The sequence below is a fragment of the Nocardia sp. PLKS1-43 genome (assembly GCF_059510335.1).
In genome coordinates this window covers 173015-230685 of the sequence record NZ_JCAJZQ010000003.1, presented here as the reverse complement: position 1 = coordinate 230685, position 57671 = coordinate 173015, and the positions used below count along the sequence as shown (strand labels likewise).

Annotated in this window: 43 protein-coding genes and 1 pseudogene (2 of these 44 running past the window's edge); 25 read left to right on the top strand and 19 right to left on the bottom strand. The window is 68.5% G+C overall.

Going from position 1 to position 57671, the window contains the following annotated elements; genetic code table 11:
* The 8 genes from AC5WS7_RS12885 to AC5WS7_RS12850 all read left to right on the top strand — a co-directional run.
* On the top strand, window positions 1-295 hold the 3' portion of the coding sequence (locus tag AC5WS7_RS12885) for an amino acid ABC transporter permease (RefSeq protein WP_495954692.1). Its footprint begins 647 nt before the window's first position; only the last 295 of its 942 coding nucleotides appear in the window; the start codon falls outside the window, past its left edge; its stop codon occupies window positions 293-295.
* 71 nt (window positions 296-366) lie between these two features.
* Window positions 367-1110 (top strand): amino acid ABC transporter ATP-binding protein, encoded by a 744-nt coding sequence (locus AC5WS7_RS12880; RefSeq protein ID WP_495955164.1) that lies wholly within the window; start codon window positions 367-369, stop codon window positions 1108-1110.
* 33 nt (window positions 1111-1143) lie between these two features.
* On the top strand, window positions 1144-2217 hold the full coding sequence (locus tag AC5WS7_RS12875) for an LLM class flavin-dependent oxidoreductase (RefSeq protein WP_495954691.1): 1074 nt from the start codon (window positions 1144-1146) through the stop codon (window positions 2215-2217).
* Window positions 2218-2527: 310 nt separating this feature from the next.
* Window positions 2528-3544 carry an ABC transporter permease gene (locus tag AC5WS7_RS12870; RefSeq protein WP_495954690.1) on the top strand — a complete coding sequence of 339 codons (1017 nt, stop codon included), beginning with the start codon at window positions 2528-2530 and terminating at the stop codon, window positions 3542-3544.
* Between the two features lie 39 nt (window positions 3545-3583).
* Window positions 3584-4612, top strand: coding sequence for an ABC transporter permease (locus AC5WS7_RS12865; RefSeq protein WP_495954689.1), 1029 nt, complete (start codon window positions 3584-3586; stop codon window positions 4610-4612).
* Window positions 4613-4616: 4 nt separating this feature from the next.
* Complete coding sequence (locus AC5WS7_RS12860; protein WP_495954688.1) at window positions 4617-6257, top strand: dipeptide ABC transporter ATP-binding protein; 1641 nt, start codon at window positions 4617-4619, stop codon at window positions 6255-6257.
* Window positions 6254-7060 (top strand): DUF1684 domain-containing protein, encoded by an 807-nt coding sequence (locus tag AC5WS7_RS12855; RefSeq protein WP_495954687.1) that lies wholly within the window; start codon window positions 6254-6256, stop codon window positions 7058-7060. The genes AC5WS7_RS12860 and AC5WS7_RS12855 overlap by 4 nt, the downstream gene beginning before the upstream one ends.
* Window positions 7057-8205 carry an LLM class flavin-dependent oxidoreductase gene (locus tag AC5WS7_RS12850; protein ID WP_495954686.1) on the top strand — a complete coding sequence of 383 codons (1149 nt, stop codon included), beginning with the start codon at window positions 7057-7059 and terminating at the stop codon, window positions 8203-8205. Before AC5WS7_RS12855 ends, AC5WS7_RS12850 begins: the two co-directional genes overlap by 4 nt.
* Window positions 8206-8483: 278 nt before the next feature.
* Here the strand turns inward: AC5WS7_RS12850 and AC5WS7_RS12845 are convergent, their stop codons facing one another.
* The 7 genes from AC5WS7_RS12845 to AC5WS7_RS12815 all read right to left on the bottom strand — a co-directional run bounded on the left by AC5WS7_RS12845 (window position 8484) and on the right by AC5WS7_RS12815 (window position 16665).
* Window positions 8484-9707, bottom strand: a complete 1224-nt coding sequence (locus tag AC5WS7_RS12845; RefSeq protein WP_495954685.1) for an arylsulfotransferase family protein — start codon at window positions 9705-9707, stop codon at window positions 8484-8486.
* Between the two features lie 98 nt (window positions 9708-9805).
* Window positions 9806-12502 carry a fumarate reductase/succinate dehydrogenase flavoprotein subunit gene (locus tag AC5WS7_RS12840; protein WP_495954684.1) on the bottom strand — a complete coding sequence of 899 codons (2697 nt, stop codon included), beginning with the start codon at window positions 12500-12502 and terminating at the stop codon, window positions 9806-9808.
* A 24-nt stretch (window positions 12503-12526) separates the two neighbouring features.
* Entirely contained in the window at window positions 12527-13297 is a 771-nt protein-coding gene (locus AC5WS7_RS12835; protein ID WP_495954683.1) for an ABC transporter ATP-binding protein, read from the bottom strand.
* Window positions 13294-14196, bottom strand: coding sequence for an ABC transporter permease (locus AC5WS7_RS12830; protein WP_495954682.1), 903 nt, complete (start codon window positions 14194-14196; stop codon window positions 13294-13296). Before AC5WS7_RS12830 ends, AC5WS7_RS12835 begins: the two co-directional genes overlap by 4 nt.
* The gene (locus AC5WS7_RS12825; RefSeq protein WP_495954681.1) at window positions 14193-15620 is read right to left on the bottom strand and encodes an ABC transporter substrate-binding protein; all 1428 of its coding nucleotides are present in this window, start codon (window positions 15618-15620) and stop codon (window positions 14193-14195) included. The genes AC5WS7_RS12830 and AC5WS7_RS12825 overlap by 4 nt, the downstream gene beginning before the upstream one ends.
* 49 nt (window positions 15621-15669) lie before the next feature.
* Entirely contained in the window at window positions 15670-15897 is a 228-nt protein-coding gene (locus tag AC5WS7_RS12820; protein ID WP_027502301.1) for a 4Fe-4S dicluster domain-containing protein, read from the bottom strand.
* Window positions 15898-16665 carry a GntR family transcriptional regulator gene (locus AC5WS7_RS12815; protein ID WP_495954680.1) on the bottom strand — a complete coding sequence of 256 codons (768 nt, stop codon included), beginning with the start codon at window positions 16663-16665 and terminating at the stop codon, window positions 15898-15900.
* Between the two features lie 483 nt (window positions 16666-17148).
* Between AC5WS7_RS12815 and AC5WS7_RS12810 the strand changes: the two genes are divergently transcribed.
* The gene (locus AC5WS7_RS12810) at window positions 17149-18405 is read left to right on the top strand and encodes an ROK family protein (RefSeq protein WP_495954679.1); all 1257 of its coding nucleotides are present in this window, start codon (window positions 17149-17151) and stop codon (window positions 18403-18405) included.
* Window positions 18406-18594: 189 nt separating this feature from the next.
* Here the strand turns inward: AC5WS7_RS12810 and AC5WS7_RS12805 are convergent, their stop codons facing one another.
* Entirely contained in the window at window positions 18595-19707 is a 1113-nt protein-coding gene (locus AC5WS7_RS12805; protein ID WP_495954678.1) for an FAD-dependent monooxygenase, read from the bottom strand.
* A gap of 98 nt (window positions 19708-19805) precedes the next feature.
* On the opposite strand from AC5WS7_RS12805, the gene AC5WS7_RS12800 reads away from it, so the two are divergent.
* Window positions 19806-20357, top strand: coding sequence for a TetR/AcrR family transcriptional regulator (locus tag AC5WS7_RS12800; protein WP_495954677.1), 552 nt, complete (start codon window positions 19806-19808; stop codon window positions 20355-20357).
* A 6-nt stretch (window positions 20358-20363) separates the two neighbouring features.
* On the opposite strand, the gene AC5WS7_RS12795 is transcribed toward AC5WS7_RS12800, so the two are convergent.
* The gene (locus AC5WS7_RS12795) at window positions 20364-21971 is read right to left on the bottom strand and encodes a DUF2207 family protein (protein ID WP_495954676.1); all 1608 of its coding nucleotides are present in this window, start codon (window positions 21969-21971) and stop codon (window positions 20364-20366) included.
* 75 nt (window positions 21972-22046) lie between these two features.
* Between AC5WS7_RS12795 and AC5WS7_RS12790 the strand changes: the two genes are divergently transcribed.
* The gene (locus tag AC5WS7_RS12790) at window positions 22047-23297 is read left to right on the top strand and encodes a neutral zinc metallopeptidase (protein WP_495954675.1); all 1251 of its coding nucleotides are present in this window, start codon (window positions 22047-22049) and stop codon (window positions 23295-23297) included.
* Here AC5WS7_RS12790 and AC5WS7_RS12785 read toward each other — a convergent pair.
* A complete protein-coding gene (locus AC5WS7_RS12785; protein ID WP_495954674.1) occupies window positions 23285-23461 on the bottom strand; it encodes a hypothetical protein in 177 nt (58 codons plus the stop codon). The genes AC5WS7_RS12790 and AC5WS7_RS12785 overlap by 13 nt on opposite strands.
* A 321-nt stretch (window positions 23462-23782) precedes the next feature.
* Here AC5WS7_RS12785 and AC5WS7_RS12780 point away from each other — a divergent pair, with 321 nt between their 5' ends.
* Window positions 23783-24658 carry a neutral zinc metallopeptidase gene (locus tag AC5WS7_RS12780; RefSeq protein WP_495954673.1) on the top strand — a complete coding sequence of 292 codons (876 nt, stop codon included), beginning with the start codon at window positions 23783-23785 and terminating at the stop codon, window positions 24656-24658.
* Here the strand turns inward: AC5WS7_RS12780 and AC5WS7_RS12775 are convergent, their stop codons facing one another.
* From AC5WS7_RS12775 to AC5WS7_RS12760, 4 genes are all read right to left on the bottom strand, one after another.
* Window positions 24659-25363: a TetR/AcrR family transcriptional regulator gene (locus tag AC5WS7_RS12775; RefSeq protein WP_495954672.1), complete on the bottom strand. Its 705-nt coding sequence runs from the start codon at window positions 25361-25363 to the stop codon at window positions 24659-24661.
* Window positions 25363-27600, bottom strand: a complete 2238-nt coding sequence (locus tag AC5WS7_RS12770; RefSeq protein WP_495954671.1) for an MMPL family transporter — start codon at window positions 27598-27600, stop codon at window positions 25363-25365. The genes AC5WS7_RS12775 and AC5WS7_RS12770 overlap by 1 nt, the downstream gene beginning before the upstream one ends.
* A gap of 69 nt (window positions 27601-27669) precedes the next feature.
* Window positions 27670-29001, bottom strand: a complete 1332-nt coding sequence (locus AC5WS7_RS12765; RefSeq protein ID WP_495954670.1) for an ammonium transporter — start codon at window positions 28999-29001, stop codon at window positions 27670-27672.
* Window positions 29002-29094: 93 nt separating this feature from the next.
* Window positions 29095-29922 (bottom strand): hypothetical protein, encoded by an 828-nt coding sequence (locus AC5WS7_RS12760; protein WP_495954669.1) that lies wholly within the window; start codon window positions 29920-29922, stop codon window positions 29095-29097.
* A 935-nt stretch (window positions 29923-30857) separates the two neighbouring features.
* On the opposite strand from AC5WS7_RS12760, the pseudogene AC5WS7_RS12755 reads away from it, so the two are divergent.
* The 4 genes and pseudogenes from AC5WS7_RS12755 to AC5WS7_RS12740 form a co-directional block, all read left to right on the top strand.
* Window positions 30858-32492: pseudogene (locus AC5WS7_RS12755) on the top strand (DNA polymerase III subunit gamma and tau); the annotation flags it as partial.
* A gap of 1824 nt (window positions 32493-34316) precedes the next feature.
* Window positions 34317-35528, top strand: coding sequence for an acetyl-CoA C-acetyltransferase (locus AC5WS7_RS12750; protein ID WP_495954668.1), 1212 nt, complete (start codon window positions 34317-34319; stop codon window positions 35526-35528).
* Window positions 35529-35638: 110 nt separating this feature from the next.
* Window positions 35639-37783 (top strand): 3-hydroxyacyl-CoA dehydrogenase NAD-binding domain-containing protein, encoded by a 2145-nt coding sequence (locus AC5WS7_RS12745; RefSeq protein WP_495954667.1) that lies wholly within the window; start codon window positions 35639-35641, stop codon window positions 37781-37783.
* Between the two features lie 208 nt (window positions 37784-37991).
* On the top strand, window positions 37992-41609 hold the full coding sequence (locus AC5WS7_RS12740; RefSeq protein ID WP_495954666.1) for a protein kinase domain-containing protein: 3618 nt from the start codon (window positions 37992-37994) through the stop codon (window positions 41607-41609).
* Between the two features lie 16 nt (window positions 41610-41625).
* Here AC5WS7_RS12740 and AC5WS7_RS12735 read toward each other — a convergent pair whose 3' ends face one another.
* Complete coding sequence (locus AC5WS7_RS12735) at window positions 41626-42942, bottom strand: class I SAM-dependent methyltransferase (RefSeq protein WP_495954665.1); 1317 nt, start codon at window positions 42940-42942, stop codon at window positions 41626-41628.
* Complete coding sequence (locus tag AC5WS7_RS12730) at window positions 42939-44369, bottom strand: FAD-binding oxidoreductase (protein WP_495955163.1); 1431 nt, start codon at window positions 44367-44369, stop codon at window positions 42939-42941. Before AC5WS7_RS12730 ends, AC5WS7_RS12735 begins: the two co-directional genes overlap by 4 nt.
* A gap of 584 nt (window positions 44370-44953) precedes the next feature.
* On the opposite strand from AC5WS7_RS12730, the gene AC5WS7_RS12725 reads away from it, so the two are divergent.
* The gene (locus AC5WS7_RS12725) at window positions 44954-45388 is read left to right on the top strand and encodes an SRPBCC family protein (RefSeq protein ID WP_495954664.1); all 435 of its coding nucleotides are present in this window, start codon (window positions 44954-44956) and stop codon (window positions 45386-45388) included.
* Between the two features lie 39 nt (window positions 45389-45427).
* Here the strand turns inward: AC5WS7_RS12725 and AC5WS7_RS12720 are convergent, their stop codons facing one another.
* Entirely contained in the window at window positions 45428-46009 is a 582-nt protein-coding gene (locus tag AC5WS7_RS12720; protein WP_495954663.1) for a hypothetical protein, read from the bottom strand.
* A gap of 129 nt (window positions 46010-46138) precedes the next feature.
* Here AC5WS7_RS12720 and AC5WS7_RS12715 point away from each other — a divergent pair, with 129 nt between their 5' ends.
* Genes AC5WS7_RS12715 through AC5WS7_RS12705 form a run of 3 tightly spaced genes read left to right on the top strand, consistent with a single transcriptional unit; the run spans window position 46139 to window position 47780 of the window.
* Window positions 46139-46474 (top strand): YbaB/EbfC family nucleoid-associated protein, encoded by a 336-nt coding sequence (locus AC5WS7_RS12715; RefSeq protein ID WP_495954662.1) that lies wholly within the window; start codon window positions 46139-46141, stop codon window positions 46472-46474.
* Between the two features lie 15 nt (window positions 46475-46489).
* Window positions 46490-47098 carry a recombination mediator RecR gene (recR, locus tag AC5WS7_RS12710; RefSeq protein ID WP_495954661.1) on the top strand — a complete coding sequence of 203 codons (609 nt, stop codon included), beginning with the start codon at window positions 46490-46492 and terminating at the stop codon, window positions 47096-47098.
* Window positions 47099-47141: 43 nt separating this feature from the next.
* Entirely contained in the window at window positions 47142-47780 is a 639-nt protein-coding gene (locus AC5WS7_RS12705; RefSeq protein WP_495954660.1) for a hypothetical protein, read from the top strand.
* A 43-nt stretch (window positions 47781-47823) separates the two neighbouring features.
* Here AC5WS7_RS12705 and AC5WS7_RS12700 read toward each other — a convergent pair whose 3' ends face one another.
* On the bottom strand, window positions 47824-48957 hold the full coding sequence (locus AC5WS7_RS12700) for a DUF5685 family protein (RefSeq protein ID WP_495954659.1): 1134 nt from the start codon (window positions 48955-48957) through the stop codon (window positions 47824-47826).
* Between the two features lie 250 nt (window positions 48958-49207).
* Here AC5WS7_RS12700 and AC5WS7_RS12695 point away from each other — a divergent pair, with 250 nt between their 5' ends.
* The 3 genes from AC5WS7_RS12695 (at window position 49208) to AC5WS7_RS12685 (ending at window position 54550) form a co-directional block, all read left to right on the top strand.
* Window positions 49208-50320, top strand: a complete 1113-nt coding sequence (locus AC5WS7_RS12695; protein ID WP_495954658.1) for a PLP-dependent cysteine synthase family protein — start codon at window positions 49208-49210, stop codon at window positions 50318-50320.
* Between the two features lie 247 nt (window positions 50321-50567).
* Window positions 50568-52367, top strand: a complete 1800-nt coding sequence (gene leuA, locus AC5WS7_RS12690) for a 2-isopropylmalate synthase (RefSeq protein WP_495954657.1) — start codon at window positions 50568-50570, stop codon at window positions 52365-52367.
* A gap of 584 nt (window positions 52368-52951) precedes the next feature.
* Complete coding sequence (locus AC5WS7_RS12685) at window positions 52952-54550, top strand: MinD/ParA family ATP-binding protein (RefSeq protein ID WP_495955162.1); 1599 nt, start codon at window positions 52952-52954, stop codon at window positions 54548-54550.
* A gap of 584 nt (window positions 54551-55134) precedes the next feature.
* Here the strand turns inward: AC5WS7_RS12685 and AC5WS7_RS12680 are convergent.
* Window positions 55135-56100 (bottom strand): LysR family transcriptional regulator, encoded by a 966-nt coding sequence (locus tag AC5WS7_RS12680; RefSeq protein ID WP_495955161.1) that lies wholly within the window; start codon window positions 56098-56100, stop codon window positions 55135-55137.
* Window positions 56101-56193: 93 nt separating this feature from the next.
* Here AC5WS7_RS12680 and AC5WS7_RS12675 point away from each other — a divergent pair, with 93 nt between their 5' ends.
* A complete protein-coding gene (locus AC5WS7_RS12675) occupies window positions 56194-57210 on the top strand; it encodes an EamA family transporter (RefSeq protein WP_495954656.1) in 1017 nt (338 codons plus the stop codon).
* Window positions 57211-57387: 177 nt separating this feature from the next.
* Window positions 57388-57671 carry the beginning of a hydroxysqualene dehydroxylase gene (locus tag AC5WS7_RS12670; protein WP_495954655.1) on the top strand. It continues 1474 nt past the right edge of the window, so only the first 284 of its 1758 coding nucleotides appear in the window; its start codon is at window positions 57388-57390; the stop codon falls past the right edge of the window.

The following is a 57671-nucleotide window of genomic DNA, read 5'->3' as shown; positions in this document are numbered from 1 at the left end:
TCTGCCCAATGCCGCGAACGAGGTGATCAGCCTGTTCAAAGGCACCTCGATCGTCTCGGTGATGGCCATCGCGGAGCTGTTCTATCAGGTCCAGGTGATCTACGGCCGCAACGGCCGGGTGGTGCCGCTGCTCATGGTGGCCACGGTCTGGTACATCGTGCTCACCAGCGTGCTGAGCGTCGTGCAGTACTACATCGAACGGCATTTCGCGAAGGGCGCTCAGCGGGAACTGCCCCCTACGCCGTGGCAGCGAATTCGCGCGAAGGTCGCCGAGATCACCGAGGAGCGAGTGTGAACGAGACGGTATCCGCGGCGGGCGAAAAGGCGGCTACCGCGTCGGCGTCGCGGAGCGACTATGCGGTCGAACTGCGCGGCGTGCGTAAGCATTTCGGCTCGCACGAGGTGCTGCGCGGCATCGATCTGGCGGTGCGGCCGGGTGAGGTGACGGTGATCCTGGGACCGTCGGGCTCGGGTAAATCGACATTGCTGCGCACCATCAATCATCTAGAGAAGGTGGACGCCGGCTCGGTTCGGGTCAGCGGCGAGCTGGTCGGATACCGCCGCAGCGGCGCGGCCCTGCGTGAGCTGAGCGAACGCGAGATCCTGCGGCAGCGTTCGCGAATCGGCTTCGTCTTCCAGAACTTCAACCTGTTTCCGCACCTCACCGTGCTGGAAAACGTTGCGCTGGCACCGATCTCCGCACAGCGCCGGCCGCGTGCGCAGGCGCGCGCCGAGGCCGCGGAGCTGCTCGACCGGGTCGGGCTCGCGGACAAGGCTCGAGACTATCCGCGCCGGTTGTCCGGCGGACAGCAGCAGCGGGTCGCGATCGCGCGTGCGCTGGCCCTGCGCCCGCGGGTGGTGCTGTTCGACGAGCCCACCTCGGCGCTGGATCCGGAGCTGGTCGGCGAGGTGCTCGACGTCATCCGCGATCTGGCCCGCGACGGTTCCACGCTGGTGATCGTCACGCACGAGATCGGATTCGCCCGCGAGGTGGCCGACACCGTGGTGCTGATGGACGACGGGCGGATCGTCGAGCAGGGCCCGCCCGCGCAGGTACTCGACCAGCCTGCCCACCCGCGCACGAAAGCCTTTCTCGCCCATGTGCTCTGAGCCAACGAGTCGATTCGCGGAGGTTCGCCACGGATGAAGTTCCTGCTGCTGACCCTCATCACCCATCAACCCGATCCGCAGACCGGTGCCACCGAGACCCCGGCGCAGCGCCTGCGCCGAGTGGTCGAGAGTGCCCGACTGGCCGAGGAACTCGGCTACGACGGTTTCGCGGTCGGTGAGCGGCACGAGGATCCGTTCATCTCGGCCGCGCCCCCGGTCGTGCTGAGTCATATCGCCGCGGTGACCTCGCATATCGCGCTGTTCACCGGGGTCACCACATTGAGCCTGCTGGACCCGGTGCGCGCCTTCGAGGACTACTCGACGCTGGACAATCTCTCGGGCGGGCGGCTCGAGCTCATCATCGGCAAGGGCAACGGCGCGGCGCAGGCGAAACTGTTCCACGTCACGTCCCGGGACCAGTGGGAGCGCAACCGCGAGGGTTACGAGCTGTTCCGCAGGTTGTGGGAGAGCGAGAGCGTCACTTGGGCGGGCCGGTTCCGTCCCGCCCTGACCGAGGCCAAGGCGCTGCCCCGGCCGCTGCAGTCGCGGCTGCGGATCTGGCACGGCAGCGCCACCAGTCGAGAATCGGTGGAATTGGCTGCGTTGCACGGTGATCCGCTGTTCTCGGCCAACGTCACCAACCCCATCGAACCGTATGCCGAACTGATCGAGTACTACCGGCAGCGCTGGGCCGCGCACGGTCACGATCCGGCTCGGGCGCTGGTCGGCGCCGGGACGGCCGGGTTCTATGTCGCCCGCGATTCCCAGGCCGCGCTGCGCGCGTACCGGCCGATCTTCGCCGCGCGCCAGGCAGCGGCCCGCGCACACGGACTCCCGACCGTCTTCGAGACCGTCGAGGATTTCATCGACCGCAGCTCCGCCCTGATCGGCAGCCCGCAACAGGTCGTCGACAAGGTGCTGCGCTACCACGAGCGATTCGGCCACGAAGCCATCCACCTCAGCGCCGACAGCGACGGCCTGACCCCCGCGCAGCACCGCGCGAGCCTGGAACTGTTCCAGGCCGAGGTCGCGCCGGTACTCCGCGCGCGGATACCCAGCCGTGCGCTGGGCGCCCAGCGGTATCTCGCCGAGGAGGCCGTTCGATGAACTACGGGAGCCGGGTAGATAGTGGACGCCACTGCGTGCGAACGGATTACGAGTCGCTGTTCGGATGCGCGGAAGTATCGCGCCGCGCGAGCCGTTCGGGCATGGTGCGCATGCGGGCCGTAAGTTGGTCCGGCCCCGAGGAAATGGTTCGGGAGTTGGGCAGTGGTGCCACAGCCGTGCCGGGCCTGGGCTTTCCGGCCTCCGGCGTCCGCCGCGCGACTTCGAGTCGCTTTCGGCGAGTCGAACGCGGGCCGCGTGTCGAGTGTGCCCTGGGGTGGTCCCCGAAACTGCCGTATCGCAGGGGTATTCGATGATCCGCTATGTCGCCGCGCGAGTGCTGCAGGCGATCGGCGTGTTGTGGGCGGCGTTCACCGTGACCTTCGGTGTGCTGTATCTGCTGCCCGCCGATCCGGTCCAGTTGGCGATCGGGGCGAATCCCGGAGTGCAGGTGGACCCGGCGGCCGTGGCCGAGCTGCGGGCGCGGTACGGGCTGGACAAGCCGGTCTGGCAACAGTATTGGACCGCGCTGGAGCACGCGCTGCACGGTGACCTCGGGCATTCGCTGAGCACCGGGCAGAGCGTCACCGGTGCGCTCGGCCAGGCTCTGCCCTCGACGCTCGCGCTGGCGGCGCTGGCGCTGGCGCTGGCGCTCGTCTTCGGCGCCGCGATCGCGCTGGCCGCCGCGTACACCGAACGGCCCCGGCTGCGCGGGTTGTTGACCGCCGTGCCGCCGGTAGGCGCCTCGGCGCCTACCTTCTGGGTGGGATTGCTCCTGCTGCAACTCTTCTCGTTCCGGCTGCGACTGGTACCCGCGTTCGGCGGCACCGGGTTCGCCGGGACGGTGCTGCCCGCGGTGACCCTGGCGATTCCGGTCGGCGCGGTCATCGCCCAGGTCCTGTACACCGGTCTGGCCGGGGTGTGGCGGCAGAGCTTCGTCGAGGTGGCGTTCGCCAAGGGCGCCTCGCGCTGGTGGGTGCAGATACATCATGTGCTGCGGCCCGCACTGGCCCCCGCGCTGGCCGTGGCCGGGGTGTGGGTCGGCACCGTGCTGGCCGGATCGGTGGTGGTGGAGACGGTGTTCTCGCGCGCCGGAATCGGCCGGTTGACCCAGACCGCCGTACTCGCCGAGGACATTCCGGTCGTGCAGGGTGTGGTGCTGCTGACCGCGCTGGCCTACGCGCTGGTCAACCTCGCGGTCGACCTGATTCATCCGGTCCTGGATCCCAGGGTGCGACAAGAGTTCCGGCGCGGGCGCGCCGAGGCGGAGGGCGCGGCGGCGTCCGGAATCGAGGCTTCGGAGATCGACCGTCAGGGCGTGGCCGGATGACGGGGTTCGCGAGTGGGTGGTATGGCTCGAGGTGCGGATATGAGTGAAAGATTCGGTGGCACAGCGGTTCTGGCTCGACTGGACGTGGATCCGGATACGCCAGCCGCACGCGGATTCGTCCCCGATGTGCGCGCGGCGCTGCGTTCCGGACGATCCGTGCTGCTCCCGGCGATCGTGCTGCTGGTCGTACTCGGCTGGGCGGTGTGGCCGTCGCTGTTCGCCGGGGGCGACCCGTTGCGCGGTGTTCCGGCGGAGAAGTTGCGCGGTCCGAGCGGTCGGCATTGGTTCGGTACCGACAATCTGGGCCGCGACGTCTACACGCGGGTCGTGCACGCCACCGCGTTATCGGTCACCGCAACGGTTTTCGCGGTGCTGATCGGCCTGCTCGCGGGCTCGCTGCTGGGTCTGCTCGCCGGTGCGCTCGGCGGCCGGACCGACGCCGCGATCATGCGCGTCGTCGATGTGCTGCTGTCGATTCCGGAGCTGTTGAGCGCACTGGTTCTGGTCACCGCGCTCGGCTTCGGCACCCGCAACGTCGCGATCGCGGTGGGTGTCGCGCTGGTACCCACCTTCGCCCGGGTGATGCGGTCCGAGGTGGTCCGGGTGCGGCGCGCGCCGTACGTGGAAGCGGCCTTCGCCGCGGGAGTGCGCTGGCCCGGTGTGCTGTCGCGGCATGTGCTGCGCAATGCCTACGAGCCGGTCGCCGCGCTGGTGGCGGTGGAATTCGGGGTGGCCGTCCTGGCGGTGTCCTCGCTGAGTTTCCTCGGCTACGGCGCCCGCCCGCCGACGCCGGAATGGGGATCGCTGATCGCCGGCGGCCGCGACTACCTGGCCACCGCGTGGTGGATGACCACGCTGCCCGGCCTGGTCATCGTCGCGGTTGTGCTGTCCGCCCAGCGGATCGGCGGTATCTTCGGCGTCCGCTCCGGCACTGAGCGCCGCCCCGGAAGTCTCGCCCTTCGGCGCCGTACCCGGCATTCGTTCCGCGCACCCGGTGCCCGCGCGAGCGGCGACACGGGCCGCGAGCGGTCGCGGCGTTCGCAGGTGCCGAGTGGAGATGCGGAGTGAGGGAATGAGCGAGGAAGCGCTGCTGCGGGTGGCCGACCTGCGGGTGGAGTATGCCGGAAGCGGCGGGCCGGTGCTTGCCGTCGCGGGTGCGTCGCTGACGGTCTCGCAGGGGGAGACCGTCGCGCTGGTGGGCGAATCCGGCTCGGGCAAGTCGACTTTCGCGCATGCGGTGATCGGGTTGCTGCGCGGCGGCGCGGTGACGGGCGGACGGATCACATTCGCGGGTGAGCGGATCGATGACGCCTCGCCGCGACACCTGCAGACGATCCGTGGCGCCCGGATCGGTTTGGTGCCACAGGATCCGGGCGTCTCGCTGAATCCGGTGCTGCGCATCGGCGATCAGGTTGCCGAGTCGCTGCGCATCCACGGCCGGGCGACTCGCCGCACCGCGCGAGCACAGGCGGTGCGGATTCTCGCCACGGCCGGACTGGACCGGCCGGAACTGCGTGCGCGCCAATACCCACAGGACCTTTCGGGCGGCCAGCGGCAGCGGGTTTTGATCGGCATCGCCCTGGCCTGCGGTCCGGAACTGGTGATCGCCGACGAACCGACCAGCGCGCTGGACGTCACCGTGCAGCGCCGCATCCTGGACCACCTCGCCGAGCGCACCGCCGAATCCGGCACCGCCGTCCTGCTGATCACCCACGATCTCGCAGTGGCGGCCGATCGCGCGGACCGCATCGTGGTGATGCGCCGCGGCGAAATCGTCGAATCCGGCCGTACCGCAGAGGTTCTCGGCAATCCGCGGCACGAATACACTCGACGCCTGCTGGATTCGGTGCCGACGCTGGACGCGCCCACACGTTCGGTCCGTCCACGGGCCGCTACGCCGCTGCTGTCGGCTACGGGACTGCGCCGCACCTTCCGGACCGGCGCTCGCGGCAGGCTCACCGCGGTCGACGACGTCACGGTGCACATCGATCGTGGTGAAACACTCGCACTGGTCGGTGAATCCGGCTCCGGCAAGAGCACCACGGCCCGCATCCTGACGCTGCTGGAACGACCCGATTCCGGCACGATCAGCTTCGACGGCAGCGACGTCGGCGAGCTGCGCGGCGCGCGGCTGCGTGAGTTCCGGCGGCGCGTGCAGGTCGTCTATCAGAATCCGTACGCGTCGCTGAACCCCAAGCTGACCGTCGGCCAGAGCATCGCGGAACCGTTGCGCGCCTTCCGGATCGGCGATAGAGGATCGCGCCGCGAACAGGTCGGTGAACTGCTCGAGCAGGTGGCGCTGCCGGCGGATCACCGGGATCGGCTGCCCGCCGAACTCTCCGGCGGGCAGCGTCAGCGGGTGGCGATCGCCCGTGCGCTGGCGCTGCGCCCGGAACTGGTGGTGCTCGACGAACCGGTTTCCGCGCTCGATGTCTCGGTTCAGGCGCAGATCCTGGAACTGCTCGAGCGCCTGCAACGCGAGCTGTCGCTCAGTTACCTGTTCATCTCCCACGACCTGGCCGTGGTGCGCCGGGTCAGTGACCGCGTGGCGGTGATGCGCGCCGGACGCATCGTCGAAACCGGCTATACCGCAGCGCTGTTCGATCAACCCGCGCACGAATACACCCGCGAGCTGTTGTCGGCCGTCCCGGGCGGGCGCGACCCGTCCGATGCGCTCTCCCACCCCCGCAACGAAGGAGTACCAGTGTCATGACCACGGCGACCACCGAATTCGAACAGCAGTGGCACACCTGGCACGCCGAACGCGAGGCGTGGGCCCGGGAACCGCTGGGCTGGCTGAGCCTGACCGGATTGCACTGGCTGGGCGAGGCCCAGGAGAGCGTCGAGGGGCTGCCGGGCGGTTGGCGCGTCGAAGGCGAAACCGTCGTGCTGACAACCGCTTCCGCCGACGGCTACACCCTGGATGGACTCGCGCTCACCGGCCGCACGACGCTCACCCCGGGTGAGGGCGCTCCCGGAATCGAAGTGCGCGTGGGTGACCGGCTGGTCGAGGTGATCCGCCGTACCGGCCGCTATGCCTTGCGCGTTCACGATCCGGCCGCACCCGGCCTGGCGGCGTTCACCGGAATCCCCTCCTTCCCACCGGATTCGCGCTGGGTGGCGGTGGGTGAGTTCACCCCCTACGAGACCGCACGGACCGTCACCACCGGTGCGGTGGTCGAGGGCCTGGAACACCATCATCCGGCGGCGGGCACCGTGCGCTTCTTCCTCGACGCGCGGGAGCACACGGTCATCGCCTTCGGCGACCCGGAAACCGGTCTGCGCCTGCTGTTCACCGATCGGACCAGCGGTGTGAGCACCTACCCGGGCGCGCGGTCGCTGCCGATCGGGACGCCGGGATCCGGCGGCGCGGTCCAGCTGGACTTCAATCGGGCACAGAATCTGCCCTGTGCCTTCACCGATTACGCGACCTGCCCGATCGCGCCGCTGGAGAACCGGCTCGACGTGGCCGTCGAGGCGGGCGAACGCGATCCGCGGCCGGAGGTGCGGTCGTGACGATCTCGGGCGGGCGCGTCCCGTTGTCGGTGCTGGATCTGTCCCCGGTCAGCGCGGGATCCACACCGCGCCAGGCGATCCGGAATACCATCGAGCTGGCGCAGCGGGCCGAGAGCTGGGGGTATCGGCGATTCTGGGTGGCGGAGCACCATTTCGTGCGGGTGGCGAGTTCGTCGCCGGTGACGTTGATCGGGCTGATCGCGGCGGCCACCGAGACGATCCGAGTGGGGTCGGCGGCGGTGCAGCTGGGGCATCACACCTCCGCCTCGGTGGTGGAAGGGTTCGGGACGATCGACGCGCTGTATCCGGGACGCCTCGATCTGGGCTTGGGGCGCTCGGGTCACCGTGCCGATCAGATCCGCTCGGCCGGTGTTCCGCCGGTCCGCACCCCCGAGCGGCCGATCGAGGTCCGGGACGGTGTGGTGATCCCGCCTCCGTTCAGCCCCGGGCAGTTGCTGAACACCGCTCGTCTACAGGCCGGCCTGCAGGTACTGACGCTGCCCGGTGCCCGGCCGCTGGACTACACCGAGCAGGTCGAGCAGATCCGCGCCTTCCTCGACGACGGGTACCGGTCCGACGAAGGCGTTGTCCTGCACGCGGTTCCGGGTGAGGACGCGCAGATCGAACTGTGGCTGTTCGGCAGCAGCGGCGGTGAGAGCGCCAGGCTCGCCGGACGTCTGGGGCTGCCGTTCGCGGCGAATTACCATGTCTCTCCGGGCACGATTCTGGAAACCGTTGCGGCGTACCGGGAATCATTCCGGCCGTCGGCGCGGTACCCGAAGCCGTATCTGGTGGTGTCCGCGGACGTCGTCGTGGCGGAGGAGCACGCGAAGGCCGAACATCTCGCCTCCACCTACGGCCACTGGGTGTACAGCATTCGCAGTGGGGCGGGTGCGGCCGACTATCAGGACCCCGATACCGCCGAGCCGCTGTCCGAGCAGCAGCAACGCCTGGTGCGGGACCGGATCACCACACAGTTCGTCGGCACGCCCGCCGAGGTGACCGCCCGCCTGAGCGCACTGCAACAGCTCACCGGCGCGGACGAACTGGTGATCACCAGCGTCACCCACCGGCACGAGGACCGGCTCGCCTCGCACCGCCTACTCGCGCAGGAATGGGGGCTCTCGCACGTGCGCGCGGCCTGACCGCCGAATTCGCGACAATTCGTTCGGCGGCTGTTCGGCAATCGATGGTATCGGGCGTCCGCCGATGGGGGTTGCGGCGATCGCCCGGTGATCAGCCGGGGTAAGCGCGGCCGCTGCTCCTGGCGTCGTGGCCCTCCGCCGACGATGATCGCGTCCGCTGGATCCAGCGTTCCCGCGATACGCTGCCGCCCAGCGGGATTCGCAGCCAGCGCCGGTCCGGCGGGCGAGGCCGCCTGCCGGACATCGCTGACGCACGGCAAGAGTGCCTGCGCGAGAACCTATTTCGCGCTGGGCACCCAATCCTCCAGGTACGCGCGGTACGTGCCCATCGGCAACGCGGCGTCGTAGACCAGCGCGCCCGACGGGGTGAACTCCGAGATGTGCGGAGCCATACCCCAGCCCACCAGCGTGTTGCCGCCCGGCAGGCCCTGGGCGTTACCCATCGCCATCGCGACCAGGTTGCTCGGGTGAGTCTGGTTGCGCACCAACGTCGCCCGGTGCGCATCGGTATCGATATGGATCCACTGCACACTCGACAGACCCAACGTCTGCTGACCGCTGGAATTGTCGTTGAACAGCCGGATCGTATCGGGCCCGTCGAATTCGGCGTCGTGCTGGAAGGCGAACTGCACTCCGGGACCCATGGCCACGGTGGAATGCTTACCGCCGAGCTGCCAGCGGATCTTCCCGGTGTGGATGTCGACGTCGTACACCGCGGAGGTGTCGCGCATCGAGATCACCAGATTCCCTTGCGGGTCGAGCGCGATCGAATTCATGTGGTACGGGTCGTAGACCGCGGAACCGGGTGACGAGGTGCCAGCGGTGGTATCGGTGAGCGGCACGTGCTGGGCGGCACTCCACTGGAACAGCACCTTCTTGCTGGCGACATCGACCACCGAGGCGACGGTGTCGTACATCCGGCCGTTCTTCGGTCCGCCGATCGCGCTCAGGTCCGCGCCGACCTCCCGGTAGGAGGTGATCAGCGCGCGGCCGTCCGGCGTCAGCCGGAACTCGTGCACATCGGAGCCGGAACCGTCTCCGGCACCGAGGGTTTCGATGACGTGGCCGTGTTCGTCGGCGATGTAGTCGGTGCCCGTGCCGTGCCCGCCGACGGTGCTGCCCTGCCACCAGGTCAGCACCCGCTTGTCCTGGTAGGTCTGCGTCCGGAAGTTCGACACGTCCTGACCCTTGGGCGGGGTGTATCGCCACACCTCGTGCCCGGCTTTGTCCATCACCACATTGGCGGGCGCGGCCTGCGGAATGATCGACAGCGCCTGCCCCAAACCGGGCACCAGTGCCGCGGCACTGACCCCGCTCGTGTAGTAGATGTATCCCGGGCTCGCGCCGGGCTGGTTCACATCGACGGTGTAGCTCAGCGCGCCCACCGGCATGCTGGGCAGCGGTGCCGCGGCGGCCGACGGGGCCAATGCGGCCCCCAGTCCGACGCCGGCCACGGCCAGGGCGGCAGCGCCGCGGCGGATACGGTGCGGATTCCGGATCATGGGGACGCTCCTAGCGCGGCTGGTGAATGGATGTGCGTCGGAGCGTATCCCGGATTTCTGTGGTCACTCTGTGATCGGCGGCGTGTGCGGATGCTCGCTCAGCCCAGCGCCCGACGCGCATACGCCCGGACGTCGGCGTCGGAATCGTCGACGGCCTGCCGCAGCGCGTCGCGGGCGCCGGCGTGCTCGGGCCACAGGCCCAGGGTCAGAACCGCGGCCTTGCGGACGTCGGGATGCGGGTCCGACAGGGCGGTATGCAGTGGGCCCGCGGCGAGGTCGGGGCCGAGGGCGGTCCAGCCGCGGACCGCGCCCGCACGGATCTGCCAGGCCGAATCGGCGAGGGCGGTGGTGAGCACGGGTGCGTCGGCCGGGGAGCCGAGCCGGGACAGAGCGGTGAGGCCCGCGGCGCGGACCAGCGGATCGCGGTCGGCGGTCAGCTCGCGCAGAGTGTCCGCGCCGCCCTGTCCGACGGTGGCCAGCCCCTGCGCGGCGGTGATGCGAACCTCGCGGTTCTCGTCGTGTGCGGCGGTGGTCAGCGCGGTCCAGTCGTCGATCGAGACCAGGGCGCGCACCCCTTCGATCCGCACGCGGTGATCGTCGTCCACGACGGCCTTGCCGAACAGTTCGGCCGAACCCGCCCGCAGCGCACGCAGCAGATCCACCACACCGGCCCGCACGAGCGGATCGGGTGATTCCGCATGTGCGGCCAGACCCGTTGTGGCAGGCAGGATTTCGACCAGCTCACGGAGTCCGGCGAGAGCGGCGGCGCGGACCGCGGCGGCCGGATCGGCGAGGGCGGCGATCAACGCGTCGGCGAAACCGTCCGGCGTGCCCTCGGTCAGGACCGACACCGCGGTGGCGCGCACGCGCGGGTCGGCATCGGCGAGGTAGGGATGCAGGTCGGCCAGGCTCGGCGCGTCCAGGCCGAGCAACCGCGCGATCGCGGGCGCGACCTCGTCGGCGGCGTCGACATCGGCCGTGGCGGTCCGTGTTCGCGCGACGCCCGGCCCGGCCGCGGCCGTGCGCGGCGGACCGGTGATCAGGCCGGGTTGGGCGACGAGTTCGGGGGCCTCGGATGCGCTCGATCGTCCGGCGAGTTCGGGCACCGGCACGAAATACGGCGCGACCGGGCGTTTCAGGAATTCCATCGTCCCGTCCGCGCCCTTGCGCAGGTTCAGGTGATAGTGCCACTGCTCGTCGTCGCGCTCGGGCAGATCGGCGCGCTCATGGTAGAGGCCCCAACGGGATTCGGTGCGGGTCAGCGAGGAACGGGCCGCCATCTCGGCGCAGTCGCGGATGAAACTCACTTCCGCGCAACGCATCAGCTCGTGCGGCGTGGTCGCGCCCATCTCCGCGATCTCGCGGCTCATCCGCTCGAACGTCTCGATCGCCAGGGACAGTTTCGTCGCCGTCTTCGGCGGTGCCACATAGTCGTTCACGAAGCGGCGGAGTTTGTACTCCACCTGCTGCTGCGGCGGCCCGTCCGGATCGCGCAGCGGGCGGTACACCAGTTCGTGCGCCTCGGCCAGCTGATCGGCCGGAAGTTCCCGCGGCGCCGCGATATCCGCGCGGGTGTTCGCGGCGTGTTCACCGGCCAGATCGCCGTAGACGAAGGCGCCGATCATGTAATTGTGCGGTACGCAGGCCAGGTCTCCGGCCGCGTAGAGCCCCGGCACGGTCGTGCGAGCGTGCTCGTCCACCCAGACGCCCGAGGCGGAATGCCCACTGCACAAGCCGATCTCGGAGATGTGCATCTCGATGTCGTGGGTCCGGTAGTCGTGACCGCGATTGGCGTGGAAGGTGCCGCGGGTGGGCCGCTCGGTGGTGTGCAGGATCCCCTCCAGCGCGGTGAGCGTCTCGTCGGGCAGATGGGAAACCTTCAGATAGATCGGGCCCCGGGCGGATTCGATCTCGTGCTTGACCTCGCTCATCATCTGCCCGGACCAGTAGTCCGAGTCGACGAACCGCTCACCGGCGGCATTGACCTGGTAGCCGCCGAACGGATTGGCGACGTAGGCGCAGGCCGGACCGTTGTAATCCTTGATCAGCGGGTTGATCTGGAAACATTCGATGCCCGAGAGCTCCGCGCCCGCGTGGTAGGCCATCGAATACCCGTCCCCGGCGTTGGTCGGATTCTCGTACGTGCCGTACAGATATCCCGACGCGGGCAGGCCGAGCCGCCCGCACGGCCCGGTCGCCAGGATCACCGCCTTCGCGCCGACGGCGACGAATTCGCCGGTGCGCGTGTTCAACGCGGCCGCACCGACCGCGCGGCCGCAGTCGGTGAGCACGCGCACCGGCATCAGCCGATTCTCGATCCGGATCTTCTCGCGCATCTTGCGTTGTCGCAGAACGCGATACAGGGCCTTCTTGACGTCCTTGCCCTCGGGCATCGGCAGCACGTACGAGCCGGAGCGATGCACCCGGCGCACCGCGTATTCGCCGTAGGCGTCCTTCTCGAACTTCACCCCGTACCGCTCGAGCCGCTGCACCATCGCGAAGCCGCGGGTGGCGGTCTGATAGATGGTGCGCTGGTTGACGATTCCGTCGTTGGCGCGGGTGATCTCGGCGACGTAGTCCTCCGGTTCGGCCTTACCGGGGACCACGGCATTGTTGACCCCGTCCATCCCCATCGCCAGCGCGCCGGAATGCCGCACGTGCGCCTTCTCCAGCAGCAGCACGTTCGCGCCGTTCTCGGCCGCGGTGAGCGCGGCCATGGTTCCGGCGGTGCCGCCGCCGATCACCAGCACATCGCAGTCGAGCCGGACGGTATCGGCCAGGTCGGGAATCTTCATCAGCGGTGCTCCAAGTGGCGGTGGTCAGCGGTGAGCCGGGACCGGATCGTCCGAACGATCCAGGGCGGCAAGGATTTCGGCGCGCAGCGCCGCGCGGTCGACGTCCGGATCGCGGGGCCGCGGAATGTCCAGCAGCGCGCGCACCGGAAGGGCGGCGCGGTCGAGTACGGCGATCCGATCACCCAGCAGCAGCGCCTCGTCGACATCGTGCGTGACGAAGACGACCGTGGTCGGGTGCGCCCGCCAGGTGTCCACGAGCAGACGCTGCATGGTGGCCCGGGTGGGTGCGTCCAGCGCACCGAACGGTTCGTCCATCAGCACCGCGCGGGGCGCACCGGCCAGGCCGCGGGCGAGCTGGACACGTTGGCGCATACCGCCGGACAGATCCTTGGGCAGGTACTTCCCGAATCCGGTCAGGCCGACCTCGTCGATCCATCGTTCGGCCCGCGTGCGCCGCCCGGCGCGTGGCTCACCGCGCAGCCGCAGGGCCAGTTCGATATTCGAGCGAACCGTGCGCCACGGCAGTAACGCGTTGTCCTGGAAAACCATCGCGCGATCGCGCGACGGTCCGGTGACGAGTTCGCCGTCGGCCAGGACGCGGCCCGAACGTGCGGGCAGCAGTCCGGCCAGCGCGCGCAGGACGGTCGATTTACCGCAGCCCGACGGGCCGGTCAGCACGAGAATCTCGCCCGGCCGGATATCCAGCGTCAGCTCGCTGATCACCGGTGTTCCGGAATAGCGCAGCTCGACCCTTTCCAGCCGGAGATTCATTGCGGTACCACGGGACTCGCTCATTTCGTCTCCGCTCCCGCCCGGGGAAGCCATGCGGTGGCCCGGCGTCCCAGCAGCTCGACCGCCGCCGATGTCGCGAAGCCCAGCACCCCGATGGTGATGATGCCGACGAACACGCCCGGATAGTCCACGATCGTGTACGCCTGCCAGGTCCGATATCCCACACCCAGCCGGCCCGAGATCATTTCGGCCGACACCACGCAGATCCAGGCCACGCCGATACCCACCGACAACCCGCCGAACACCCCGGGCAGACTGCCGGGCAGCACGACTCGCGCCAGCACGTCCCAGCGGCTGCCGCCGAGGGTGCGCACCGAATCCTCCCAGATCACCGGCAGCGCCCGCACCGCGTGCCGAGTGCTGACCATGATCGGGAAATACGCGGCCAGGAAGGTGATGAACACGATCCCGGCCTCGTCGGTGGGGAACAGCAGAATGGCCACCGGCACGATCGCGATCGCCGGTATGGGCCGGGCCAGTTCGGTCAGCGGCCCGAAGATATCGGCGAACAGCCGCGAACGTCCCAGGGCCACACCGGATGCCACTCCCGCCAGTGCCGCGAGTACGAATCCGCTCAGGATCCGGATCACCGACTGCCCGAGGTCCAGCCAGTACGTCGTGGTCCCGAGCTGATGTCCGAAGGCGCGCACGATCTGGGTGACCGTCGGCAGGGTGTCGAATCGCACCCATAGGCGAATGTGATCGGCGGTCAACAACTGCCATGCCACGACGACCGCGATTACGGACGCCGTCCGGATCGCCCGCGAACGCCACACCCGGGCGCGTTCGCCCGGACCCGTTGTGCTTGCGACGGATTCGCGCGTGGCCGCGGCCGGTGACGCCGGGATGACCGCTGGCGCCGCTGCATCCGAGTCGATACGAGTGGAGACCGGGGCGTTCACGACTGCACCTCGTCGATCGCCTGATCGTAGGACAGCTGCGCGCTGCCCGGATGCGCGCTCAGATAACGCCGCACCGCCGCCGATGTGGTGAACGGCAGATAGGTCTGCCCGTCGCGTACCCACAGGGCCTTGTCGGCGAACCAGCGCGTGCCCAGTTCGGCATCGGGAACGTAGGCCTCGCGAACCTTCCGCCCCTGTGCCCGAGCCGCTTTCACCGCGCGCAGCAGAGTGGTCGGATCGGCCGCGGGCTGGGTCGCCTCCTGACCGTCGAACCAGATCTCCCCGGCCAGCGCGGGATCGGTGACCGGACGATTCGCCACCGGATCGGTGCCGGTGATCGGCGCGGGATCGGCGAAGTTCGCGACCGCCTTGTCGTAGTCGATACCGCGCTCGCCGAATGCCTTTCGCAGTGGCGCGTCGTCGACGAATCCGTTCACGTCCAGGTCCGCGAAATCGCCGATCGACTTCAGATAGGGGATATCACCCTGCAACGCCTGGATCAGCGGTGTTTTCAGCGGAGTATCGAAGGAGGTGCCGCCGGGACCGTTGTAGAGGTACACCACCTCGGCCGGCAGCCCGGTGTCGTGCGCCACTGTTTCGGCGGATTCGAGCGGCTTCGCGTGCAGGAAATCGGTGGCATCCAGCTGTGCCTGCAAGAACGCGTCGAGCACCTCGGGATGCTGTTTCGCGTAATCCCGTCGCGCGACGACGCCGTGGAAGGTGGGCACATTCAATTCCGCGCCGTCGTACAGCAATTGCGCCTTGTTCTGGAAGACCAGCAGCCCGGGCCACGCGACGAACTGCGAAAGCGCCTGCACCTGGCCGGAATCCAGGGCCGAAGCCCCGATCTGCGGCTGCTGGTTCAGGATCTGCACACCGGATTTCGGATCGATGCCCGCCCGGGTGAGTGCCTGGCGCAACGTGCCGTCACCGGCCGATCCGACACTCGCGGACACCTTCTTCCCGGCCAGGTCCCGCAACGACTGGATCGGCGAATTCGGCGGCACCACAACCATATTGAGCGAGCCCTTGGGCTGGTATCCGGTGACCGACACCAATTCGGTGCGGGATTGTTCACTCACCTGGGTGCGTGAACCGTTGATCAGCAATGGGTAGTCGCCCATCGAGCCGATATCGATCTTCTCCGCGACCATCTGCGCGGTGATCGGCGCACCGGTGTCGTAATCCTGCCATTCGACCTGATATTTCGGGCCGCCCGCGGCGGTCAGCTTCGCCAGCCGCTGTTCGAGAAAGCCCTTGGCCCGCAGTAATGTTCCGGCGGTGACGGTATTGATGGTCTTGGATTGGTAGCCCACCACGACCCGGACGGTATTCCCGGACGCGGCGGACTCGAGTGAGCAGCCGGCGGCGATCAGAGCCATGGCGGACAAACCCGCGATGACGCGGGCAGGACGATATTTCATCGAAATTCCTCGGAATACTGTTCGCGCGACGGCGATCTCGGTGCGCGAATCAGCGCAGCAGGAAGGGCATGTTGACGGTGACGGCGCCGGTGGGGCAGCGGGCCGCGCACGGGCCGCAGTACCAACACTCGTCCACGTGCATGAACGCCTTGCCGTTGTCCGGGTTGATCGCCAGCGAATCGAGCGGACATATCTCGACGCAGAGTGTGCACCCCTCGATACACAGAGATTCGTCGATGGTCACCGGGACGTCGGCGCGCTGGTTCACCAGGGCCATTCAGATCAGCCTCCAATCGCTGCTTTCCGCGGGCCGGACGAGGCTGCCGCGCATGGTGATTCGGTCGCCGCGCAGCCGGATGTACTCGAGGTCCACCGGGCGGCCGTCGTCGAGCCGGGTCAGTCGTTCCAGGAGCAGCAGTGCGCCGCCCTCGGGCATCTGCAGGGCGGCCGCGGAGTGCGGGTCCGCGGTGATCGCCTCGAGCACCAGATCGGCCGAACCCAATGGGCCGCCGCTGATCTCCTCGATGAGGGCGAATACGTCGTTGGTCTCCAGGTCCCGGGTGATCACCTCGGAGCCGATATCGGGCGCGAGATAGGTCAGGTCCAGACTCAGCGGCAGGTCGCCGAGATAGCGCAGCCGCTCGATGTACACCGCCTGCTCGCCCGGACCCAGGTCCAATCGGCGTGCCACGGCCGGTGGCGGAGTCACCCGGGAGACCACGCGCACCTCGTTGCGGACCTCGCCGTGGCCGCGCAGGGTCTCCTTCAGGCCGCGCAACGCGTCCAGCCCGTGCTCGTACTTGCGCTGCGCGATATGGGTGCCCACCTTCGGCGCGCGTTCGATGAGGCCCTCGTCCTTGAGCAGTGCGAGGGCGTCGCGCACGGTGTTGCGCGAGACCGCGAATTCGGCGGCGAGCTCGCTCTCGCTGGGCAAGGTGTGCGCGAAGGTCTGCGCGTGAATCTGCTGGCGCAGTACATCGGCGACCTGACGGGCGCGATCGGCTCGGCGGGCAGGGGTGCGCAGTGGCGTCGGTTGCGGCGTCAACTCATCCTCCTTCCGCCTGTGACCAGCGGTTTCCGAGAGTAATGGGATATCGCCGCGATCCCGGGCCGATGTTCGGGACGGGTGCGTGCGCCTTCGGGTAATGCGCCGCACATCGATCGCGGCGGCCTGCCGAAACGGGAGTGATTTCGGCCATTGCGCCACCCCGGCGACCGGGCCGCGAGATTCGAATCTCGTTGAGCGGAATGCATGCAGACCACTTGGTCTGGCGTCCACCACACCTGGGATGATAACGTTCTCAACCATGTTCTCCAGCCGATCGAATGCCGCTGAGGTCACCTACGTGACCGTTGCGCTCGGTGTGCGGCTGCCGCGGCAGCGGGAGCTGTGTTGCTCTCGGCCGCGCAGCTGAGAACCGCTCCTGCTCGTTCGTGACGGCCGGTCGCGTTCTGTCCGGGCCCTTCTCACTGCCTTGTTGTCGTTGCCGAATACAGCCCCGCGCGGGCTTTCAACAAGGATTTCGAAATGACGATCCCCACCATCGAGCGACCGTCGACCACTACCGCGCCCGTCCGGGTCGTATCCGCGCGTCCCGCGGTACCGCCGGAACTGCGCATCTCCGACAACCCCGCCGCCGCCGTTCTGCGTGCCGCCACGCGCGGCCCGATCTTTCGCGATTCCGCCGCGCAGACAACGGGTTCCAGCATCGCGACGGTGAATCGCCAAGTGTCCGCGCTGCTTTCGACGGGACTGCTGCGCGAGCGCGCCGATCTGACCGCGTCGGGGGCGGTCGGACGCCCGCGCATCCCGTTCGAGGTCGATACCGACACCTTCGCCACGCTGGGCGTGCACATCGGGGCCACGGTGACCCGGATCATCGCCGCGGATCTGTCCGGCCGCATCCTCGGCGGACTGGAGATCGCCACGCCGCAGGTCGGCCAGGACGCCGCGCTGACCATCATCGCCCGCAGCGCCAAGGCGTTCCTGGATCGGCTGCCGCGCCGTCGCCCGCTGTGGACCGGCGTCGCGCTGGCCGGACGAGTCGATCCGGCCGCCGGGGTGGTCGATCATCCGCGTCTGGGCTGGCAGGCCGCGCCCGTTGCCGCGGTGTTCGCCACCGTGCTCGACCTGCCGGTCTCGATATCCGCGCACGTGGAGGCGATGGCCGCGGCGGAGTTGCTGCTCGCGCCCGGTGAACAGCAGCGTCCGGGCAGCAGTCTGTACATCTACGCGCGGGAGACCGCCGGCGTCGCGGTCACCCTGCACGATCGGGTGCACACTCCCGCCAGCGGGCCCGGTTCCATCGCGCACTTGCCCACCGGTTCCGATATCGAATGCGCCTGCGGACGTCGCGGCTGCTTGGAGGCCACGGTCGGTGAGGCCGCGATCCTGGGCCGCGCGGTGCGCGCCGGAATCGTGCCCCGCCGCGAGGCTCCCCGCCGCCCGGTGATCGCGGACCTGTACCGCGCCGCGGATTCCGGCTCGGACGCCGCGCGTGCGATGCTCGACGAGCGCGCCGAAATCCTCGGGCGCACAGCGGCTCTCATCCGCGACATGTTCAACCCGGACCGAGTTGTGCTGGGCGGCCAGGCATTCACCGGCTACCGCCCCGGAGTCGACCGGGTAGCACAGGCATTCGCCGAGAACACCAATCTCCCGCCCGCCGACCTGCGCATCAGCCGCTTCGGCGGCCGCGTCCAGGAACACGCCGCCGCGGTCACCTCGCTGAGCGTCTTCTACGCCGACCCCATCTCGGCCATGCGCCGCGCCACCAGGCAGTAATCCTGGCCTCCGTTCCGCTCCGGCGGGGCCGGGGCCAATCAACCGGGGCGGTTCCGCGTGGTACCTCCCGCCCGGACCACCGGACGCTCGCCTGTCGCGGTTACCCAGAGCTGCGGTTGCCCCCTGGGTGACCGGGACATCCGGGCCCTCGTCCGGAGTCTGCGGCGTTCGGGTGGGCGTAGTCGAGGGTCAGCGGGCGAGGGCGCGAACGGCGGTGTTGCGCAACACTATCGCGGGCCGGGAGCGGGGAACGAGAAGTCGGCTCGCCAGGGCGAAGCCGCGCTGCTTGGGCCGCAGCAGGGTGCGGTGACGGCGTTCGTATCGCTGGAGGGCGGCGGTAGGGTCGCCGGGGGTTCGGGCGAGTTCTTCGGCCAAGGTGTGCGCGGCGGCGATGGCCAGGGTGGAGCCGTCGCCGAACAGGGACAGGCTGGAGGCCGCGTCGCCGATCAGCGTGATCCGGCCGTTCGTCCAGGATGGCAGGCGGACCTGAGCGACCGAGTCGAAGTACATGTCCTCGGCGTCGGCGAGCTGGTCGAGGAAGTCCTCGAACATGCCCAGTCGTCCGGTGTACGTCTCGGTGACCAGACGCTTGTGCGCGGTAAGGTCGCGGTGGTCGAGGGCGGGCACGGGCGCGTGCCGGAAGATGAACGCCGCCAACGGGATTCCATGTGCCGGATGAACGCTGAAGGATCGGCCGGGCGCGTTGTACATGGCCACGGCGTGCGCCCCGGCGAGGGTGCGGTCCACCGGCAGGGTGGCGACGAACATGCCCATGTGCCGGATGAACTCGCGCTCCGGGCCGAAGGCCAGCCGGCGTACGCCCGAATGCAGTCCGTCCGCCCCGACGACCAGATCGAACCGGGCGGGCGCACTGTGCTCGAAGGTGACCTCGACCCCGTCCGCGCGCTGCGTGAGTCCGGTGATTGTTTCGCCCCAGAGGATTTCGGCGCTGTCCTGTGCGGTCGAGAGCAGCGCCGCGGCGAGATCGGCTCGGGCGATCTCGATTTCGCGTCCGTCGGGTGAGCCTTGGATCGAGTTCATGTTCATCGACGCACGTTCACGTCCCGACCCGTCGAGGAAGGCGATTCGCCGCACGGCCGTCGCGGCGGCCCGCAACCTGGGCTCGATACCCATCTGCTCGACCACCGCGAGCGCGGGGCCCTTGACGTCGACCGGATTGCCGCTGGAGCGCTGTCCGGTCGCGCGCTCCGCGACGGTCACCGTGAAACCTTCTCGCGCAAGCCAATACGCCAATGTCGAACCGGCGACTCCGGCGCCGGAGATCAGCACGCTGTAGTTCATGTCGAGAACCTCCGCGATAAGTGGACGACTTTCGTCCACTTCTCCCACGGTACACTAACCGGAAGAAAATCGTCCACTTGTTTCCGGAGGTGTGTGGAGTGCGGTCCGATGCGCGCAGTAACCGCGATCAGATCCTGGCGGCCGCGCAGGTCGTCTTCCTGGAGCAGGGCGTCGAGGTGCCGATGAAGGAGATCGCCGACCGCGCCGGCGTCGGCGTCGGCACCCTGTATCGCCGGTTTCCCGATCGCGGTGCGCTGATCACCGCCGCCGCACACGCCTATCTGTCCGGTCTGGCGGATCTGGCGGCCACCGCCATCCAGGACGAGGAGAGCGCGTGGTCGACCCTGTGCCGGTTCCTGCGCGAATGCGCCGAGATGCGCCTGGGCGCGTTGGCCGCGGCCATCGAGCCGACACTGCACGCCGATATCCGCAGCGATCCCGCGCTGACCGAGGTGCGCGGCAAGATCGCCGCCCACGTCGAGAATATGACCGCCCGGGCCCAGGCGTCCGGCGACCTGCGCGCCGACATCACCTCCCGTGACATCGCCGCGCTGATGACGCTGCAGGTGTTCGTCTTCCCGGACGAGTCGTACGCCGAAACGGCCCGTCGCACAATGGAAATCGTGCTGGACGGCCTGCGCGCCCGCTGAACGGGCCTACTTCGCGAACAGCCCTTCCAAGGCGGTGATGAAATACGGGAAATGCGCCGCGAACCGGCTGAGATCCCGATCCTGCTCGAATCCGCCGAACCAGTAGAGGCCCGGTTCGCGATCGGCGGACAGATCGATCTCGCGGAAGGTGCGGATCCAGTTGTCGGAGCGGGCGCCGATGATCGTGTACGGCAGCCCGCGTGAGAACACCTGCTCCCGTTCGGCCGGTGGCACCAGCTCGACCTGCATCGTTTCGAGTCCCCGTTGCAGGCCGCGCACCCGCCCGGCCAGCGCGCGCCCGGCGGCCGTGCGGGCCGGGAGGTAGGCGGGCAACAGCAACGCGGCCACGCCGCCGAGGCCGATCGCGACGCCGACCAGCGCGTACCCGCCCGAGATCGCCAGCCCGACCGTTGCGGCGATGCCGACGACCAGGAGTATCGCGCCCAGTCCGAACGTCAGGCCGCGGCGTTTGCGGTCGATCAGGATGCCGTGCGCCAGAGCGTCGGCCCGCAGTGCCGCGCGGGCGGGTTCGCCGGACGCGCGACCGCGCAACTCCGACAACAGAATCGACTCCATGCCGTCCGGCAGGACAGCGCGGTACACCTCGCGCTCGAACTCGCGCAACTGTTCGTCGGCCGGATTGAGACGGGTGATGCGCCAATCGGAATCACCGACCGGTGCGACCCAGATGTACCGGCGCACAGCGAGATCCACGACGGTCGAGGCGAGATCGGCCGCGTCGACGGAATTGTCGAGCAGCAGACCGGCCTCGCCGGGCAGCACACCGTCCGGGGAAACGAACTGTGCCTTACTTCCCTTGCGCTGCACGGGATCCACGGCCTCGCCGCCGCGCAGGGCCGCCGCGTCCTGACGACGCGACCACAGCACGAATCCGGTCAGCGCGGCCAGAGCCGCGATCAGCACACCGAAGGCGATCAGCACCGGCGCGGTGATCGAGAACGCCCCCCGCGAACCTCCATCGGTGACATCGGCGTTGGCGGGTACGGTCCCGGGCGGTAGTTGCAGGGTGACATCGACGACATCGCCTCTGCGCAGGTTGGTTTCGTGCAGCGTCAGCACGCCGTCGGGTTCGACGGTGGCGTCACATCTGTGCGCGCCGGCCTGCGGTCCGATCTTGCAGTCGATGATGCCCATCCGATAACTGGGGCTGATCAACGTGGCATCGAAAGAGGCCACATCGGATTGCAGGACGCCGGTCCAGCGGAAAATCTGGGTGCCCGGCGCATCGCTGACCGTGTTGTGCACGGTATATCGGAACGAGGACGTCCCGGCGGGCGCGTCGACGGTGAACACTTCGCCGCTCACCTTCGCCGAACCCGGTCCGGTGCCGGAGATGTCACTGACCTTGAACCGGCGCTCACCGCCCTTGTCGCCCAACGCGACTCGCAGCGGCAGCGCCATCCGGAACTCCCCGTCCCGCGGAACGGTCACCTGCTCGGTGACTTCCAGATTCCCGTCTCTGCTGAGTTTCACATCGGCCGCAATCGCCACCCCGTCGGCCGGTGCCTGTGCCTGTGCGGGAGGTGCTGTCAGTAACATCCCGGCAAGAGCCAGCGTCACGGCGCCGAGAGCGCCCCCCCGAAAAATCAGCATGGGGCAACAGCATAGACAGCTTGGTATTCTTCGGCATCAGCTAATCAGTTGACCGAGAGACGGGGGCGCGGGGGAGTGAGCCGACCACCCTACGGGACCGGTCCCGGTATGCCCGGCGGTCCGGCCGGGCCGCACGGTCCGCAACCGGGAAATCCGCCGGGATACGGACGCGGTCCGAGTTATCCACAGCATCACGGCAATCCCCAGCCTGGCCGGCACCAGCCGGTCGGTTATCCCCAACAGCCTGGTTATCTACCGCAACCGGTGCCGCCGCAGTACGGCAGGCCGTCGGGTCATCCCCAGCAGCCGGGCTACGCCGCACCGCCGCGACCGCCGGGATACGGCGGCCGGATGCCGCCGGGGCCGTACGGTCCGGCCGGGGTCCGGCCCGCGGCCTACGGGCCGCCGATGGGCCGGATGCCGTACGGGCCTCCGCCCGGACGTCCCCCGCGCGGGTCGGGCGGCGGGGCGATCGGCGCGCTGGTAGTCGTGGTCGTGATCGTCGTCGCCGGTGCGCTGGTCCGGCTCGGGCTGCACGCCACGATCGACAACACCAGCACGTCCCCGGCGGGTCCCTACACCACCTACCCCACCTCGACGAAGACCCTCGGAGTCGCCGCGACCGGTGACAACCCCATCCTGGCCGGTCCGGGAACCGCGGTGAGCGAGGCGAATTGCCCCTACGCGAGCTGGAGCACCCAGGTCGACCAGGCTCGGAAGTTCTTCGAGAGCGCCGCCACGTGCCTTGCCGCGGCTTGGAAACCGGTGCTGGCCAAGGCGAATCTGCCGTTCACCCCGCCGGTGCTGAACGTGAGCGCGAGTACGACCGGGCTCACGACGCCCTGCACGGGCAGCACGAGCAATTTCGCCGCGTTCTACTGCAACGCGAATCAGACCATCTACATCCCGTTGGATCACATCCAGACCGATGTGATCGGAAATCATTGGGAGCGTTACCTTTCGGTCTTCGCGCACGAGTACGGACATCACGTCCAGGAGCAGGCGGGCATTCTGGGCAAGGCGCACGAAGACGAGTACAACGCGGGCGTGCGGACTTCGAAGGGCATGGAGGTCTCACGCCGGATCGAGTTGCAGGCACAGTGTTTCGACGGCATGTACCTCGCCGCGAGCGCCGGGGGCGGATCGCTGACCTCCGTGCAGATCACCACGGCGCGCAAGGACGCCTACTCCCGCGGCGACGACGAATCCGATATGCGTGATCACGGCACGAACCAGCATTCGGGTGACTGGTTCAGCCTCGGCTACGACCGGAACAACACCGCCCGGTGCAATACCTATACCGCCTCGTCGAGTCAGGTGAGCTGATCTCGGATGCTCGGGAATTCGGTGCAGTACAGCAAGTCTCGCCGGATCTCCGTATCGAGTGAGACGTCCGGGCCGTGAATCGGCAGCCTCGGCCACCGGATCCGGACCGTCCGCCCGCGCGCGGCCCGTCCGGCGAGCGCCCCGGTGCGGACAGGTCCGGTCATCAGCCAGGGCACCCCGGCCGTCCCGAATTTGCCGACCCCGCAACGGGTTACAGCGGCACCGCCTCGGAGTTCGGCGGCAGCTCACCACCCGAGAGCGGCGGTCCTCCATCCGGGTACAGCCCCCGGCCGATGGGAACTGCCGGCCCGCCTCCTGCCGGCAGCGGCCGATTACCCCGGTCCGCCGGCTCACCGCCTGGCTATGGTAGCCCGCCGCCGGCTTACAGCGGTCCGCCATTCGGATACGGCGGCTCGTCACCGTGGAATGCCGCACCGCCGGCCGAATACGGTGTTCCCCCAACGCGATACGGCAATCACCCCGGCATGATTGCGGGCCCAGGTCCGCATCCGCGCCATGGTGCGCCCGCCGGATATCCGGCGGCAGCGCGTCGCCCACCCCCGCCGCCGCTGCCGCCGCCCGCCGGGTACTACGGTCGCCCGCCCTGCCCGAGCGGCGGCGGCGTCGCGAGCGTCGCGGTGATCGCCGCGACGTTCGTGCTCGGCCTGGTCGCTTCGCTGGTGGTTTTCGCCACGACGGTCGATCGCGATGCCGACTCCACCGGCGCCAACGGCATCACGCCGAGCTATACCCGGGCATCGACGGCCCATCGGACAGCCACGCCCACAACGACTTTCGAGCACACAACGTCAGCGGGCCGGACCGTTCCGGCGGCCCCCACCACCTCGGTGGCGGCCGGGCCCGCGCCGGTCGCGGCCACGGCGGCCAATCCGCTGTTCGCGAATCAGGACAACGGGCTGATCAACATCCGCTGCGACCTTCCGCGGTGGGCGGTGAGTCCGGCAGCCGCGACAGCCTTCTTCGATGCCGCGTCGACCTGCCTGTACGGCCATCACATCCAAGCGCTGACCGGGATCATGGACCGGCAGGCGCAGCAGCGCGAGGATGTGGGCGCGAGGTCGGCCCAAGGACTCGAACTGTCCCGACGGACCGAACTCGAGGCGCAGTGCTTCGCGGGCATGTTCGTCGGATCGTCCCGCTACGTCGGGCTCTTCAGCGACGATCAGGCCGTCTACATGCAGCGGGACCAGTACACCCGCGGTGACGAGAAACAGCAGACCGATAGGCACGACCACGGCACCAGCCGGCACTACGGCGACTGGTTCGTCAACGTGGGCGAGCAGTACAACCGGGTGTGGCGGTGCAACACCTGGACCGCGCCGTCCGCCGAAGTGAGCTGATCAGTCCTCGCAATCGCGTTGTGCGCCACGCAGTTCGGCCAGCCAGCGGGCGCCCTCGTCAGGTTCGGGAACCGGATCGCAGCCGATGATGTCCAGGACCGCGTGGCCCATACATGCCGCGCCCAGCACGCGTTCGATGAGCCTGTCCACATCACCCCACGGCAGTGCGGGTTTGGCGATCAGCAGCGAGGCGATGCCGTGCGCCGCGGCCCACAGCTCCAAGACGACCGGCAGCGTGTCCCCATCGGCGATGACGCCGGAATCCATTGCCTCCCGGACGGTTGCGCTGAACCGGACGACCGCACCGCTGCCGAGCACCTTGTCCACCGCGGTGGGGCCGTGCGCGTCGGTGGGCACGAAGGCCAGCCGGTACTGTTCGGGGTTCTCCAGGGCGAAACGCACGTAGGCCATGCCCTGATCGCGCAGCCGGGTGATCGGCGAGCGTGCCGGATCGGTGGCCGAACCCATTGCCGCGTCGAGGTTTTCGAATACCTGCGCCACCGCGGCATCGATCAGCGCGTCCTTGTCGGCGAAGTGCCGGTAGATCGAGGGCGCGCTCACCCCGACCAGTTTGCTCACCGCTCGAATGGAAACCGCGTCGGCGTTCCCGGTGCGCGCGAGCAGTTCTCGGGTGGCGTCGAGAATCTCCTCGCGCAACCGGTCTCCGGTTCCGCGGGCCGAACGCGGCCGGCGGGGGTGCATCATCAGTGCATCACCAGCTCGGGGTCGTGCGCGGGCGGCGCGGATTCCTCGTGGAATCCGAACCTTTCGTGCAACCGGCGCAGCGGTGCGGGCGCCCACCAGTTGGCGGTACCCAGCAGCCGCATCAGCGCGGGCACCAGAAGTCCGCGGATGACGGTGGCGTCGGCGAGCACGGTCAGCGTCAGCCCGAGGCCGAACATCTGCATGAACGACACTTTCGCGGAAACCATGGCCCCCAACACGATAGCCATCAGCAGCGCCGCCGCGGTGACGATCCGCCCGGTGTGTGCCACGCCCAGCGCGACCGAGCGCGTGTTGTCCGCCGGCGTGCGGTCCGAGGCCAGCCAGGCCTCTCGGATCCGCGAGAGCAGGAACACCTCGTAGTCCATGGACATGCCGAATGCCAGGCAGAACATCAGCAGCGGCATGGTCGGGACCAGGTAGCCGGTCGTGGTGAAGCCCAGCAGATTGGACAGATGCCCGTTCTGGAAGATCCACACCATCATGCCGAACATCGCGCTGAGCGAGAGGGTGTTGATGAGCACCGCCTTCAGCGGAATCACCACGCTGCCGGTGAACAGGAACAGCACCACGAAGGTGGACAGCGCGATCAGCGCGATCGCCAGCGGCAGTCGAGCGGCGAGCGAATGCAGTCCGTCCGAGTCGATCTCGGCCATTCCGCCGAACAACGCCGGCGCGGGCGCCGGTACCGCCCGCAGAGCGCGCAGCTGCTGCTGCCCGGCGGTGGAGTAGGGGTCGATCGTCGAAGCGACGGTGAGATATTGGCCGGAGGAGTTGGCCATACCCGGTGGCGTCGAGGCCATCCGGCCGCCGGAAAGGTAGACCCCGGCATCGGACAACACCGCGGAGACGCCGTCCACCTTTGACAAGGCCGTGGCGTAGGAACTCACGTTGCCCGAATAGCCTTGCAGCACAATGGTTGTGCCGTTACCCGCGTTGACGCTGGGGAAGTCGCCGCGCAACGCGTCGCCGACCGACCGGCTGTTCGTGCCGGCGGGCATCACCCGATCGTCGGGATAACCGAATTTCACACCCAGGAACGGAGATCCGAGCGCGAGCAGCACCGCGATGATCACCAACGCCACCGGAAGCGCGTGCCGCATGACCCAATCGACCGTGCGATACCAGCGCGATCGCTCCGGGGCCACGGGCACGGGCGCGGGCCGCCGCAGCAGACGCCGCACTCCGGCGCGGGCGTCCAGGGCGTTGACCCGGTCGCCGAGCAGCACGAGCGCGGCCGGCAACAGCACGATCGAGGCCGCCGCCGCGGCCACCACCACCGCGACGCCCGCATAGGCGAAGGATTTGAGGAAGTACAGATCGAACACGCTGAGCACCGCCATCGCCAGCGCCACCGTGAGCGCGGAGAACAGCACCGTGCGTCCGGCGGTCTGCACCGCGCGGATCGCGGCGTCCCGGTGCGTGCGCCCGCCGCGCAACTCCTCGCGGAATCGGCTGACGATGAACAGGCTGTAGTCGATCGCCAGCGCCAGCCCGAGCGCTGTGGTCATATTCAACGCGTAGATCGACACGTCGGTGAACAGGGTGAAGCCGCGCAGGATGGCCAATGCGCTGGCGATCGCGAACAGGCCGATCGCCAGCGGCAGGGCCGCGGCGATCACACTGCCGAAGACCAGCGTGAGCACGATCGCGGTCAACGGCACCGCGACCCCCTCGGCCAGGGTGAGGTCCTTGGTGATCTGCTTGTTCACATCGTGGTAGACCGCCGTCTCGCCCCCGGCCCGGACGGTGATCCCCGGACCGGCGTCCGCGAATCGGGCCGCGAGTGTGCCCGCGGTCTTCTGCGCGGCGTCGTCACCGCCCTTCAGGTAGGCCAGGATCAGCGCCTCGTGCCCATCGGTGCCGCGCAGGGCCGAGGCGACCGGGCCAGGACTGGTCCAGTACGACCGCACGCCGACCACGTCGTCCCGGGCCTGGAGCGCGTCGACGATCCGCGTCCCCGCCGTGCGCGCGGCCGGGGTGTCCACGCCCTGGCCGGCATCGAGCAGCAGGACGAAGTTCGGTTGCGCGCCGTCGAAGTCACGCGCCAGCACCTGCGCCGCGCGGGAGGATTCGGCGTTGTCGGAGGTGAAGCCGCCGGCCTCGAGGTGCGCGGCGGCGGATGCGCCGAACAGACCGCAGAACACGGCCAGTGCGAGTGCGGTGAGCAGCACCGCTCGCGGGTATCGGGTCGAGAATCGGGCGATTCCGGTCAACATGTGAGCCCCCAGTCCGCAGTGTGGTAACAGCGTTAGCCTAACGCTGTTACCACACCGCCGCGCAAGGGGTCAGTGTTCTTCGTCACTACGTGGTCCGGGCTGGCCGTGCTGACCGAAGAGCCCGTGCTGCTGACCGTGCTGGCCGAAAAGTCCGCGCGGCGCGTGGCCGTGCACGCCCTCGGCATAGGCGGTCTCCGCGTGCAGGGCGAAGTCGATGCCGCCGACCTCGTCCTCCTTGCTGATCCGGAAACCCATGACCCGATCGATGATCTTGCCGAGGACGTACGAGACGACGAAGGCCCACGCCGCGACCACGACCACCCCGACCGCCTGCTTGCCCAGCTGGGTCGGGCCGCCGCCGTAGAACAGCCCGCGCGGACCGCCGGTCATCACCCGGCTGGCGAGCAGGCCGATCAGCAGCGTGCCGACGATGCCACCCGCGAAGTGCACGCCGACCACGTCGAGCGAATCGTCGTATCCGGCACGGAATTTCCACCCGACCGCGAACGAACAGACAACGCCCGCAACCAATCCCACGATCACGCCGCCGAGGGTGTTCACCGAACCGCAGGACGGGGTGATGGCGACCAGTCCGGCCACCGCGCCCGAGGCCGCGCCGAAGGTGGTGGGCCTGCCGTCGCGAATCCGTTCCACCACAAGCCATCCCAGCATGCCCAGGCAGCCCGCGACCAGGGTGTTGAGAAACGCCGCCGCGGCGAGACCGTCCACCCGGAACGCCGATCCGGCGTTGAATCCGAACCAGCCGAACCACAGCAGTCCCGCACCCAGCAGGACGAACGGCAGATTGTGCGGGCGCATCGCGTCGACCTTGAAGCCGATTCGCGGTCCCAGTACCAGGGCCAGGGCCAATGCCGAAGCGCCGGAAGCTATTTCGACCACCAGACCGCCCGCGAAGTCGAGCGTGCCGAACGAGGCGAGCCAGCCGTGCGGCCCCCACACCCAGTGTGCGACCGGTGCGAACACCAGCAGGGTCCACAGCGGGACGAACACCATCCACGCGGAGAATTTCGCGCGGTCCGCGATCGCGCCGCTGACCAGTGCCGCGGTGAGGATGGCGAAGGTCAGCTCGAAGGTGGCGTACAGCAGTTCCGGGACGCCGCCGCGCACGGTAGCCGGGCCGATGCCGGACATCGCGGTATGCGCGAGGGTGCCGATCACGCCGCCGCCCGCGTCGGGGCCGAACGCCAGCGTGTAGCCGAACAGCAGCCACGTCACCGTCACGAGGGGGATCGCGATGAAGCTCATCATCAGCATGTTCAGCACGCCGGTCGAGCGCACCATCCCGCCGTAGAACACGGCCAGGCCGGGCGTCATGAGCAGAACGAGCGCGGTGCTGGCCAATAACCAGGCGGTGGTAGCGGGGTCGAGGGTCGAGGGCATAGGGACTCCTTCCACGCGCGAAAAGCGCTGCATGGAAGTTACCGAATGCCGAAATCCGGGCGTGTCGGGTGGCCGGGCGCGTCCGGATGGAAGTTATCCGCGCCGGGCGCGGCGGGCGAGCGCGCGGCGTCCGCGCGGCCCCGGCACCGGCAGGTCCTCGTCCAGCTCGAGCCATCCGGCGGTGCGCAGCCACTGCTCCTGGGCTCGCGCGTCGGCGGTGTCGTTGAACACCCGGCGGCCGCGGTCGTCGCGCAGCTCGTGCGCGAGTACCGACCAGCGCGGCGGGCGACCGTGTTCGGCCCGGTAGTCCTCGAGGTAGGCGGCCACGATCGTGCCGATGGTGTTCACCGGCCGCAGCGAGACCCGATTGCCGAATTTCGCCGAATGGAAACGCCGCGCCGCGCACAGCGACCGGGGCGTGGCGTCGTATGCGATCCATCCGGCGCGCTGCACCCGCTCGATCAGCCAGAGGTGTTTCACGGCCGTCGGCGCGATATCGCCGACATGCCGGGCGATGAGATTCATGACCTGTTCGGTTTGCAGGATGTCGCGGCGGGTCGGGCCGTGGCCGTGGTCGTCCCAGTAGCGCTGGGTCAGGGTTGCCAGAACCCGGCCGAATTCCTCGACATTGCGCTGCGCGCGGCGGCCCAGCCGTTCGATGCGCTCGGCCTCGGCGCGCATCTGGTTCTGCACGATGAGGGTGCGCACCGCCGCGGGCGTCGGCACTTGGCCACGGTCGAGCAGTTCCAGAATCGCCGCGGCGCTACTCGGGTCGGCAGCGGCCGAGACCGGTAGCGAATCGCGGTTGAGGGCGAAGTCGGAGGGGCTGATAGCCCTGCTCAGTAGGCCGGTGGCCGTGCTGTTCCCAGCGAATTCGGTATGTGAGAGCCACGCGGCGGCGGTGGAGTCGCACGACTGCACGGTGGATATTTCCTCCGGGACGTTGGCGGGAGCGCGACGCGGAGATTGGGAGGACTCCCGATGCGTGCTGTGGATTGTGAGGTTGTGCCCCGGCCGGGATGAGGGACCGGCCGGGACCACCAACCTGATGAAGGTTTGGCTACCGAAGTTGCCGGGGTCCACGTTAGCCAGCCGATTGCCTCTAAAGCCAATCGCTTTATTCGATCGTTACGTATGTGTTGTCCGATTAAAACAGGTGTGCAGTTTGTTACCTGGCTACGTGACGGTTTGGAGTTCGGTGATGCGGCAGAAATTGATTGCATTTCGAATTTCTTCACGACGCCGTACGTCACACGCTTCCGCTGCCAGGCTCGGTGAACAAGCCGGAAGAATGCTGGGCGAACATTCACGAACCACCTCTGATGGGCGCGCCGCGAAAGGGCCTTTGTCCCGTATTCGAGTCGAATCGGTCACTTGGTTACGTATGTGGCGGTGATCGCCCTCGTTCAGCCTCCGGCTCGAATCAACTCTCCGGGTCGACCCCAGCGAGAAAGCGTCTCTGTCCGGCCCGTGAAGTCCCCGCGATGCGAACGGTTCCAGGTTTCCGGGTGAGCGTCCGAGCTTGCCCGCCGGCGACGCGACTCTGTTCGGCTGGCAAGACCCCCGCGTGCGAAAGACTCGACAACGTCACACAAGCTCCCCGACGCGGGCGGCGCCGAAGCGAAGCGAGGCGGATGACCAACGCACCCAGCGGCGAAGCGTCTCTGTCGGGCCGGAAGTCGCCCGCGAAGCGAAAAGGCTCCACGACACCAACCCCAAAGGGTTCCGGCGCGAATCACACGAACCACCACCGAAGCGAAGCGAGGCAACGACCAACGCGCCCAGCGCCGAAAACAGCCGGAGCGAAGCGGAGGCCAAAATTACAGCCTGTCGGTGGTCGCCGGTACCGTGGGCCCGTGGCTCTGTACCGGAAGTACCGACCGGCAACATTCGCAGAGGTGGTGGGGCAGGAGCACGTCACCGAGCCCCTCAGTACCGCGCTGGACACCGGGCGGATCAGTCATGCCTATCTGTTCTCGGGGCCGCGGGGGTGCGGTAAGACGTCCTCCGCGCGGATCCTCGCGCGCTCGCTGAACTGTGTCGAGGGGCCGACCTCCCGCCCGTGCGGGGTGTGCCCGTCGTGCGTGGCGCTCGGACCGGGCGGTCCGGGGAATCTGGACGTCATCGAACTCGACGCCGCCAGTCACGGCGGTGTGGACGACACTCGCGAGTTGCGCGACCGGGCCTTCTACGCACCCGCCGAGTCGCGGTACCGGGTGTTCATCGTGGACGAGGCGCACATGGTCACCACCGCGGGGTTCAACGCCCTGCTCAAGATCGTGGAGGAGCCGCCCGCTCATCTGATCTTCGTCTTCGCGACCACGGAACCGGACAAGGTGTTGCCGACCATTCGCTCGCGCACCCATCACTATCCGTTCCGGCTGCTCCCGCCCGCGACCATGCGCGGCCTGCTCGGCACGATCTGCGAGCAGGAGGGTGTGCCGGTAGAGGAGGCGGTCTACCCGTTGGTCATCCGGGCCGGCGGCGGTTCTCCGCGTGACAGCCTGAGCGTGCTGGACCAGTTGCTGGCGGGTGCCGGGCCGGAGGGGGTGACCTACCCGCGGGCGCTGTCGCTGCTGGGCGTCACCGATATCGCGCTGATCGACGATGCGATCGAGGCCCTGGCCGCGGACGACGGTGCGGCCCTGTTCGGCACGGTGGATCGCGTGGTCGAGGCCGGCCACGATCCGCGCCGGTTCGCCGGTGATCTGCTGGAGCGGATGCGCGATCTGATCCTGTTGCGTGCGGTTCCCGATGCCGCCGACCGCAATCTGGTCACCGGTCCGGGCGATGTCCTGGAACGGATGCGGGATCAGGCACAGCGGCTCGGCCCCGCCGCCCTGACCCGCTACGCCGAACTGCTGCACGAGGGACTCGGCGAGATGCGCGGCGCGACCGCCCCGCGTCTGCTGCTCGAGGTGATCTGCGCCCGCATGCTCCTGCCGATCGCCTCGGATTCCGAATCCGCCACACTGCAACGGCTCGAGCGCCTCGAACGTCAGGTGGCTGGTGGCGCGGTGGCCTCCGTGTCCGATGCGGCCGCATCGACCCGCGCTCCCGTGTCCTCATCCGGCGAAAGCGAACAGCCCCGCGAGGCGCCCGCCGAACGTCCGCAGTCCGGCCCGCCCCGCCGCCGCGGCGCCGAGGCGCTGGCCGCGATCCGCGAAAACCGCACGGGTGGAACGCAATCCGGGCCCCAGCAGGGCTCGCCGTCCGCCGAGCAACGGCCGCATCCGGCCCAGCGTGCCCAGTCGTCCGGGCCCGAATCGCCTCGTGCCCAGCAGCATCCGGACACAGCGGCGCATTCGCCCGGAGGGCCCGCGTCGACCGGTGGGTCGTATCCGGGGGCGGGGCAGGCGCCGCCCACCGAGCATTCGGTCCCGGGTTCGCCCGCCGGCGGCCATCCGGAGGCCGGGTCCCCGAGCGCCTCGCGTCGGACGCAGACGCCCGCGCAATCCGGCCACGTCGAGCGGAATCCCGACGGCAATGCTGCCCAGCAGCCGGTCGAAGATGCTGCGCCACAAGATGATTCGATCGGCACGGAAACATCGGAACCGACTGCGTTCGCCTTCGCCCCGGGCATGCCGGAGGCCGAAACCACGCTCTCGCAGCCGGATTCGACGCCGGGCACGTCGATCGATCCGAGCGCGGCAACCGCCGGCGGCGCCCAACATCCGCCACGGCCGACGTCTCCCCGGTCGTTCGATCCCGCATCGCAGTCGGCCCGGACCGAGAACGCCGGGCGGACCGCCCAATCGTCCGGTGCGTCGGTGGACGAGTTCGCGGTGACGGACGCGGCATCGCAGGAGGCGGGAGATCCGGGGGGCGAGTCGCGGCCGGTTGCGGCCTCCCAGGACGCACAGGCGCCGATGTCGGAGTCCGCAGCGGGCGGCGCGGCGCGGGTTGCGCAAGGCGTGTCCGATCGTGCGGTGCCGTCGGAGCAGGCGCGGGTCGCCGACGTTCCGGAATCGGAATCTGCCGCGAACAGGGCGCCGCGGGACGTCTCGGACGACGGCGCCGCCGCGTCGGGGCAGGCGCGGGCTGCCGGTGTTCCCGGGGCCGGATCACCCGATGGCCCGGGTGCACAGGCTGGTGACGGTGTCGATGTCGGCACCCCCGGACGGGCATCCATGGATGAGACCGTTTCCGGCGCAGATGATTCCGCGTATCCGGCGGGCGGCGACGAGGCGGCCGATTTCCCCGACTTCGTCGAAGCCGTTGTGCCGCAGGACGAGTCGCCCGGCACCGCCGGGGGTGCGTCCGGTGGCGACGCGCTGCGCGAGGTCGAGGCGGCATGGCTCGATATCCGCGCCAAGGTGCGGGAATTCGGTGCGGCCGTGCACGCGCTGCTCTCGGGCGCCTCGGTGGCGCGGCTCGAGGGGGAGACGGTCGTGCTGGCTCATCAGCACGCCCCGTTGGCGCAGCGCTTGGCGAATCCGAAGTATGTCGAGGCGGTGCAGTCGGCGATCCACGCTGTGCTCGGGCGGCGCTACGAGGTGCGCTGGGAGGTCGCGGGGGCCTCGTCCGGTGCCGCGCGGCCCGAGCCGCCCGCCCGGCCGCAGCCCGCCTCCGGGCGAGGTGGCCCGGCGCGTTCGGCCGAGCCGCCCAAGTTCACCCGGCCCAGCCAGGCTCGTGGGGCGGCGTCCGACACCGGTTCGGCGCCGCGCGCGCAGCGGCCGACGGGCGGTGGCGCGGACGAGCGGTCCGGTCGTTCGGTGAATCGCACCACGCCCGCGAGTGACGCCTCGGCGCCGCCCGATGACGATATTCCGCTGCCGGACGGGCCCGATCTCCCCGACGACCCGGGGCCCATGGACTACTCGCCGGTAGGTTATGACGGTGTCCCACCTGCGTCGACACCCGAGGAGGAGCGGGAGATGCTCGCGGAGTCGGCGCATCCGGTCCCGCAGCAGGATCGTCGCGACCCCGATGAGGTGGCCTTGGAGCTGTTGAGCGCCGAGTTGGGCGCGACGCGACTGGAGGCTTGACAGACACCCTCCCGACGACCTTAAGTTAACCGGAGTTCGCATCCGGCTGTACTATGAACGGGTGGTCGTCAGCATCGGCGCTCCGAGGTTCTATGGTATGCCCAGGTGTACGGGCCGCCCGGGAGTCAGTGGGGCCGATGCGTGCCGACGTTTGTACAGCGTTATACGGCGGAAACCGGGAGTTCACGGCCTGTGTGCGAACGCAGGGTCCCGGGAGCGTCGCGTGACAACTGCCAGCGGTCGGTCGCAGGGCCGGTCGGCGAGGTTACCTGCAGCGATGCCGCACTGTGCGGTATCGGGGCACCGTAAGGAAGGAAAAACTCCGTTATGACCACAGAGGCCTACATTTTCGAGGCCATCCGCACCCCGCGTGGCCGCAACAAGAAGGGCTCGCTGCACTCGGTCAAGCCGATCGATCTCACGACCGGTCTGGTGAAGGAGCTGCGCAACCGCTTCCCGAACCTCGACGAGGATCGGATCTCGGACATCATCCTGGGTGTCGTCTCGCCGATCGGTGACCAGGGCGCGGATATCGCCCGCACCACCGTGCTGACCGCAGGCCTGCCCGACACCGTCGGCGGCATCCAGATCAACCGCTTCTGCGCGTCCGGCCTCGAGGCCGTCAACCTGGCCGCCCAGAAGGTCCGCTCCGGCTTCGACGACCTCGTCATCGCCGGTGGCGTCGAGTCGATGTCCCGCGTGCCGATGGGCTCGGACGGCGGCGCCATGTTCGCGGACCCGTGGACCAGCTACCAGAACTACATCGTCCCGCAGGGCATCTCGGCCGACCTGATCGCCACGATGGAGGGCTTCTCCCGCGAGGACGTGGACGCCTACGCGGTGCAGTCGCAGGAGCGCGCGGCCGCGGCCTGGACCGGCGGCTATTTCGCCAAGTCTGTCGTGCCGGTCAAGGACATCAACGGCCTGACCGTGCTGGACCGCGACGAGCACATGCGCCCCGGCACCACCCTCGAGGATCTGGCCAAGCTCAAGCCCTCCTTCGCCACGATCGGCGAGATGGGTGGCTTCGACGCGGTGGCGCTGCAGCGGTACCACTTCGTGGAGAAGATCGACCACGTGCACCACGGCGGCAACAGCTCGGGCATCGTCGACGGTGCCGCGGCCGTGCTGATCGGTTCGGAGGAGGCCGGTGCGGCCTCGGGTCTGACCCCGCGTGCCCGCGTCGTCGCCACCGCCACCTCCGGCGCGGACGCCACCATCATGCTGACCGGCCCGACCCCGGCCGCGCACAAGGTTCTCGCCAAGGCGGGCCTGAGCGTCGACGATATCGACCTGTTCGAGATCAACGAGGCCTTCGCCTCGGTCGTGCTGAAGTTCCAGAAGGATCTGAACATCCCGAACGAGAAGCTGAACGTCAACGGCGGCGCCATCGCCATGGGCCACCCGCTGGGTGCCACCGGCGCGATGATCACCGGCACCATGGTCGACGAGCTGGAGCGCCGCAACGCCCGCTACGCCCTGGTGACCCTGTGCATCGGCGGCGGCATGGGCGTGGCCACCATCATCGAGCGCGTCTAATCCGACCGCGGCGCGTACCGGCGGGCCGAAGGAGGCAGCTTGCGTAACACGTAGGCCCTCGCCAAGCGCCGCCATTCAATTCAGACTTCCTTCAGGAGACACCGAAAACTATGACCGACAACATGATTGCCTGGGAGAAGGACGCCGACGGCATCGTCGTGCTGACCATGGACGACCCGAACCAGGGCGCCAACACGATGAACGAGCTCTACAAGACCTCGATGACGGCCACCGTGGACCGGCTCGAGGCGGAGAAGGACGACATCACCGGTGTCGTCATCACCTCGGCGAAGAAGACCTTCTTCGCCGGTGGCGACCTCAAGAACATGATGCAGACCGGCCCGGACGACGCGGCCGCCATCATGGAGGAGCTCACCGTCATCAAGGGTGCGCTGCGCAGGCTCGAGCAGCTGGGCAAGCCGGTCGTGTCCGCGATCAACGGCGCCGCCCTGGGCGGCGGCCTGGAGATCACTCTGGCGACCCACTACCGCATCGCCGCGGACGTCAAGGGCCTCAAGCTCGGCCTGCCCGAGGTGAAGCTGGGTCTGCTGCCCGCCGGCGGCGGTGTCACCCGCACGGTGCGCAAGTTCGGCCTGCAGACCGCGCTGCTGCAGATCCTGTTGCAGGGCAACGAGTTCGACGCGAACAAGGCCAAGGGCATCGGCCTGGTCGACGAGGTCGTCGGCAGCGTCGAGGAGCTGGTTCCGGCCGCCAAGGCGTGGATCAAGGCCAACCCGGACAAGGGCGTGCAGCCCTGGGACGTGAAGGGCTACAAGATCCCCGGCGGCACCCCGTCCAGCCCGGCGCTGGCCGCCAACCTGCCCGCCTTCCCGGCGAACCTGCGCAAGCAGCTCAAGGGCGCGAACATGCCGGCGCCGAAGAACATCATGGCCGCCGCGATCGAGGGCGCCCAGGTCGACTTCGACAATGCCTCGCTGATCGAGTCGCGCTACTTCGTCAACCTGCTGACCGGCCCGGTCGCGAAGAACATGATCCAGGCGTTCTTCTTCGACCTGCAGTCGATCAACAACGGCGGTTCGCGGCCGAAGGACGTGCCCAAGCGCGAGATCAAGAAGGTCGGCGTGCTCGGCGCGGGCATGATGGGCGCGGGCATCGCGTACGTCTCCGCCAAGGCCGGTTTCCAGGTTGTGCTGAAGGACGTCTCGATCGAGGCGGCCGAGCGCGGCAAGGGCTACTCGGAGAAGCTCGAGGCCAAGGCCCTCTCGCGCGGTAAGACGACCGAGGAGAAGTCCAAGGCTCTGCTGGATCGCATCCAGCCGACCGCGGATGCCAAGGATCTGGCCGGCGTCGACTTCGTGATCGAGGCCGTCTTCGAGAACACCGAGCTCAAGCACAAGGTGTTCCAGGAGATCGAGGACATCGTCGAGCCCGACGCGCTGCTGGGTTCGAACACCTCGACGCTGCCGATCACCGGTCTGGCCTCGGGCGTCAAGCGTGAGCAGGACTTCATCGGCATCCACTTCTTCTCCCCGGTCGACAAGATGCCGCTGGTCGAGATCATTCGCGGCGAGAAGACCTCGGACGAGGCGCTGGCCCGGGTGTTCGACTACACCCTCGCGATCCGCAAGACCCCGATCGTGGTCAACGACAGCCGTGGTTTCTTCACTTCGCGCGTGATCGGCACGTTCGTCAACGAGGCGATCGCGATGCTGCTCGAGGGCATCGAGCCGCAGACCATCGAGCAGGCCGGTCTGCAGGCGGGCTACCCGGCCGCGCCGCTGCAGCTCTCGGATGAGCTGAACCTCAAGCTCATGCAGAAGATCGCCAAGGAGACCGAGGAAGCCGCCAAGTCCGGTGACCTCACCATGGGCACCACGCGGCACCCGGCGCTGGACGTCATCGACTACATGGTCGCCGAGAGTCGTCCGGGTCGTCTGGAGAAGGCCGGTTTCTACGAGTACGACGAGGACGGCAAGCGCCTGGCCCTGTGGAACGGTCTGCGTGAGCACTTCAAGACCAGCACCGAGGACAAGGTTCCCTTCCAGGACCTGATCGACCGGATGCTGTTCGCCGAGGCCATCGAGACCCAGAAGTGTTTCGACGAGGGTGTGCTGACCACCACCGCGGACGCGAACATCGGTTCGATCTTCGGTATCGGGTTCCCGGCCTGGACCGGTGGTGTACACCAGTTCATCGTCGGCTACCCGGGTGGACAGCAGGCCTTCGTGGCCCGTGCCGACGAGCTGGCCGCGAAGTACGGCGACCGTTTCCAGGTGCCCGCCTCGCTGCGCTGATCAGGTGCGTTCCGGCGGTGACCGCCGCCGGAGTCACCGCCACGGCCCGGACCTCCGCTGATGCGGAGGGCCGGGCCGTCGGCGTATGCGGGCATGTGCGTTGCCGCTGCGCGGGCTCGAATGAGGGGCGCGCGAGCGGCGGAATTGCGGACATGCGCTGCTCGGGCGAGCTACGTTGGAATTCAGCGGAGACATCGAGGACGGTCCTATGAACGCACACAGGGACAAAGTCCGCGGCACCTCCTCGGAGTCGGACACACAGCGGTATCAGCCGGTGGATATCCCTGAGGAGCTGCAAGCCATCGGCTTGTTCGACGCCGAGGAGATCGGCCGCGGGGGCTTCGGGGTGGTGTATCGCTGTGTCCAGAAGACGTTGAGCCGCACCGTCGCGGTGAAGGTGCTGTCCTCGGAGATCGATCCGGAGAGCCGGGAACGCTTTCTGCGCGAGGAACACGCCATGGGCCGGTTGTCCGGCCATCCCAATATCGTCGACGTGCTGCAGGTGGACGTCACCGCCAGCGGGATGCCGTTGCTGGTCATGCCGTATGCGGTGCACGGTTCGCTCGAGCAGCTCGTGCGCGACAACGGCCCGCTGAGCTGGGCCGATACCTTGCGGGTCGGGGTGAAGCTGGCCGGGGCGATCGAAAGCGCGCATCGGGTGCACGTGCTGCATCGCGATGTGAAACCCGCGAACGTGCTGCTGAGTCGCTACGGCGAACCGCAGCTGACCGATTTCGGCATCGCCCGGATTCCGGGCGGTTTCCGGACCTCCACCGCCATGATCACCGGCTCGCCCGCGTTCACCGCGCCCGAAGTGCTCAGGGGCGGCGAGCCCACGGTGCGCTCGGACGTCTACGGTCTGGGTGCGATGATGTTCGCGCTGCTGACCGGGCATGCGGCGTACGAGCGGCACTCCGGCGAGAGAGTCGTGGCGCAATTCCTGCGGATCACCACTCAACCCGTGCCGGACCTGCGCGAACAGGACATTCCTTCGGACGTGGCCGCCGCGATCGAGCAGGCCATGTCGACGGACCCGGCCGAGCGTCCGGCCTCGGCGCTGGACTTCGGCGAATTGCTGCGCGCGGTACAGCACGATCACGGGCAGCCGCCCGACGAGATGGCGCTGCTGGAGCCGGGGCCCGATCCGAAAAAGCCTGGGGCGCTGGAGAATTCGATCTCGGGCAGCGGTGTGCTGTCGAGTGGCGCGCGTACCGTGCTGACCGTGCGCTCGGACGGGTCGCCGAATCCCCTCGGAGCCTTACCGCCAACCGCCGCAACGAAATTCCGGCCGCCGACACCCACTCGCGAACCGGTCGCGCGGCCACGTCTGCTGGATATCCTGCGGGCCGGGGATCGGCGTCGGCTGGCGGTCATCCACGGCCCGGCCGGTTTCGGTAAGAGCACCCTGGCCACGCAGTGGCAGACGGAACTGGCCGAGCACGGAAATGCGGTGGCCTGGATAGGTATCGATCGCGACGACGACAACGAGGTGTGGCTGCTCGCCCATCTCGTGCGGGCGATCCGGCGGGTGTGCCCGGATATCGGAGCGGGTCTCGAGCAGGTGCTCGAGGAGCGGTCCGACGAGGCGGTGCCGTACGCCGTCTCGACGCTGATCGACGAGATCCATGCCCGGGGCCGGACCGTCGTGGTCGTCATCGAGGATTGGCATCGGATCACCGACGCCGGTGCGCGACGTACGATGGATACGTTGCTGGACAACGGATGTCACCATCTACGATTCGTGATCACCACGCGTGAGCGGTCCGGACTGCCGCTGAGTCGCCTGCGGGTGCGTGACGAACTGGTCGAGATCGGTACGGCCGAGCTGCGCCTCACCCAGTCGGAGATTCACCGGATTCTGGTGGAGCGCAACGGATTCGAGCTGACCGACGCGCAGCTGGAGCGGATCGGCCGGGCCACCGACGGCTGGCCCGCCGCGATCGCGCTGGTGAGCCTGTCGCTGCGGGCGCGGGCGCAGGCGGCCGGCACGGGTGAGGCGGCGCACGCGGTGTCCGAGGTGGACACCGATCAGCTGATCGGAACGCTCTCCGAACGCACCGAGCCGATCGGCGAATATCTGGCCGAGAACGTCCTGGACACGCTCGAGCCCCGGATGCTGACGTTCCTGATGTCCCTGTCGGCGACCGAGCGGGTGTGCGGCTCCCTGGCCGCAGCGGTCAGCGGTGATGCCGACGCCGAGCAACTGCTCGAAGAGGCTTGCCGGCGTGAGTTGTTCGTGCGACGCCTGGACCACGACCCGGGCTGGTTCCGCCTGCAGCCTCTGTTCACCGAACAACTGCGCGCGCGCCTCGAGCGCGAATCGCCCGGCGCGTCGAAATCCCTGCACCGCAAGGCGTCCCGCTGGTACGCCGAACATCAGCTGCTGCGCAAATCGGTGGATCACGCCCTGGCCGCGACCGACCTGAAGCTGGCCCTGGACCTGCTCGAGGGCGGCGGGATGGATCTGATCGACACCTCGAAACTGGCCACCCTGCTCGGTTCGGTCTCCAAACTTCCGGTGCAGCAGGTCGCGACGCGATCGAAGCTGATGCTGGCGCTGGCGCGCGCCAATATCAACCTGCAGCAGTCCAGTGCCGCGCGCACCGCCCTGGGCCGGGTGAGCAGTATGCTGGCGCGCACCTCGCCCGGTGACGACGATGCCGTACGTCAGCAGTGCGAGGCGGATGTGCTCGCCGCCGCAGATATGGTCGCCCGCGATCGCACCGATGGTGTGGCGGAACGGGTTTCGAAAACCTTGGCCGCCGCCGGTGAACTGCCCGCGTGGACCGTGTCCACCGCGGCGAATCTGATGTCGTTCGTGCGTTTGTGCGAGTTCGACTTCGACGGCGCCCGCGAGATGCAGGAATGGGCGGCCCCGTACCACGCCCGGTCCAAGGAACCGCTGGGTGAGGTGCTCGGACTGCTGAATCTCGGTGCGGCCGCCTACGAACAACTCGACATCGCCACGGCCGCAGGCTATTGCGAGCGGGCGTGGCAGGTCGCGCGGAATCGCTCGGGCCCGCGTTCGCACGCGGCGCGCGCGGCCGCCGCGCTGCTGGGCGAGGTGAAGTACCGCGGCGGAGACCTCGACGCGGCCGACGAACTGCTCGACGAGAGTCACCGGCTGGTCGCGCGGGTGGGGCCGGCGGACTTCATGATCACCACCTTCGTGTCGGGTGCGCGGGTGAAGGCCGCGCGCGGCGATACCCAGACCGCGGTCGCACGCCTGGCCGAGGGCGCGCGGTTCGCCGCCGACCGGAGGCTGCCCCGGCTGGGTGCGCACATCCGCGCGGAACAACTGCGGCTCGGCCTGGCCCTGGACGCGCCGACCCCGCTGGGGGACCCGGGATTGCGGCCGATCCGGCACGTCAGCGGAACCGCGGCGCTGACCGCCGAGGCCGAGGAGGTCGTCGCGGTGCGCGCGCTGCTGGCGCGCAGTGCCGCACACGGCGGCCTGGATCCCGTGCGAGGGTACGACCCGTACTTCGGCAACGCCGATCTCGCCCCGCTCGGCGTCGACGATTCGGCCGTCAAACGCGCTCGCGCGCTCTACAGCCGGATCACCGAACAGAACCGTCCCCGTGCGCAATTGGATACGGCGCTACTGTTGGCCGAATGCCTCTCGGTGGCGGGCTGGACCGGCGAGTCCATCGCCATCCTCACTCCGGTCGTGGTCCGCTGCGCCGAATTGGGTTGGCGCAGACCGCTTCTGGACGCGGGACCGGGAGTGCTCTCGCTCCTGCACGCCATGCGCAACGAAATGCTCCTGGGCACGGAGTATTCCGAGATCACCGAGGAGACTCACCGGTTCCTGGACAGTATGTGACGGCCTGCGCCGCGGACTACGCCTTCCACCAGGGACGCAGCGGAACATCCCAGGTCTGGTTCGGGCCCAGTTTCATGCCGAGGACCTGGTGCAGCTGAACGACGTTGCGCTCGAAGCCGAGTCGGCTGCCGGCCATGTACAGGCCCCAGACCTTCGCGGTGCCCTCGCCGACCTCCGCGACGCAGGCATCCCAGTTGGCGACCAGATTCTTGCACCATTCGGCGAGAGTCAGCGCGTAGTGCGGGCGCAGATTCTCCTCGTGCAGCACCTCCAGCCCGGTGTTCTGGATATCGGAGATGATGCGGCCCGAACCGATCAGCTCGCCGTCGGGGAACACGTAGCGGTCGATGAAATCACCGGCCCGCGTGGTGCGGGTGTTGTCCGGGCGAGTGATGGTGTGGTTCAGGAAAAGTCCGCCGTCGCGCAGCTTGCTCTTGATGAAGCCGAAGTACGACGGGTAGTTCTGCACGCCGATGTGCTCGGTCAGGCCGATCGAGGACAGCGCGTCGAAATCGGTCTCGCGCACGTCGCGGTAATCGGAGTGGCGCACCTCGGCCAGATCCGACAGGCCCTCCTCGACGATCTTCTTCCGACCCCATTCGGCCTGCTCCGCGGACAGCGTCGCGCCGATCACGCGCACGCCGCGCTTGGCCGCGTAACGCACCATTCCGCCCCAGCCGCAACCGATGTCGAGCAACCGGTCGCCCGGCTTCAGGTTCAGCTTGTCGAAGACCAGGCGGTACTTGTTCTCCTGCGCCTGCTCGAGCGTGTTGTTCTCGTCCTCGTAGCACGCGCAGGTGTACGTCATGGACGGGCCGAGAACGTATTCGTAGAAGGTGTTGGAGACGTCGTAGTGGTGGTGGATCGACTCCGCGTCGCGAGTCTTGGAGTGCCGCAGACCCTCGAGCGCGATGCGACGCCAGCGCGGCACTGTCTCCTGCGGCGGCGGCGCGATCGGCTTGAGCGCATCCCAGCCGAGCGACCGCGCGATGGTCACCAGCGCCAGCGCCGAGGGACGCCGGAACTTCAGTTCGCCCATGGCGCGCAGGATTTCGTACGGATCGCCCGGGTGGATGCCCTCGGCGGTCATATCACCGGCGATGTACGCGCGGGCCATGCCCAGATCGCCGGGCGCGGTGGCGATGTAGTTGATTCCGCGCGGATTGCGGATCTCGAGCGCGAATTTCGAATCCTTCGGCCCCGTGCTGCTGCCGTCGTGGGCGGAGAAGCGGATCGGGACCTCGCCGTCCACCAAGGTTTCGAAGATCTCGGCAATGCTGAGCTTGGTTCCCAGCTCCGCGAAAACATCGGAACGGTCCTTGAATGTGGTCATTTGCGTTGCACCGCCTTCGAATACAAGTCCAGCAAACGCTGATCTGGGTCATATCGCTTTTTGAGTTCGGTATAGACGTCGCCGCCGTAGAGTTCGGCGAACTCGTCCGCACCGTAGTAGGAATCCGAGTACAGCGACTTGTGCCCGTCCAGTTCGGAGACCTTGTTCTCGATGGCGCGATTGGCCGCGCCCTCGGGCCGGCCGGGAACGGTCGGCACGGCGGACCAGAATCCCACGTTGACGTAGGCGCGGCCGGGCTCCAGCGGATACAGCGGCCACGGCCGGGAGGTGGATTCGCCCTCCCGCAGCCGTAGCGGGCACAACCAGAGCGGCTCGATGGGAATCTCGTCCAGGAACCACTGCACGAATTCCGCGGTGCGTTCGATCGGCACCTCGATATCCTGCACCACCCGCTCCTGCGGCGGATTGCCTTTGCGCGCCTCGAGTTTGTCGGCGACATGGTATTTGTGATCCAGCGCGATCAGCTTCCAGTAGAAGCTGGACCGGCGGTACCGCTTGGGCCAGAATCGGCGGATGCGCGGATTCTGCGTGCCGAACGCGCGCGAGCACCAGAACCAGTCGGTGTCCCAGCGCCAGATGTAATCGTGAATGGTCAGCCGGTCGCGTTGGGGGCGATCCGAATCGTGCTGGATGGAACGGTAGAAGATGTCCATTCCGGTGTAGTCGCTGACCGGTCCGGGCTCGTCGGTCTGCCGGCCCAGGACCAGATAGCTTTCCCGCGCGGTGAATACGACGCCGTCGAGATAGTCGACCCGCTCGCCGTCGTAGGACCCGTCGGCGACGATCCGCGCCATCGTGGACTGCAGGTCGGTCAGATCGTGGAAGCGCACGTGCCGCAGCGCGACATAGGGCAGCACGGATTCCAGCTCGATCTTCAGTCGCGTCGAATAACCCAGCGTCCCATAGGAATTGGGGAATCCGCGGAACAGGTCGGCGTGTTCGCCGTCGGGTGTCGCGGTGACGATCTCGCCCGCGCCGGTCAGCACGTCGATCTCCAGGACCGATTCGTGCGGTAGGCCGCTGCGGAAGGAGGTGGACTCGATGCCCAGCCCGGTCACCGCGCCGCCCAGGGTGATCGTCTTGAGCTGCGGTACCACCAGCGGGACCAGCCCGTACGGTAGGGTCGCGGCCACCAGGTCCTCGTAGGTGGTCATTCCGGCGACGTCGGCCGTCTTGGCCGCCGGGTCGACGGAGATCACCTGCGTGAGACCGGAGACGTCCAATCCGGGCGCGTCGGACACGGCCCTCGCCCGGAACAGATTCGAGGTCTTCTTGGCCAGCCGGACATTCGCGTCCCGGGGGATCGCGCGGTAGCTGGCGAGCAGACGATCGACTCCTGCCCGATGCGCGGCAAAACCTGACTCGCGTGCGGCCGGAGCGCGCCCGGCCTTCCCCAACAGACTCACTGCCACACCCAGACGCTATCGCGCAAGGGGTCGGGGGGCCACCGGGAGGGTGCCCGGAGCCCGGAATTCTTCTCCGCTCGCCGCATTGCGTCGATGTTGCTCGCCCGATTCGCCCGCTGCGCCGTATGCACTGGTAGCCGGGATGTTTCCAGCCGGAATAAACCGGCGGGCCGGTGTGCCGGGCCGCGCCCGGGGCGCGGATCGCGACGCGCCACGGGATTGCGACAGTGGTCACAGCCGAGGCGGAAATACCGAGCTACGAGGCGTATGCGGAGAATGCGTTCCGAATTTTCCGACGATGGCGGGTCGTCCGGATGCCACGTGGATGCTCGCGGCCTCTGCCGGGGAGTTCCGGCGCTCGTTCCGGCCCGAATGCGTTCCCGATGACGGATGTCCGGTTTGCTGAGGCGATCCGGGCCGAGCGGACCGGCGCGCCGATCCGGTTCGCCGCCACGCCGGCTGGGCCGCGGCGGTTGCCGGGTCCGCTGTGATTCGGGCAGCTGCGCTACTCCGGCGCGGGTCGATTGCGGCGTAGCATGTCTCGGCGGCAGTCGCCTCCGCGGACTCGAATGAAGGAGCTCATTGTGGGACAGGTCAACGCATCCAGTTCGATCGTCGTTCCGGCGGAACCGCAGCGCACGCTCGAGGCGATCGCGGATTACGAGACGGTCCGTCCGCGCATCCTGACCTCGAACTACCGCGACTACAAGGTGATCGAAGGCGGTAAGGGCGCCGGAACCGTGGTCGACTGGACCCTGCAGGCCACTCAGAAGCGTTCCCGCAACGTGCATGCCACGGTCTCGGTCTCCGATTCCATGGTGACCGAGCGGGATTCGAACTCCACCATGGTGACGACCTGGACCGTGACGCCCTCGGGCTCGGGCTCGCTGGTCACCGTCCGCACGAGCTGGAAGGGCGCGGGCGGCGTCCCCGGATTCTTCGAGGGCATCTTCGCGCCGTTGGGCCTGAAGAAGATTCAGGCCCAGGTGCTGGAGAACCTGAAGGGCGAGTTGAGCTGAGCTGTATTCCGGCCTCCGCGAGGCGGGAGAGCGCTCCGGTCACGGGTAGGTGAGTACGAAGGTGAGTAGCAGCGTCGTCTGGAAATAGCCGCGCCACCACGAGTAGCCGAACCAGACGTTCGGGGTGACCTCCCGGATCTCGTCCAGGATCTGCGGTGTGATGGACGGGCCGTAGTCCAGGAGCCAGGCCGGGCGGTGATCGGTGATCGCGGCGCCGGAATAGACGTTCGCGGGCCAGCCGGGGATGTCCGCGCCGGTGACGCGGTTCATCAGCGTGCCGCCGTCCGGGCCGGTGTAGAAGGTCTTGCCGATCCAGAACGGCGGTGCGACGACCTGCATGAACTGCGGGCTGGTGACCCAGCCGTTGGTGACGCCGTGCGGTACGTCGCCGCGCTGCGCGGTGGCGAAGATCTGGACCTGCTGTTCGATCGAGCATCTGTTGCGCAGTGAATCCACCGTCGCCGCAGGATCGTTCGGGTAGAGCACGCAGCCGCCGCCGTAGCTGGTGTCGGCGTGCGCGACGGGCGCCGTCGCTGTCACCGGAACCACGGTCATCACCGCGGCCAAGCTCGCCGGGGCCAGGAACTGTGCCAGGGATTTGCGTAAACGTCCGCTGGTCATCCGCATTGCTACCTCCACCAGTACACCCGACCATGTCGATGGTAAGTGGCCGACGCCATGCCGGTAGGGCCGTAGACCGAACCGTGACTACGCTGGAGCACACATACTCCCGCCAGAGAGGACGACCCCGTGCAACCCGGTGAACAGGTCGATATGCAGGCGTTGCTCGCGCAGGCACAGCAGATGCAGCAGGCCGTGATGGCCGCCCAGGAGGAGATCGCGGCGGCCGAGGTGGCCGGCGAGGCCGGTGGCGGCCTGGTCAAGGTGACGATCAAGGCGAGCGGTGAGGTGACCTCGCTGCAGATCGATCCCAAGGTCGTGGACCCCGAGGATGTCGAGACATTGCAGGATCTGCTCGTCGGCGCGCTCAACGCGGCGATGGCCAACGCGCAGCAACTGGCCGCGGAGAAGCTGGGCCCGCTGGCCGGCGGGATGGGCGGCAGCGTGCCCGGTCTGCCGTTCTGACGGGAGACGACGCCGGTGTACGAGGGTCCGGTTCAGGATCTGATCGACGAGCTGGGCAAACTGCCCGGCGTCGGTCCGAAGAGCGCGCAGCGCATAGCATTTCACCTGCTGTCGGTGGAGCCGCCGGAGATCGACCGGTTGCAGGCCGCATTGCAGAAGGTGCGCGACGGGGTGCGGTTCTGCTCCATCTGCGGCACCGTCTCCGACGGGGAGCTGTGCCGCATCTGCGCCGATCCGCGCCGTGACCGCACGATGATCTGCGTGGTCGAGGAGCCCAAGGACGTGCAGGCGATCGAGCGCACCCGGGAATTCCGCGGTCGCTACCACGTGCTCGGTGGTGCGCTCGATCCGCTGTCCGGTATCGGCCCCGATCAGCTGCGCATTCGGGAACTGTTGTCGCGCATCGGAAATCAGGCCGACGGCGTGGACGTCTCCGAGGTGATCATCGCCACCGATCCGAATACCGAGGGCGAGGCGACGGCCACCTACCTGGTGCGCATGATGCGCGATTTCCCGGGCCTGTCCGTGACGCGGCTGGCTTCGGGGCTGCCGATGGGCGGGGATCTGGAATTCGCCGATGAGCTGACCCTGGGGCGTGCGCTGTCCGGACGGCGCGCGCTCTGACGCGGGAGCGTCGCCCGGCGGCGAACCGGTTAGCCTGGCCGACGTGAGCTACGACCACATCCTGCTGCCGTCCGGCGCGGCGTCCACGCCGGCCGAGGCCGACGCCTATCTGACCGCCCAGCAGGGCGAGCCGGCATCCGAGGCGGCGGCGTGGCTCGCCGCCGAGGTGAATCGGCGCAACGAGGAACTGCCCGAACAGGACGGTTTCCTGAGTGTTGCGCCGATCGAGGCGCACGGCGGCGCACTGCACGTGGCCAGTCCGTACGATGCCATCGGACATGTGCGCGCACTGCTGTTCGAACTGGCCACCCCGCGTGATCACGCGGTGTACGACCCGCAGCTGGCGTGGTTGATCGATCCCGCCGGGCACGTCCCGGTGACCGTCACGCACGGTGGTGCGGGAGAATTCCCTTATCTGACCGAACATCTCGTCCGCCAATGGGTTCCGGAGCTGTCGGAGCCGGGGCCCTACCTCATCGTGGAGCGCGAGCCCGAGGTCTACATCCAGACCTTCCGCGACGACGAGCACAGCTACATCCTGGAGTACCGGGACGGCTCCCCGGACCAGCACTTCGGTACCCGCCTGACCGAACCCGGCCGCGTCGCGGACCTCATCTGGGACTGGACCGTCGGCGATCAGGCTCGCCTCGCAGAACTCACCTGGGACAGGGTCGACCTCTGAGCCGCGTGAGCAGGTATCGAAAGCGCCTCTCACGCAACGTGTCTCAGCAGTCGCAGCAGGCGTCTCCGCAGCATTCGCACCCCTCGCAGGCGCAGCAGCAGTCCTCGCCGCAGCGGCAGCATTCGCAGCAGGCGACGCCCTCGCAGAAGGGTACGCAGAACCCGCCCCGGCGGCGCGGCGCGGGACCGTAGCCGTAGCCGGGCGGGGGATAACCGCCGTAACCCTGTGGGGGATAACCGTATCCGGGCGGGGGCGGTCCGTATCGACGCCAGCGCCGGTTGACGACCTTGTGGTCGGTGCGGTGCTCGACCCGGCAGCTCTCGTGGCCGGAATGCCCGAACGTGCGGTGGATCGAGCGGCCCAGTTCCTTGGTCAGCAGGCGGCGGACCAGACGTCCGTCGGTGAATTCGACTTCGGCCAAGGCCAATTCGATGCCGAGCAGGGCGTCGGTGCACAGCCGGTGCGTTTCCTGCGCGGGAGTTCCGGTGACCGCCAACGGGTTCCACTTGCCGTGCGCGAGGTCATCGTGCAGATCCTCGACGGCGTCGACCAGATGCGCGACGCGACCGAACAACCGGCCCGCCTCGGTGAGCGCGGCCTCGTTACCGGGGCGTCCGGCCAGCAGCGCGGTATGTCCGAACGCGGCGGCGGTGGCGGCCTCGGTCGGTTCGGTGAGTTCGAGCAGGGTGGTGTGCGGTCCGGCGGCCGATTCCACCGCGATCTGCCGGTCCACCGCGTCCAGCAGGACCGCGGTGTCGAAGCCCAGGCCCGCACCGGTTTCCGCACCCTGTCGCGCCCAGCGCCGGGCGATTCGCCGCGCCGCCGGGCGGATGCCCGCGGTTCCGGCGACGCCGTCACCGTCCTCGACGTGGTCGCGCACCTTGGCCGCGGCCAGTACCAGCGAGACGGTCGCGGCCAGCCGCACGCTGTCGCCGGTGGCCACATCCGCCGTGCGCATCGCGCGCAGCGGACACGGCCCGGCCGAACGTCTGGTGGCGGCCGGCGCCTGGGCGTCGACCAGCGCGGAGATGATCAGGCCGTCGTAATTGGTGGCCATGCGGGCGGCCTGGCCGTGGTCGTCGCGCAGGGCCAGACACAGGCCGCACAACTGCGCCATCCACGCGGAACTCAACTCTTCGCCCAGCCGGTGTCTACACGGACGGATAATGCCGAACACGCCTCGACGGTAACCGAATAAAACCCGGTGCGCGCCGGGCTTTCGCTGTGAATTCCATAAGGGCACTACATCTTCGGCTCCGCGCGGCGGCGATCGGCCGGCGCCGGCGTCGAGTCGAACGCCGCGAATCATCGGTTCACCCGCCTCACGTCCGGGCCGACCGTGACCGAGCCGAACAACGCCGCAGGTAATCTGGGGTCCGTCGCAGCCCCGCCACGGCGAAGCGGAGGCCGAACATACGGAGGTGCGCATGACGTCCGCGGAGTCGGCGATAACCGATATCAACCGGTACGACCCCGAACTTCGGCGCTGGTTGGCGGACGCGGTGGCGAAGGTCCGGGCCGACGCGCGGCGTTCCTCCGATACGCATCTGCTGCGGGTGCCGCTGCCCGCGTTGCCGGGGGTGGATCTGTATCTCAAGGACGAGTCCACCCATCCGACCGGTTCGCTCAAACACCGGCTGGCGCGGTCGCTGTTCCTGCACGCGCTGTGCAGCGGCTGGATCCGTCCGGAGCGGCCGGTGATCGAGGCGTCGAGCGGTTCGACCGCGGTGTCCGAGGCGTACTTCGCCCGGCTGATCGGGGTGCCGTTCATCGCCGTGATGGCCCGCGGGACCAGTCGGGAAAAGGTACGGTTGATCGAATTCTACGGTGGCACTTGCCATTTCGTGGACAGCGCGAATGCTGTCTACGAGGTGGCGGCGCGGCTGGCCCGCGACAGCGGCGGGCACTACATGGACCAGTTCACCTATGCCGAGCGGGCCACCGATTGGCGCGGCAACAACAACATCGCCGAATCCATCTTCGACCAGATGGATCAGGAACGTTTCCCGGATCCGGCCTGGGTGGTGGCGACGGCGGGCACCGGCGGCACCTCGGCGACGATCGCCCGCTACATCCGCTACACCGGCCGCCCGACCGGGTTGTGCGTGGCCGACCCGGACAACTCGGCCTTCTTCCCGGGCTGGCGCGACGACGACGCCGAGGTCACCACGGAGATCTGCTCGCGCATCGAGGGCATCGGACGCCAGCGCGTGGAGCCCAGTTTCGTCGCCTCGGCCATCGACCGGATGATCCACGTCCCCGACGCGGCGGCGATCGCCGCGATCCACGTGCTCGAGGAACTGATCGGCCGCAAGGCGGGCGCGTCCACCGGAACCGGCCTGTGGGCGGCGTTCCACATCATGTCCGAGATGGCGCGCGAGGGCCGCGAGGGCAGCGTCGTCGGACTGATCTGCGATCCAGGCGACCGCTACGTCGACAAGTACTACAGTCCCGACTGGCTCGCCGACCAGAACATCGATATCGAGCCGTACCGGACGCGATTACAGCAGTTCCTGACCTCGGGCGAGTTGTCCGTTTGAGTGCCGTGGGCTCGTCCACCTCGGATGACGCCGGTGCCCGCCGCAGCGACAGGGAGGCGGGGACGCAGCCCGGCCTGCCTGCACGGGATGAGCCGTGGCCTGTAAACTACCCAACATCATGCAGCGGGCACTCCTCCTCGGCCGCCGCGACGGGGTCTGACACGGACCGGCTCCCGTCGCGGGGTTCAGCTGTGCCGGTCGACCCATTTACCTGGGATACACCAACCCACACCTCACGGAGAATTGCATGCCATCCGCTGACGCCTTCGTAACGCGCGCCATCACCGCGCCGTCCAAGCCCGCTCCCGCCGACCAGCCCGCGTGGAACGCACAGAAGAACTCCTCGATGCCGACCTTCCGGTACCGGCCCTTCGCCGAGGAGGTCGAGCAGATCACGCTGCCCGACCGCACCTGGCCCGACAAGATCATCGACCGGGCGCCGGGCTGGTGCGCGGTGGATCTGCGCGACGGCAACCAGGCGCTCATCGATCCGATGAGCCCGGCCCGGAAGCGGCGCATGTTCGATCTGCTGGTGCGGATGGGGTACAAGGAGATCGAGGTCGGTTTCCCGTCGGCCAGCCAGACCGATTTCGACTTCGTCCGGGAGATCGTCGAGGAGAACGCGATCCCGGACGACGTCACCATCCAGGTGCTGACCCAGTGCCGCCCCGAGTTGATCGAGCGCACCTTCGAGGCCTGCCGGGGCGCGGCCAACGTGATCGTGCACTTCTACAACTCGACCTCGATCCTGCAGCGCAGGGTGGTCTTCCGGGCCGACCGCGCGGCCGTGCAGAAGATCGCCACCGACGCGGCGACACTGTGCAAACAGATCGAGCAGAACTACCCGGACACCAACTGGCGGTACGAGTACAGCCCGGAGTCCTACACCGGCACCGAGCTGGAGTACGCCAAGCAGGTGTGCGACGCGGTTTCGGAGATCATCGCGCCGACCCCCGACAAGCCGCTGATCGTCAACCTGCCCGCGACCGTGGAGATGGCGACGCCGAACGTCTACGCCGACTCCATCGAGTGGATGAGCCGCAATCTGGCCCGTCGCGAGTCGATCGTGCTGTCCCTGCACCCGCACAACGACCGCGGTACCGGCGTCGCCGCCGCCGAGCTGGGCTATATGGCCGGCGCGGACCGCATCGAGGGCTGCCTGTTCGGCAACGGTGAGCGGACCGGCAACGTCTGCCTGGTCACGTTGGGCATGAACATGTTCTCCCGGGGCATCGACCCGCAGATCGACTTCTCCAGCATCGACGAGATCCGCCGCACCGTCGAGTACTGCAACCAGCTGCCGGTGCACGAGCGTCATCCGTACGGGGGCGACCTGGTGTACACCGCGTTCTCCGGCAGCCACCAGGACGCGATCAACAAGGGGCTGGACGCGATGAAGGCCGCCGCCGACGCCGCGGGCTCGGATGTCGCGGACATCACCTGGGAGGTCCCGTACCTGCCGATCGACCCCAAGGACGTCGGGCGCACCTACGAGGCCGTGATCCGGGTCAACTCGCAGTCCGGTAAGGGCGGCGTGGCCTACATCATGAAGACCGACCACGGTCTGGCCCTGCCGCGCCGGCTGCAGATCGAGTTCTCCCAGGCGATTCAGAAGATCACCGACGGTGAGGGCGGCGAGGTCAGCCCGAAGGAGATGTGGGACGTCTTCGCCGAGGAGTACCTGAACCCGATCCGGCCGCTGGAGCGGATGCGCCAGAAGGTCACCGCCGCCGAGACCGACAGCGGGACGGACGCCATTTCCGCGGTGGTCAAGGTGGACGGTGTCGAGCAGGAGATCACCGGTGCCGGTAACGGTCCGCTCGCGGCGTTCGTCGACGCGCTGGCCACGATCGGTTACGACGTGCGGGTGCTGGACTACTCCGAGCACGCCATGTCCTCCGGTGACGACGCGCAGGCCGCCGCGTATGTCGAATGCGCCGTCGGGGATTCGGTCAGCTGGGGTGTCGGTATCGCCACCTCCATCACCACCGCGTCGCTGCGTGCGGTCGTCTCCGCGGTCAACCGGTCGCACCGCGAGCGGAAGTAGATCGCGCGGAACCGCGTGTCGGGCACCGTTTCCGGCGCGTCGCGGCAGTACTCGTACGGGGAGTTGTCCACATGTGGACAACTCCCCGTCGCATGCGGTGCGAGGGGCTCTGTGGCACTACGAGCATCCGAACAGCGTGCTAGCGTTGAACAGCATCAGCGCCGAGCTCACTGCTCGAAAACTCCCGAGCAGATGGGGGATACGTGACGACCAACGACAACTCGAACTCACCGCCTTGGCTGCAAGTCCAAGGCACGGATACGGCTACCGAGCAGGACGACCCGAAATCGGCATCGGCGCACGAGGACGCGAGGGCTGACGAACCCGCCGTGAGCGCCGATTCCGGATCCGAGCCGGGCGACCACGATTCGGCACCCGCCCAGGAACCGGCATCGGGAATCTTCCCGCCGATGCCGGATTCCGTGGACGAGCAACAGCCGTTCCCACCGGGGCCGCAACCCGGCCCGGAGGGGCAGTTCGCTCCCGAGCAGCACTTCGGTTCGGAGCCGCACCACTTCGCTCCCGCGCCGCCGTTCGGCCAGGAACAGCAGGGGCCGTTCGCACCTCCGGGCGCGCCGCCGCAAATGGGCGGATTCCCGCCGCCGCAAATGCAGTACGGCCCACCGGGAGCCGGGCAGTTCCCGCCCGACCCCGGTTTCGGCCCGCCCGGCAACTTCCCGGTAGCCGAGCCCGGCGGGCCCTTCGCGCCGCCCGGTGGTCCTGGGGAACCGACCTCGTTCGCGCCGCCGAACTTCACCGCGCCGCAACCGCAGTTGTTCCCCGATGCGCCGCCGCGCAGTTTCACCGAGCCGCCCGCCACGAATTACGCTGAGGCGCACCAGGAGCCGCCGTACGGCGAGGTGCATCAGGAATTCGGCGGCGACGGCCCGGCTCGCCGGGGGTTCAACGAGGAGCAGCCGCCCGAGCAGCCCGCCGCCGGTCAGGAGCCGCCGCAGTTCGCGCAGGAGCAGCACAGCTGGGCGCCACCGCCACCGCCGCAGCCGCAGATGTATCAGCCGCCGCAGCCGCCGCCGGCTCCCGGTTGGCAGGGCGGTCCGCCCAGTCAGCCGAATCACCCTGTGCAGCAACAACACCAGCCGCCGCAGCAGGGATTTCAGCCGCAGTTCGGACAGCTGGGTCCGGGCGGGCAGTCGGTCAACGATCTGAATCTGCTCAAGCGGGCCCGGCGCTCACCGCGCGGTGGTTGGCGTCGCGCGGTGCACAAGATCTCCGGCGGTGCGATCAATCCGGGTGAATCCTCTGCGGACGTACTGTTCCGCGAGCTCACCGAACGGGTGAATCAGCCGGTGCGCGGCGATTATCGGATCGCGATCCTGTCGCTGAAGGGCGGCGTCGGCAAGACCACGACGACGGTCGGCCTCGGATCGACCTTCGCCTCGGTGCGTGGTGACCGCGTCATCGCCATCGACGCGAATCCGGACCTCGGCACGCTGGCCCACCGGGTGCCGCGCCAGACCCGATCCACGGTGCGCAACCTGCTCGAGGACCAGAGCATCAGCCGGTACTCGGATGTGCGGGCGCACACCTCTCAGGCGCCGAGTCGCCTGGAAGTGCTTGCCAGTGAACAGGATCCGGCCGTCTCGGAGGCGTTCAGCGAGGCGGACTACCGGCGCGCGATCAATATCCTGCAGCAGTTCTACAACATCATCCTGACCGACTGCGGTACCGGTCTGATGCACTCGGCGATGTCCGGCGTGCTGGATATGGCCAGTTCGCTGATTCTGGTGACCTCCCCGGCCATCGACGGTGCGCGCAGCGCCTCGGCCACGCTCGACTGGCTCGAGCACCACGGCTACAACAAGCTGGTGGAGCGGACGGTGGTGGTGGTCAACGCCTCTCGCCGCGGCGCCTCCACGGTCGACCTCGATCAGTTGCGTAAGCTGTTCCTGGACCGCACTCGCGCGGTGCAGGTGGTGCCGTTCGACGATCACCTCGCCGAGGGTGCGGAGATCGATCTGGAACTCGTCAGCAAACCGACCCGGATGGCGCTGCTGGAACTGGCCGCCATGGTCGCCGACGATTTCGCGTACAACATTCCCACTCCCGCGTTCCAACCCGTGCAACAGCAATACCCGGGACCGCAGAACCCCCCGTACCCCGGCCCGCAAACCGGCCAGTACGGCATCCCGGATCAGTACGGCCGCAACCAGTACGGCCGCTAGTTCTACCTGGCATCGCGGTTCACCGGTCCCGGTGAGCCGCGATGCCAGTGTTGAGGCAGTGCCACGTCTGTCTCGAGGCGGGGTATGTCGCGGCCGGATCGAGATAGTGCCTGCGGCGCAGTCGATTTCGGCGTGCGCCTCGGTCCGGTGCCGGTATCCGCGCGCTCTGACCCAGCGCCCCATTCCTCTTGTGAGACTGGGTCTTGCCGGCCGTGGTGCGGTACTTCTCGCACTGCTGTATCGCACGTGCCGGGAGAACCTGCTGCGAGCCGGTCTCGCACGCGTAGTGATCTGCTCGCTCGATGCCGGAGGCCAGGCGAACAACCGGCCCGTTCTGCCCCGAACAGGATCCCGCTTGCCCGCGCCTGCGGATTCAAACGCTGATAAGTCCTGTCGCGCAACCGCTTCGGATGGCGTCGAGCGAGTGCGTGCGAGGACGTACTGGCAGCAGTGCAGCGCTGCCCCGCGAGGGCGATACCGCCGGGCCGGGATAGTGTCGAACACGTTCGCGCGCTGTGAAATTGAAGGGGGAGCGGTGGCGAAGACTACTGCCGTCGGGACGCTGGTTACGGGTGGCGTAGCGCTCAATGGGGTGCAGCGTCTTCGTAGCCGCGCGGGCGACCCCCAGGTGCGGGCGCCGGCCCAGGAGTGATAGCGGCGGCCGCCACCTCGTCGGCGGCGGTGCGGAACGCGGCCAGGACGGCGGCCGTGGCGGGGCGGCGGGTCGCGTGGGGGCGGGTGGTCAGGTCGTAGATGCGGCCGGCTCGGACGCCGGACAGCCGCAGCAGGACAAGACCCGGGTGGCGGGCGGCATGGCGGGGAATGAGGGCGATGCCGTGGCCTGCCGCGACGAGTTCCTCTATGACGCCGAAGTCGTTGAGGCGCTGGGCGATTCGCGGTTGTACACCGGTGACGGTGGCGATCGTGCGCAAGACGTCGTCGACGGGAAAACCACCGCGCACGCTCAGCCACGTCTCGTCGGCGAGTTCGTCGGCCGTGACCGACTCGCGCCCGGCGAGGTCGTGTCCGAGGGCGACGGCGATATCGATCGGCTCGCGCATCAGCGGCTCGGCGTGTACCCGCGCTCCGGCGAGCGAGGGGGCGTGCTCGTCCCGGTGGGTCAGCACCACGTCGTAGTCGGCGAGCAGGCGGGGAACCTCGGTCGGCGGCACATCCTCGTCGCTGGCGGCGATGTCCACGCCGGTCCCGGACAGTGCGGTGAGTATGCGGGGCAGCAGCAGCGCGGCCCCGGACGGGAACATCGCCACCCGCACCCGGCCGTGGGAAGCGCCGCGGTACAGCGCCATCTCGGCGTCCGCGCGGTCCACGGCGGCCAATATCTCGTCGGCGCGGACGACGAGCGCCTGCCCGGCATCGGTCAGCCGAACTCGACGCCCGTCGGGTTCCAGCAGCGGCACACCTGCCTCGCGGGCGAGCACCTTCAACTGTTGCGAGACCGCCGAGGGCGTCATCGACAACGCCTCGGCCACGCTCGCGACCGTGCCGCGGTCGGCGAGTTCGCGCAGGATTCGTAGCCGGTCGACGGACAGCGGCACCGCATTGGACATAGTTAAGTTCTACTACAGTGTCTATGCATATATATTCGATTGTCCTTATGTATCCGCCCGCGCATCCTGGACGACGTGAGTTACCGTGATCGTCTGCTCGGCCTGGCCGTCGTGCTCTTGTGGGGCTTGAATTTCCTGGCGCTGCACATCGGGGTGGAGCATTTTCCACCACTGTTCTTCGCCGGGCTGCGTTTCGTCGTCATCGCCGTCCCGGTCGTCGCGCTGGTGCCGCGACCGCGGCTTCCGGTCCGATGGCTGCTGCTCTACGGGCTGGGGTTCGGGGTGGCGCAATTCGCCTTCCTGTTCATCGCGATGCGAGCGGGAATGCCGACCGGACTGGCCTCTCTGGTGTTGCAGTCATCCGCACCGTTCACCGTGCTGTTGGGCGCGCTGTTCCTGCATGAAAGGCTCAGGGCCACACAGCTTCTCGGGCTTATCGCAGCGGTCCTCGGTATGGCCCTGATCGGTTGGGACCGGGCGCGTCACGCCGCGTTGCTACCCGTTCTGCTGACGCTCGCCGGAGGGCTGGGGTGGGCGTTCGGGAATATCGGCTCGCGGTTGGCTGCCGCGGGCGCGGAGTCCGCGGAAAAGCCCGATCCGCTGCATCTGACCCTGTGGATGGCCGTGGTGCCGCCCGTCCCGCTGTTCGCCCTGTCGCTTCTGGTCGAGGGCCCGGCTTCCGGCGCACACGCACTGCGGGAATCCTTCTCGACCACCGGTTGGCCCGCACTGGCCGCCCTCGCGTACACCGTGCTCCTCGCGACGGTGCTCGGCTCGGGCCTGTGGACGTATCTCATGAGCCGCTATCCCGCGGGCGCGGTCGCCCCGCTGTCCTTGATGGTTCCGGTGGTGGGCATAACCTCCTCGTGGATTTTCCTCGGCGAACGTCCCACGCCGTTGTCCTTGGTCGGCGGTGTGATCGTGATCGTCGGCGCTTTCGCGGCCACGTCGGGCGGGCGAGTGCGCTCCGCCGCACGCGCGGTCACCGGCGGGAGAAATGCCGGAGATGCTGCGGAGGACCGCCGCGCGGAGGGTGCGGTACCGGTTCCCGGCGACGTGCGCGCTGCCGGTCGGCTTGCCGGGCTGGGGTGATCCGGGGCCGCCCGTCGCTTGCCGACCCGGTGACGTGCGGCCGGAACGATGTGGGTACCGGCAACGCCCTGCCTGCGCCGCGACGCTCCGATTCCCGCGCGGCCCGTGCGCGCTGCCTGCGCATGCACCGCCCGCCGCGACCGCTTACAGTGTTGCGCGGCGTGGAGGTCCGGAACGATGGTTGAGCAGTACGCGAAGGTTTCGCGAAGAACGGTTCTTCGTGGGACGGCCGTGGCGGGTGCGTTGACGGCGGGTGCGTTGAGTGCGCGGGCGGTGCCCGCGGCGGCGGCCACCGGGCGGCACGTCGCGGTGTTCGGCGGCGGGGTGGCCGGCATGACGGCCGCGCACGAACTGGCCGAGCGGGGTTTCGAGGTCACCGTGTACGAGCCGCGGGCGTTGGGCGGTAAGGCTCGCAGTATCGCGGTGCCCGGCAGTGCGCGCGACGGGCGGCCGGATCTGCC

Coding starts and splice junctions, on each gene's coding strand:
- AC5WS7_RS12875 (WP_495954691.1), top strand. CDS start 1,144: ATGAAGTTCCTGCTGCTGACCCTCATCACCCATCAACCCGATCCGCAG.
- AC5WS7_RS12855 (WP_495954687.1), top strand. CDS start 6,254: ATGACCACGGCGACCACCGAATTCGAACAGCAGTGGCACACCTGGCAC.
- leuA (WP_495954657.1), top strand. CDS start 50,568: ATGCCATCCGCTGACGCCTTCGTAACGCGCGCCATCACCGCGCCGTCC.
- AC5WS7_RS12770 (WP_495954671.1), bottom strand. CDS start 27,600: ATGTTGACCGGAATCGCCCGATTCTCGACCCGATACCCGCGAGCGGTG.
- AC5WS7_RS12685 (WP_495955162.1), top strand. CDS start 52,952: ATGGGCGGATTCCCGCCGCCGCAAATGCAGTACGGCCCACCGGGAGCC.
- AC5WS7_RS12870 (WP_495954690.1), top strand. CDS start 2,528: ATGATCCGCTATGTCGCCGCGCGAGTGCTGCAGGCGATCGGCGTGTTG.
- AC5WS7_RS12750 (WP_495954668.1), top strand. CDS start 34,317: ATGACCACAGAGGCCTACATTTTCGAGGCCATCCGCACCCCGCGTGGC.
- AC5WS7_RS12840 (WP_495954684.1), bottom strand. CDS start 12,502: ATGAAGATTCCCGACCTGGCCGATACCGTCCGGCTCGACTGCGATGTG.
- AC5WS7_RS12845 (WP_495954685.1), bottom strand. CDS start 9,707: ATGATCCGGAATCCGCACCGTATCCGCCGCGGCGCTGCCGCCCTGGCC.
- AC5WS7_RS12740 (WP_495954666.1), top strand. CDS start 37,992: ATGAACGCACACAGGGACAAAGTCCGCGGCACCTCCTCGGAGTCGGAC.
- AC5WS7_RS12735 (WP_495954665.1), bottom strand. CDS start 42,942: ATGACCACATTCAAGGACCGTTCCGATGTTTTCGCGGAGCTGGGAACC.
- AC5WS7_RS12795 (WP_495954676.1), bottom strand. CDS start 21,971: ATGCTGATTTTTCGGGGGGGCGCTCTCGGCGCCGTGACGCTGGCTCTT.
- AC5WS7_RS12825 (WP_495954681.1), bottom strand. CDS start 15,620: ATGAAATATCGTCCTGCCCGCGTCATCGCGGGTTTGTCCGCCATGGCT.
- AC5WS7_RS12780 (WP_495954673.1), top strand. CDS start 23,783: ATGATTGCGGGCCCAGGTCCGCATCCGCGCCATGGTGCGCCCGCCGGA.
- AC5WS7_RS12720 (WP_495954663.1), bottom strand. CDS start 46,009: ATGACCAGCGGACGTTTACGCAAATCCCTGGCACAGTTCCTGGCCCCG.
- AC5WS7_RS12695 (WP_495954658.1), top strand. CDS start 49,208: ATGACGTCCGCGGAGTCGGCGATAACCGATATCAACCGGTACGACCCC.
- AC5WS7_RS12865 (WP_495954689.1), top strand. CDS start 3,584: ATGAGTGAAAGATTCGGTGGCACAGCGGTTCTGGCTCGACTGGACGTG.
- AC5WS7_RS12810 (WP_495954679.1), top strand. CDS start 17,149: ATGACGATCCCCACCATCGAGCGACCGTCGACCACTACCGCGCCCGTC.
- AC5WS7_RS12835 (WP_495954683.1), bottom strand. CDS start 13,297: ATGAGCGAGTCCCGTGGTACCGCAATGAATCTCCGGCTGGAAAGGGTC.
- AC5WS7_RS12765 (WP_495954670.1), bottom strand. CDS start 29,001: ATGCCCTCGACCCTCGACCCCGCTACCACCGCCTGGTTATTGGCCAGC.
- AC5WS7_RS12820 (WP_027502301.1), bottom strand. CDS start 15,897: ATGGCCCTGGTGAACCAGCGCGCCGACGTCCCGGTGACCATCGACGAA.
- AC5WS7_RS12745 (WP_495954667.1), top strand. CDS start 35,639: ATGACCGACAACATGATTGCCTGGGAGAAGGACGCCGACGGCATCGTC.
- AC5WS7_RS12860 (WP_495954688.1), top strand. CDS start 4,617: ATGAGCGAGGAAGCGCTGCTGCGGGTGGCCGACCTGCGGGTGGAGTAT.
- AC5WS7_RS12775 (WP_495954672.1), bottom strand. CDS start 25,363: ATGATGCACCCCCGCCGGCCGCGTTCGGCCCGCGGAACCGGAGACCGG.
- AC5WS7_RS12785 (WP_495954674.1), bottom strand. CDS start 23,461: ATGACCGGACCTGTCCGCACCGGGGCGCTCGCCGGACGGGCCGCGCGC.
- AC5WS7_RS12805 (WP_495954678.1), bottom strand. CDS start 19,707: ATGAACTACAGCGTGCTGATCTCCGGCGCCGGAGTCGCCGGTTCGACA.